We start from the raw sequence: 41121 nt of genomic DNA on the forward strand, positions 1-41121 counted from the left end.
TGGCGCTGGTGGTGCAGCCGCGCGCGCGGCGCGCGCTGGCCGCGCTGCTGCGCCTGCGTGCGCCGGGGTGCCTTGTCCTTTCGATCTCCGAACTTCCCGCGACTCAACCGATCGAAGTCATCGACGTGATCGGCGCCGCCACTCCGCCCCATGAGCCGATGGGCCTCCCCGCACCTGACGAAGAGAGCATGGCCGCATGAATATCGATCAGATGTCCTTTTCCTCGGCTCAGGCGAACAATGCGCACCGGGCTTATCGCGGCGACGTGGCCGAGCGTGTCCGCCGCTTCCTTCCGATGGTCAGGCGACAGGCGTGGCACGTTCATGGCACCGGCCGTCCCGGCATAGAGCTTGAGGATCTGGTGCAGGTCGGCCTCGTCGCCCTGACCGAATGCGCGCAGAAGCACGATCTGCCGACCGAGGACGGCTTTGCCGCATACGCCAAGATGCGGGTGCGCGGTGCCATGGTGGACCTTGTCCGGCGCACGGTGCCCGGATCGCGCGGGACTTCGGAGCGGCGGCGCATGCTGGCCGACAAGGAGACGCAATTGCGCGGGCGCCTTGGCCGCGATCCCCGGCCGGACGAACTGGCGCAGGCGATGGGCATGGGGGAGGGCGAACTGGTTGCGCTGCGCGATGCCAGTCAGCCGTTGCGCTTCGATTCGATCGACGAGGTCTATTCCGACCAGTCGATGACCTTCGCAACGCAATCGCCCGACAGCTTCTCGATGCTGGCGGATGCGCAAATGCGCGGCGCGGTGATCGCGGCGATCACCGATCTGCCGGATCGGCTCAAGCTGATCGTCCAGCTCTACTTCGTGGAGGAACTGAACCTGGCGGAAATCGCCGAGGTGCTGCAGGTGTCGATCCCGCGCGTGCACCAGTTGAAGGCGCAGGCGATCGACCGTCTGCGCGCCGGCCTGGAAGGCGTGGCGGAAGTGCTCTGAACCGCCGGAACGGCGCAGGCGCGCGCGATTCGCGCGGGGGCGGCAAGGTAATCGTACCCACAACCCCTTGGGGCTGCACTTTTTCCTTGCCCCAACATATTCCTGTGGGAAGATGATTCACGCACTCGATTTGCGCGCATCATTTCAACTAGCACCTGAATTTCCGCTACAGCGTGAAAGCGCTGGCGACACTCATTCTGACGCACCCGGAGCCGTCCATGTCTCTTCTCGAAGCCCGCAAGACCTACAAGCCCTTCGAATATCCCTGGGCTTACGACTACTGGAAGATCCAGCAGCAGGTCCACTGGCTGCCCGAGGAAGTGCCGCTGGGCGAAGACTGCCGCGACTGGGTGCAGAACATCTCGGAGCACGAACGCAACCTGCTCACGCAGATCTTCCGCTTCTTTACGCAGGCCGACGTCGAAGTGCAGGACTGCTACCACGAGAAGTACGCGCGCGTCTTCAAACCGACCGAGATCAAGATGATGCTCACCGCCTTCTCCAACATGGAGACGGTGCACATCGCGGCCTATTCGCACCTGCTTGACACCATCGGCATGCCCGAGAGCGAATACGGCGCTTTCCTTGAATACTCGGAACTCAAGGACAAGCACGACTACCTGCAGAAGTTCGGTGTCGACAACGACGAGGATATCGCCCGCACCCTGGCGATGTTCGGCGGCTTCACCGAAGGCGTGCAGCTCTTCGCCAGCTTCGCGATGCTGATGAACTTCCCGCGCTTCAACAAGATGAAGGGCATGGGCCAGATCGTCAGCTGGTCCGTCCGTGACGAATCGCTGCACTGCGAAGGGATCATCAAGCTGTTCCACACTTTCGTGCAGGAACGCGGCTGCCTGACCAAGGCGGTGAAGGACGATATCGCAGATCAGTGCCAGACCACGATCCGTCTGGAGGACAACTTCATCGACCTGGCGTTCGAACTGGGGCCGGTGCCGGGCATGACGCCCAAGGACATCAAGAAGTACATCCGCTTCATCGCCGACTGGCGCCTTGGCCAGCTGGGCATGAAGCCGATCTACCTGATCGAAGACCACCCGCTGCCCTGGCTGCAGCCGCTGCTCAACGGTGTGGAACACGCCAACTTCTTCGAAACCCGTGCAACGGAATACTCGAAGGGTGCCACGCGCGGTGACTGGAACACCGTTTGGAGCAACTTCGATTCGCGCAAGAAGGTCCGCGCGAACGACGAAGGCATCGTGGACGACGGTTCCGAACCGGGCCTGTTTGGCGAAGTCGCAGCGGAATAAGCGCGGCGCGCGCAGCCGCGTTTCAGGCAAAGGCAATCGGCGGAAGGGCATATCCCGCCGTCGATTGCCTTCGTGCGGTTCATGCTATGGCAACCGCGAAGCGCCATGCGCATTTCTCCACAGTGTTTTTGCGGAGAATGGCCATGCATCGCGCAATCATCTTCCTGACATCCCTGGCGCTTGCCGCCTCCCCGGCGCTTGCCCAGACGCCAAAGCCCGTCGCGGCTGACAGCAATGCCGGCAAGAAGGCCCTGCTGTCGGATGACGTCGTCACCGTGCGCAATCTCAGCCGGGCGGAGGTCGTCTTCGGCCTTCCGCTGGTCGACGATGACGGGATGGCGATCGGCACCGTCCAGCGCCTTGCCGGAAACGACGTGATCGTTTCGGACGGCACGGCGCAGTACCGGCTTCCGTTCACCCAGCTTTACGCCTTCAGCAAGGATGGCGCGGATCGTTTCGCCAGTCGCATCCCCAAGGCGAAGTTGCGGCCAGAACCCGCGCAATAAGCCGCCAGGCGCTTGCGGGCCAGGCGCGTTGCGGGCATCCCACCGGACAACGCCGCAGGAAGAGGAAAACGTCATGTCTCATAACCCCACCCTGATCTTCCTGCCGATGCTGGCCGTCGTCGCGCTGACATTCCTTGCCTTCGTGCGCATGGCGGTGGCGCGCGCGGGGATCGCCCGGACCATGGACCCCGGCTATTACCGCGCCCACATCGGCACGCCCGAGCCGGAAAGCGCCCGCACCGCCGTGCGCCATTACGACAACCTGTTCGAACTGCCGACGCTGTTCTATGCCGCGTGCCTGACCGCTTTCGTGGTGGCGGTGGTGGGTCGCTGGACGCTGATCTTCGCATGGGGCTACGTGGCCGCGCGCGTGGTGCAGAGCCTGATCCACCTGACCTACAACAACCCCGCGCATCGCGGCGGGGCCTTCGTGCTGGGGATCCTGTTCACGGCGGCCTTGTGGATCAACCTTGCGGTGTCGATCTTCGCCCGCCTCTGATCGGCTTTTATGTGACTGAATTTCTGTGGGCTGCGGCAATGGTTCTCAACCTTGCCGCCTTCGTGGCTTTTGGCATCGACAAGGCGCGCGCGCGGCGCGGCGACCGGCGCATCCCGGAAGCGCGGCTGCTGCTGCTGGCGCTGGCCGGCGGGACGCCCGGCGCCTATGCCGGACGCAGAGTGTTCCGGCACAAGACGCGCAAGCAACCTTTCGTCACGCAGCTTCACGCCATTGCTGCGCTGCAGGCAGCGGGGCTGGCGTACCTTGCATATCGGCTGCCTTAGACCAGCCAACTGCCCGGATTGGGCATCGGCACCTGCTTTTGCGCGTTGAGGATGCTCAACACGCATCGAACGATCACCAGCACCGAAACAGCGATGAGGATCGGGATGCCGATCAGCACGATGGTCAGGATAGTGCCGATGACGATGCCCAGGAAGAACAGCCAGAATGTGCGGATCGCATATTCGTAGTGCGACACTTCCCATGCCGCCTTCGCGTCCCCGCGCCAGACGTAGGCAAGAACGATGCCGACGATCCCGGTAACCCCGGTAACGTAGGATGCCAGATAGAGCAGATTGATGATCGTTGGCTGATTGAAGTCGAAACCTGAAGTCGGCGCGGAACTTGCGGGTTTGGGGTCGAAGTCGGTCATCGGTTCTTCCTCCTGTTTTCCCTTGATCCCATGCTGCCCTTATCGGCCCGCGCTGGCAAGTTTACTGCACCTTCTTGCGTTCGCGCGCCTTGATGCGGCGGATCTTGGCAAGGTCGCCTTCAAGTATCGTCAGCGCATCGCGTTCCGCCTCGGAAAGAGCCTGCGCGTCGAAATGGCCTATCAGCACTTCCAGCGCATCGCCGATCCGACCCAGCTGGCGGCCATAACTGCCGACTTCGTCCAGAATGGCGCGCTCGGTTTCGGGGTATTTCGTTGCCCCGATGTTGACGTTGATCAGGCCGACCTGCGACCCCTCGAACGTCCAGTTCCACGGGTTGATCGCCTGCCACAGCTTTTCCGGGGCAAGGCTGAAGCTGGGCTGGAACGACATTTCGGCCATCACGTGTCTCCGAAAACCGGGGGGTGCGCGCGAGAATGCCTCAAGCTCTGTGGTCTGTGAATGACGAATCCCGTCACATCCTTGCGGTAAAAGCGGTGGCGCGTGCCTCTCTGGACGTTTAGAGGACTGCGCCATGAGCAGCGAGAGCACCAGCGAGACCGTTTCCTTCGGCTACGAAGACGTTGCAGCAGAGGACAAGGAAGGGCGCGTCGGCGCCGTCTTTTCTTCTGTGGCGCGCAAGTATGACGTGATGAACGACGCTATGTCGGCAGGCATGCATCGCCTGTGGAAAGACAAGTTCGTGCGCCGCGTTCGCCCGCGCAGGGATGAACAGATCCTCGACATGGCCGGCGGCACCGGCGACATCGCCTTCCGCATGGAGGCCGAGGGCGCCGTCGTTACCGTGTCCGATATCAATCAGGACATGCTGGACGTGGGCATCGAACGCGCGATGGAGCGCGGCATCGACACGCTCGTCTGGTCGCGCCAGAACGCCGAGGAACTGAGCTTCCCCGACCGTTTCTTCGATGCCTACACGATCGCTTTCGGCATCCGCAACGTCACGCATATCGACAAGGCTCTGGCCGAGGCGCATCGCGTGCTCAAGTTCGGCGGGCGGTTCTTCTGCCTTGAATTCTCGACCACCGAATGGCCGGGCTTCAAGGAAGTCTACGATGCCTATTCGCACAAGCTGGTGCCCAAGATCGGCTCGATGATCGCAGGCGATGCGGATTCGTACCGCTACCTGATCGAATCTATCCGTCGCTTCCCGCCGATGCCGGAATTTGAGGGGCTTATCCGCAAGGCCGGGTTCAAGCACACCAAGGTAGAGCCCATCCTCGGCGGGCTCGTCGCGATCCATTCGGGCTGGAAGGTCTGACGCGCACGTGACCACCACTGCCGTCCACATTGCCCGCCTGCTCAAGTGGGGCCGCGTCCTTGCACGCCATGGTGCGCTGCGCGGGATAGAGAACGATCGCAACGCACCCGCGCAGGTCAAGCGGTTGTGCCGGATTGCCCGTTTCGGCACCCGCCAGCCCGCAGAGCCGGACTATGCCGGCGCGTTTCAGGAAATCGGCCCCGCCGCGATCAAGCTGGGGCAGGCGCTGGCCACCCGGCCCGACCTTGTCGGCGAAGGCCCCGCCCACAACCTGCTGACCTTGCAGGACAGCCTGCCGCCGGTTCCGTTCTCGGCGATCCGCGCGCAGATCGAAGGCACATTCGGCCGTCCGCTGGAAACGATTTTCGCCTCTATCGATGAAGCGCCCGTGGGTGCCGCCTCGATTGCGCAAGTCCACCGCGCGGTGACGCCGGACGGGCGACAGGTGGCCGTGAAGGTGCTGCGTCCCGGCATCCGCGAACAGTTCGCCCACGATGTCGAGACTTACGAATGGGCCGCCGCCCACCTCGAAGCGCTGGGCAGCGAAGCGGCGCGCCTGCGTCCGCGCGCGGTGATCGCCAATCTCAAGCGCTGGACCCAGCGCGAATTCGATCTCAGGCGCGAAGCGGCATCGGCGTCCGAACTTGCCGATGCGATGAAGGGGATCGAGGATTACCGCGTCCCCGACATCGACTGGGATCGAACCAACGGCTCGGTGATGACCGTCGAATGGATCGACGGTATCAAGATGAGCAACCTTGCCGCGCTGCGCGAAGCGGGGCACGACATGCCCAAGCTGGCGCGCAGGCTGGTGCTGACATTTCTTACCCAGGCGATTTCCTGCGGTTTCTTCCATGCCGACATGCACCAGGGCAACCTGTTCGTGCAGGGCGATCCCAATGGCGATGGCGGTCACACCACGATCGTTGCCATCGATTTCGGGATCATGGGCCGGATCAACCGTCAGGCGCGGTTGTGGCTGGCGGAAATCCTCTATGGCCTGACCACCGGCAATTACCGCCGCGTGGCGGAAATCCACTTCGAAGCGCAGTACGTCCCCAGCTACCACACGGTTGAGGAATTCGCGACCGCGCTGCGGGCTGTGGGCGAACCGATGCGCGGCAAGCCGGTGTCGGAACTTTCGGTCGGACAGATGCTCGACGGCCTGTTCGCGATCACGCGCGATTTCGACATGGCGGTGCAGCCGCACTTGCTGCTGCTGCAGAAAACCATGGTGATGGTCGAAGGGCTGGCCACTGCGCTCGACCCGGACATCAACATGTGGGACGTGGCGGCGCCCTTCGTGAAAGACTGGATCCGCGACGAACTTGGCCCGGAAGCGGTGATCGTCGACCGCGTGCGCGAGGATATCGACACGCTGATGCGCCTGCCCGCGCTGGTGCGCCGGATAGAAGAGCGCTTCCCGCCCAAGGGCGGCGCGCCCGAACAGGCCCCGCTGCCGGAGGTGGAACTTCTTTGGGCCAAGGGTCGCGGGGGTCGTAAACGCGAAAGTAACCACTGGGGGGGCTATGCTGCAGCCGCAATCCTTGGGGGCGCGGCGGCGTGGGCACTGACGTACTGGACTCTTCTGAACTGACCGGCAATCCGGTGGACAAGGGCCGCTTCGCGCGGCTCTCTGCCGGCCTTGCCCGATTGGCGCTGGCGTTGCTGGCGCTTGTCCTTGTCGCCGCGATGATCGTGCCGACCAATAAGCCGGGCAACCGCTCTCCGTGGCAAGGGCCGGTCGAAGGTCCGGTAGACGCGCAAGGGCGCGCGGTGATCACCCCGGACAAGCCCTATGACGAGGATCTTGCCCTTTACGACGTCGCCATCGCGCGCATCCAGAAGGGCGAAAACTACTATGACTTCATCGTGGCGGAGCAGCGCGGGCGCAACTATCCGGTGAATCCCGGCATCGCGGTGCGACTGCCGACGCTGGCCTATATCGATGCGATGCTGGGTACGCGGGGGCAGATGGCCGCGGCCATGGCGCTGATGCTGGCGATCATCGCGGTGTGGTGGCGCCGTCTGGGGACCGATGGTGGCCGCGTGCAGCGTCTAGGTGCCGCGCTGGTGTTCGTAGGTGCCTCCCTGCAGCTTAACCGGCACTATTTTCCGCTGCATGAACTGTGGTCCGGGGGCCTCATCGCGCTGTCATTCGGGCTGCATCGGATCGGCCGGAACGGGCAGGGCGGGCGCTGGGTCGCAGCTTTCATCGCCGCTGCATTAGCGCTGGCGATTCGCGAACTGGCGCTGCCCTATGTCCTGCTGATGGCCGTATTCGCTTTATGGAACAGGAACTTGCGGGAAAGCGCGGCGTGGATCGCGCTGATCGTCCTGTTCTTCGCCGGGCTTGCCTTGCACCTTTCGCTCATCGCGCGCGACGTGCTTCCCGGTGATCCGCAAGGGCCGCCCTGGCTGGTGATGCGCGGCATGGCTGGTTGGCTGGTCAACATCGTCCAGTCCAGCAACCTGCGCTGGCTTCCGCATTTCCTGGCCGGTCCGGCAGTGGTGCTGATGACATTCGGCTGGCTCGGCTGGCGCAGCCGCTCGGGAGTGGCGGGATTCCTGTTGTGTGCAGGGTATGGGCTGGCCTTCATGATCGTCGGGCGGTGGGACAACTTCTACTGGGGCGCCATGATCGCGCCGGTCATGTTCGCCGGACTGGTCTTCGCCCCGCGCGCGCTGGCGCAGCTGGTCGCGGCGGCAAGAGGTCCGGTGCCAAACTGATTGCGCCCGCCGCTGCGCTGATGCAGAAGCCCAAGCCATGAACGGACCGCGCATTCTGCTGATCGTGGGCGGCGGCATCGCTGCCTACAAGGCTTGCGAACTCGTGCGCATCATCCGCCGCGAAGGCGGCTCGGTGACTTGCGTGCTTACCGAAGGGGGCACGAAGTTCGTCACCCCCATGACGCTGGCCGCCCTCTCCGAGAATCCCGTCCACACGACGCTGTGGGATCTCAAGAACGAGGCCGAGATGGGCCATATCCAGCTGAGCCGGCAGGCGGACCTTGTTGTCGTCTGCCCGGCGACGGCGGACCTTCTGGCAAAGATGGCGGCGGGCATGGCCGACGATCTGGCTACGACGCTGCTACTGGCTACGGACAAGCCGGTGCTGGCGGTCCCGGCGATGAACGTGCGGATGTGGCTTCACGCCGCGACGCAGCGCAACGTGCAGACCCTGCGCGATTCGGGCGTCGAGGTGATGGAGCCCGATGAAGGCGCGATGGCCTGCGGCGAATACGGCCCCGGCCGCCTGCCCGATCCTTCGGAGATATGGCATGCTATCGCGCGGTGCCTTGGGCACGGCCCCGAAGGTGTCGTCACGGACGACCTTGGCGGCCTGTCCGCCGCGATGATCCCGCGCGGTCTTCGCGCGGTGCCCGCAGCCGCCGATCCTGCATCGCCGCTGGTGACCAAGGGCGAGGCTCGCGGCGCTCCCTCCACAGACCCGAACGCGCTGGAACTGGTGCCGCTGGGCGACGATCCGCTGCCGCTTTTCGGCAAGCATGTGCTGATCACCGCAGGGCCGACGCATGAGCCGATCGACCCGGTGCGTTACATCGCCAACCGCTCTTCCGGAAAGCAGGGCTTTGCCATTGCCGCCGCCGCCGCGCAGGCCGGTGCGCGGGTGACGCTGATCGCCGGGCCGGTGCACCTGCCTACCCCGCCCGGCGTCGAGCGGATCGACGTGGAAAGCGCGCTGGAAATGGCCGCTGCCGTCGATGGCGCGCTTCCGGCCGATGTGGCGGTGATGGTTGCCGCCGTTGCCGACTGGCGCGTGGCGCGTTCGGCCGACCAGAAGCTCAAGAAGCAGGGTGACGACACCGTGCCCCCGCTTGAACTTACGGAAAACCCCGACATTCTCGCCGGTCTTGCCCATGGCCTGCGACGCCCGCCGCTGGTGGTGGGCTTCGCTGCGGAAACGCAGGACGTGATCCGCTATGCCCAGGCCAAGCGCATCCGCAAGGGCGCCGACTGGATCGTTGCCAACGACGTTTCGGGCGATGTCATGGGCGGCGATGCCAATACCGTCCACATCGTCACTGCCGACGATGTGATTTCTCTTCCCGAAATGCCCAAGGGGGACGTCGCGCGCGTCCTCGTCGAAAGGATTGCCGATGCACTCGCCGAATGAAGTCCCCGTCATGGTCAAGGTTCTGCCGCACGGGCAGGGGCTGGACCTGCCGGTCTACGCCACCGAAGGCGCAGCAGGCATGGACGTGGTCTCGGCCGAAGATGTGACAATCCCGTCCGGCGGGCGTCATGCGGTGGCGACGGGCTTGTCGGTAGCGATCCCCGTGGGCTTTGAAATCCAAGTGCGGCCGCGTTCGGGCCTTGCGCTCAAGCACGGCATTTCGGTGCCCAATGCGCCCGGCACGGTCGATTCCGATATTCATGACACCCCTCTCTCATGGGTGAACACGGCGAACGCTGGCTGAGCGTTGCGGTCGAGACAGTTGAATTCCGGGAATGTTTCGAATGGGCTGTTTGAGGCGCGACAGAGACAGATCACTTGCCCATCGCTATTTTTACTTATGTTGACACCGACCGGACTGATTCCTAGCTGACGAGGGAACAGTTCGGGAACAGTTGTTTGCCAGTTGCAGAGATCAGAGCGGGGGACCTTCTAAAACCACAAGCCCTGACAAAGCGGATATTCCATTTCCAGCCGACCGCGCTGAATTTGGGCATCCCACGTAAATTCGTTGGCTGCCCCTACGTTACCCGTGGAGGTGAAGCGGGCCGCCTCGTCAACGCCTACATTCAAGCCCGTTGGGCAAAAGCGTGGACGCCATCGATCGGGCGGGCCCAACTTGCTGAGGTTGGGAGCACCCGACCAACACAATTGGACAACTTCCAAGCCGCTGCGTTGAAGCAGAAAGGGCGCCGAGCGCTCCCTCAGAGCATTAATGTCATAGCGCGCCACGTCGATGATTTTGTTGAATGGTGGGAGGCATCGCTGAGTCTCGACGACACCGATGAAGATGTTCACGAGCGGCTGCTCAGAGCGCAAGAGGATCTTCTCGAGGCGTATGGTGATGACATGGGCACCGGGGAATGGTCGAATAGCGGGATCCCTGTCTCCAACACGACAATCAATCATCGCCAAATCAATGCGCTGAATTTTCTCCTTTGGACAAAGTTCGAGGGATTGGCACCAGAGTTCATCGTCTCCGCTACGGAGCGGAAGGTTCGCGTGGCCTCCTTCTCGGGCGCGCCGCTGACAATCTCACGCCCGCAGTTCGCTGTAGTACGTCGCCCAGACCCCAGACGAGTACGACTTCCTGATGGGGATGAACTCCGTGGGCACATTGCGGCTATCTTGGACCCTGCGGCCCAAGTCGGGGCCTTGCTTATCTACGGCTGCGGCTTGAGGCTGAGCGAGGTAATCAATCTTCGCAATGACGCGCTGGTGCAGCAGGGCTCTGGGAACCAGAAATACCTTAGGGTTACCGGAAAGGGCAACAAGACCCGCCTCGTCGAAATTGAACCTTTTCTCATCAAGCAGATCATTGCTTATCAGGATTTTACACGGAGCCTGCGACTGCAGCAGAAATCGACCTTCGGTCATATTCTACTGCTGCGTGAAGATGGCTCACCATTTCCTCCGAAGGCCTTCTATCGCGCATTCAGGAAATCTGGATCGATCTCCCCTCACATGGGGCGGCATTGGTATGCCGTGAATTTTCTGCTGCAAGCTGCAGAATGCCGGCGGAATGCATCTGGTGAATTACCACCTGATCTCAATGTTGAACTGCAAACTGAATTGATCCGCCTCCAGCAGAATCTTGGACATAACCATCTTGCGACCACCGAAATGTACTTGGTCACACTCAGCCAACGCCTCTTTCCTGTTTCCCTCAGCAAGCTGTTCGAAGACAGGCTTTGAGGACTGACTGGAATGATCACGACAAACCAACACGATTATTTCGTCCGCGGCCGATCCAAAGGCAGCAGTACTCGGCCACCAATGGCCTGGGAAGAAGATTGCGGCCACTTCGTTCTTGGCCGGACCGGACGATTAGGGCGTCAAATACTGCCGCGCCCTGTTCTCGGATTAGACCTCATTCTTGGCCTCCGCCGGATCACGAGAGAAAGGCGGATAACGCACGATACGTTTAAAAACTTGGCATCCGATCTTACCCACCTCTTCCTCTTCCTTGACTGGCTCGAAGCAACTAGTGGAAGTGGTCAAGATCCGGTTAGCTCCATTTCGTTCGACGGCGCTGTCGAGGACCTGCCTGGTGCCATTTGGGGCTTGTTCGAAGCTTGGCTCCCCAAGCAGATCGAAGGCGATGTTCTCTCCCGCGTATATTCGCAATGCGCGCGCGTCGCTCGTTCCGCCGCGCAGGAAAAATTCGGTGAACTGCCCGGAAATTTTATCCTTGCTCCGAATCGCTTTCCCCAAAGCAAGGGAAGCAACAACTGGGATCGTACAGACGACATCGATGGAGAAGACGACGACTACAGGATCATAGGCGAGGCCCTTATCGCGTCACTGAAGAGCGCAACCACGCGGATTGCAGAAGGCCGCTATCTCCTACCGGACGAGGCCTCATCTCCTCCTAAAGACGGTGTGCCGACCGCAGTCGAGCATGTCGGAGGGGGCGTAAATGCCGATACGGACGAGTCTCGTGAACGGCGCGTTATCGAGTATGGCCACTTGTGGCGGGAACTAGATTCTAGCCATCGCTTTGCAAAGACTGCCGTTCTTCGAGTGTCTCCGCCAGCCTTCTTCGACAGATACCCAAATAGAGTCATTCAGGACGACTTTCTGTCTCCTGCCCCAGGCGGCCGGACGGATCTTCCGATAGTAGTGGAGTATCGTGCTAAGATCATCTCGGCCGTACTTCAGGGCCCCTTGGCAGTGGGTAACGACGGTGTCGACGCTTCGGGCGTACCGCATCAGGCGCTGACGAGGGACGGTAAGGCACTGGTGAAAGCAGGATGGATAGACCACATATATCATCATCGGAAGAATCAGTATTACTGCGCGAACGATCGAACTAAAGAAGCTCTAGAAAGATGCCACATTTTTCTAGATGGGCTTAAAAGCGGTCGGCTTAGCATGACTGAGCAGCATAAATTACTTCATTTGGCGCTTGCCACAAAGCAAGAGCTGCAGTGTGCATTCGCACTCTTTCTGTTAAGAACCGGCTTCAATGCATCAACTGCTTTAGAGATCGTGCCAGGCAACTGGCATAGACCTCACCCTATTCACGGTGAGAATGGAACTTACGTTGATATCTACGCCGTAAAGAACCGCGCTGCGGGAAAAATCCAAACAGCTCAAAGCAGCACGAACAAGGATTTCACGGCTTTTGATATCATGCGCCGTGTCATCGCATGGACGGAGCCTCTGCGGCTCATGCTCGGAAAGCGCATTCACGTTATCGAAGCGACCATTCGGGACAAGTCTAGCGGACTTAGCGCCCAGGAGCGCATGGCCCTTCGCCAAACTCTGCCTCGGCTTCGTGACCTTCAGAACAGGGCCTGGCTCGTGGTCCAAGATGATGGCTCGATCGCCGAACTGGCAATCGACTGGCCCACTCTCAACGCAGCTCTCGCCACATCCGGCGTCAAGCGCTCAAACGGGGATCCGGTAAAGCTAAGTCAGGGTATGACCCGCCGGGCTTGGGCAATCTTCGCGTACGAGAAGTCCGGGGCCAATCTCATCCTGACGAAGATCGCGCTAGGCCACAGCGATTTCGCCTCCTTGATCACCTATATCGCCAATCAAAAGCGACGGTCTAGGCATCGTCGTGACTGGCTCGATCTGGGCGGAGCACTATTGCGGCAATTCCAGACTGGTCAGTCGACTGCTCCCGATATCATCCGAAGCTTGGTTTCCAGCGGCCGCCTAACGGAGGAAGAGGGTGGCACACTGGCGTCAGGCACCTCCATATCCGCCCAAGGCATGCAGTGCTCGGATCCAACAAAGCCGGATGCCCATATCGACCCATCCCACCGACACGGAGAGATGTGCACTGTGCAGAATTGCTATGATGGGTGCAGTCGGGCTTACCCCACATTTGATACAGCAATCTATGTGGCGCGAGAAATATCCCGGCTTGAGCAGCTCAAATCCTCGATTGATATCATTGCATGGACTGAAAGCGACTATGGGGAGCGGCTCGAGGCAGCCGAAGAAATTTTCAGGCAGTACGCGCCCAAGGTGCAAGCTGATGCCATCAAGGCAGTAAAGGCGCGCCCGCCTCGGCCAATGTTTGGCACCGCCTCCGTAGGCGCCCGAAGGCTAGCTAATCGAGGGATCGTAGCATGAAGATCGACCTCTTTCTGGACTATTGCCATGAGGTATTCCTTCAGGAGGAGGCATTAGCGCTCGATAGACTATCGGACGCAAATCTGGCTATCCCAGAAAACGCAATCATCACCCTACCGACTGCTACACACCCCGGCAGCAAAATGAGCGACGATGATTGGCTGTGGCCAGAAGAATTGATGCCACATCTTCAACCATCCCAACGCAGCATTTGTCATCGCCTACCCTGCGACCTGAGAGCGCTGGGAGGCGATGGACTGCTAAACACGATCAAGCGCTTTCTTGTGCTATCGATGGTGGCGCCGATCAAGAACCCTATTCGCTTGCCTGGACTGAAAGCGAGACAGAGCGTTCTGAACGAGTTTGCTGGCGATATGATTGCTCGTGGAAAGTTTTCTTTTGCGTCACTCAGCGCCACTGATTGGGATGAATTGCTCGATGCAGCGTCGAAGGGGCGTAAAAAGCATACCACTAGACTATTGACGCACCTGCAAGGGCTCGCTGAATATGGGCGCCGAGGCTTCATTGCTGACTACCCTGGACAGTCTCTTCCATCGGCAGGCAATAGTGGAGGCGACGCCTTTATCGCCGATGATATTTCTGATGCCTTCGATGATCACGAGAATTACTCCAATGAAATCGAAGCTCCTCCCAGTGATGTAACATACCTCCCTTTATCTGACAGATACGTCACGGAAATGGGTCGTCGGTGCTACTTCTACCTGAATGAAATCGGTCCCAATCTCGCCACCATTTTCGAAAATCATCCAGATATGGAAGAAAATCGCGCAGAATGGTTTCCTCGCGGACGAAAAGGTGCGCCGAAACCCCAGACTGTACGATTAGCGCGCACCGAGGCGTGGAAACAGAAGCTCGCGGACTTCAAATGGACTAAATCTGATGGGTCGCCGCTCACTGAAATACCATTTACTTGCGATTGTCTAGTGTTCCCGCCGACAAAATGGGACGAGCTTGAACGTCTGATCAGCCGGCACGTTGACTCAATTTTACACATTCTTCTATTGCTGTCCGGAGGACGGAAGAGCGAAGTCCTTTCGCTCAAGCGCTCGGTCGTTTTAAGGGAAGCTGGCACGGTGGACGAGTTTGGCATCGTCGAAGGCCGGACGATGAAACCGTCTCGGACCTCCCTCGGCGATAAACGGAATTGGCCTATACCCGCGCAGGTCGTCGGCTGGCTCAAAACTCAGGCAAAATTGGCGGAAGTGCTAGGGCCGCGTGACAGCGACGGTTTCTGGTGGAGCATGAGCGGAACGAGTGCTGGCGTGGCCCGCATCAGCCCCCACTATCGTTGTACCCAGTTCGCAGAGCGACACGGCCTAGCCCACCTTAACGATGGTACAGCACATCCGCATCGGTACCGAAAAACGATAGCCCGACTCGCCTTGCTGGCTCTCACCGGCGCTCCTATGCTGGTCATGGAAATGTTCGGTCACTCCGACATTATGACGACCATGCGCTATCTGTTGGCGGACCCGGGTATTCTCGCGGACTTGCGTGAAATGCTCGGCGAGCGTCGAGTCGAAGTCGCCCTCAACATTGTCGAGGATCTCGACCGGAGTGCCGGACCTGCATCGGCCACCCTCCGGTCCCAACGAGACCGCTTCTTTGACGAGCTGAACATCCCTTTCAACGAACGGGCCCAACGCGTTACCCTCATGCAGTTCGTGACCGCGAAGCTGCTGGATGGCGCAATGGACATTAAGATTATCTATCCTGGCGTTGTTTGCATTCGAGCATTGGAGCAGACGGGTCTTTGCGCAGTTGGCGGTCGCCAGATCGATCCCGCAGCATGCCAATCCAAGTGCCGCTTTCGCTTGGACCTGTCGCTCCGGATCGACGAGGTCTACGAGACTATTGAGGACCTGTTCGACCACTACCACGAGGCCATCGTGGACAAACTCGATTTGCCGCGGAAATTCTTCGCTGCTCAGATCCTCGATCAAGTTGAAATTTTTCCTGAAATCAAGGATCACTATCGCAATGATGATCGCTTCCTTGCCCTGATCAGCAAAGCCGCATGAGCGAACCAGAACTGTCTTTGCAGCAGGCCAATGCGGCGGCGCAACGCGAGAAAATTAGGCGGAAGCTCTCCGCGACGATCGTCCAGATTCGGCGCGAAATTAGAGGGACGGCGGACGCATTGACAGGGCGCTGCCGCTACATTGTCGATCGAGGTGATGGGCCGAAGCAGTTCAAACTATCTAGGCGTGAGGTACTTCGTCGCGCCGACGTAGACAAAAACACTCTCAACAGGCCGTATCACAAGAAATCCCTTCGCGCCGTCGATCGCTTGGTCTCATGGGCAGCAGAAAGGTGTGCAGATCGTGCAAGACCAGCCCCGGTTGCTCACGATGATACGGGAGAAGCCACGGCCGCACAGGAGAAGCCACTTTCATTTGCCAAAAGGGCATTTGCCGAGCGCGATGATATTGCGGAGAAATTTGCCGCGAATGAATATAAGCTCATTCAGGCCGAACGTGATCTCCGAATCTGTCAGATCGAACTGCAATCTGAGAGGGATAAGAACCAGCGCTTGATCGATGAAGTAATTGATCTCAAGCGGGTCATCATCAGCCTGCGCCCAGTCGAGCAGGATAACGTGGTGGATTTCCCTTCGGGCGCGAATAAGTAATGAATTTCGGAGGTTCCGATGCCGCCGTGCATTCTCGCTTTTCTCCGGGAGATCGTCGAGTGACCGTATTGTCCACGTGCCTTTGGTTGCAAATGCGAGATCAGTTCAAAACACCGAAAAACCCATTTTTCTCATTATAGGACAGTCAATTAAATGACAGTCGATGCCAGATTCGGCATTTATAGGCCCTTCTTCGGCAATGGGATTTATATCTATGACTGATCTAATTCAAGTTGTTACGGCGGTTGATGATCCTGCCCTCAACAGAAGTATCGAGATGACTTTGCATTCTGCGGGTTTCAGAACCACAATCGTGCAAGCCCAGGATCGAGCAATGGTGGCGGATGCTGGAGCTGAGATGCTTGATCAAATTCGCGACAACCTCATCAATCCCACTCAAGTGTTCATCCTTCCGCCGAATATTGTGGACCGGATGCATATAAGGGATAGCTTACTCGGAGCATTGGGTCGAGACGCTTCTGATCCGCGTGAGTATGGAGGATATCCGCCAGTCATAATTGTTACCGGCCCGATGATAACTTTGGCCTTACGGCCGAATATATTCTCCATTTCCGAGTTCAACGATTTGAGCACAGATCAGCTGTCTGTTCTCTTCCATTTCGAGGATAGCGTTCATTAAAGCAGACGCCAGAGCGATCTAACCTGGTAAAAAGAACGACGGACGAGAGCCGTCGTCCTTTCATTTTCCGCCCAATTTAATGTCGTGTTCTGCTGATCGCTCTACGCCAACTGCGCGCGTCCGCTCATCTATCCGGTCCAGCATAGCGCGTTTGCGGGGCGTGCGTCGTAAACCCGTGTTACGCATCTGTTTTGCGCGTTCGGGCGTGTCGATGATACCGAGCGTGGTCTTCCGGGCTCGAATGCCGGCCAGAAGGTCGGAGAGGGTGATAATCATTCTGCTCCTTTCTTCGACTTTACATCATTGAGAAGCTTACCGCATTTCGCTCACGGCAGGTGATTCAGTCGATGGACTTCGGGAATGTATCTGGCTTCATTCCGGTGAGGAGCTCGTCCAAGTCATAGGACCGCCCCGCTAGTCAATGACGACGCGCCCTTGCGCATTGCGAATTTGATCGAGCACCCTCTTTACAAGCGCCCAAGGTCCATCGCTGCGAGCATGCGAACGTACCTGCGTGCGAAGATCGAATGCTGCCACCTGCAATCGCGGCGTGTCTCGCTGAATAATATGGGCGGAATAGCCGCTCACCTGCGATAGACCGCTCTCATTGACGACTTCCATGCGCCCGATTTCAAACGCACTGGCTTCATGGCCTCCCGGCCATATTTCGACTTTCACGACAAGCATCTGATCTCCTGCTCAGTCGAGCGTGATATCCTCCCGCGTGCCTCTCTCGCGGAGACGATAGCGGGTGTTCTGAGTACGTATCAGCCCGCGCGGCACAATAAGGCGCATCGGTGTTCGGAGAGCCGAGGTGATGACCCATTTGCCATCAGGGTAGCGCTGGCGTTGATCATTGAAGATTCTCCCCGCCAAGCGCAGTTCCTTGCGGGCCGGATCAAACGTTCTCATACTGGTGACGAGCAGCCATTCAGCGAGGTCAGCATCAGGGGGAACCGGCGACCGAGGCTGTACTTTTGGCATCAGTCATCTCGCCCCCAAAACATCGCAAAGCCGTCATGATCGAGTTCGTCCGGCCGATCTCGCAGTTGCAAATGCTTCGGCAGTGCAAAGGTCGAAGGTATCCCTCGCTCAAGGATCTCTTCCGCAGGAATGGACAAGCTGACGATCCGGGCATCAGCATTTATGATCTGCGTTCGGACCTCGCCCCGCCACGCACGAAGGTTGAGCGAAACCTCGTCAATCTGAGTGATCCCCTCCCGCTCGAGGAACTCCATTAAAGGGCCAGTGATCTGCTCGAGGCTGCTGGGGCTAAGCTTGCCGTTAAATTTCAAGTGCATTGGGTCACCCCTCTGTTTCGACAAGGGCGACCGGCAAAAGCCGGGTGTTGGAAACCTGATCGGTAGAGCAGGCGCATGCGCCTTTACCCTCACGGGTTGGACATGCGCGCATGCCACCCGGCCTCATAGAGAAACCGAGTCTACCGAATTCGGGGTTTCCACGCCCCATCGCCGGGTTTGATCGACGACACTGCGTAGGTCGCAGATCATCCGCGCATCTGCAAGTCGTCAGTTCGCGTTAACAGCGGCTGCTGTGGAGATCCGCGTTAGGCACGATCGTCACGCCAAACGGGTCTCCATCCGCCTGTCGATCTCAATGTACTCCATGTCGATCGAGAATTTCCAGCTATGACGGGCTGGAAGAAGTGCCACTGCTCGGTCGCGGTATCAGCCAAAAAGACGTAATCTGGGCAGTCGCTCCGTCCAGCGAGCGCGGCTTCGAGCGCGCGGCCTATGACCACATGGTTGCTGAGCGCAATGTCGGACCATTCGAGAATGAGGAAGGTCGTATCGCCCAGAACCGTGCATTCAGTCAGCTTGGGCAGTTTCTTGTCCAAGGCCGTCCGCATACGAATCAGTCGCTGTTCCTCAATATCAACCCCTGCCTTTCGCGAGAGAAACAGCGCCCCGTCGTGGCGCCCACTTTCGGACCAGTGCACACGCAGCGACAGCGTTAGCGGGATGCCATCGACGACGGATTCCCGCCGCCCTTGATAGCCGTGCGGGGCGTGATGACGATCCTTACGGAATGGGCACTCTTCGTGAAGCTCCTGGCCGGCTTCGATGATCCAATCGAGCAAACGCTCCCGCAGCTGCTCATGTGTATGTTCCCGGATGCGAGAGCGTGTTTTCCGAAGGAGGCGCATGTGTCCGGCTCTGGCCGGTAGGCGACCGTCCGGTTCCGAGTTGGGTTTCTGAGATAGCTGACGCTCACTCGGTGTCGGCTGCCGACCAGACTCAGTCGTTCACAACTGCTCCCTATAAGGTCTGGGTATGCCGAAAGCGGCCGATCATTCCGGTCCAAGCGGACCATCAGCATCGCGCCCCATCATCGGTCGTCAGCAATCTATCGAGAACGCCCGAACTTTGCGAGACAGCTTGGCGGGCTCAGCCCGATGAAGATGGGCAATATGCCTACGCTACAGCGCTACGATAGCGTCCGCCATGCGATCCACTCACATTGCCCGGCTCCCAGAACAAAATTCTAAGTCGCTTAGAAAACGGCGGTGAGATTGAATGACCCATAGCGCGTCCATCCCTTTGCCGGTGCGTTGGGCGCTTCACGGAGCAAACGCCCCTTCGCCAGCAAAAGCCCATCAAATTCGAAACGTAGTCGATCAGGAACAAGCCAGTAACGAAGCCGCACTTCAACTTGATTCCCGGCAAAGCTTCCCGACAGCCCGCCGGCATCGCGGACGCCGGTCGTAGAAAAACTGTCTTCACGCGCGTCAGCCCACATCGCGCGATAAACGACTAACCAGTCGAGCCGCTTGTTCGGTGTCGCCTCTAGTCGAACACCAGGTGTCACGAGATTGGCGCGCCCGATGGCATTATACAGGCCGGCCGGTGCCAGCTCGGCGCGGCGCATGCCGAAAAGCGTATCGAAGCGCCCGTAATGGCCACCTGGTTTGTGGCCGCTCGCCCGATCGAATTCGATCGATAGGCGCGGTTTCCAAGGACCGGCAAAGCTAAAGCCGACATCCGCGTGCAGAAAGCTCGCCCTTACCAACTGCGAAGGCGCAAGCGCGGCCGTCGACATGCTGATGTGACCGGTCTGATAGAGTGCTTCCATCTCGAAATCGACCTTGCCGGCGCGCGGTTCTGCGATGAGCCGGCCACCGATGGTATCGAGCGACCGATCTCGGGTCGGACGGCCTGGCGCATCGCGCTCCCCCAAATGAAAATAGGTCATCTCAGCCATCGCCGGGCCGATCGCCTTCGCCTTACTGATCTGGCCGCCCCAGAGCACGAGATCGAAACTCTCGCGGTCGAGCCTGACCTTGCTGCTGCGCAGGCTGGCATTGTCGTCAGGAAGCCGAACCTGCGGCAACGTGTATATCAGCGTCGCCTTCCAACCGCCGCGCGCCGATATATCCGCGCGAAGCCCGGAATAGCCATTGGTAGTGTTACGATAGTCGTCGGCGGCGACCAGCCGGCGCGAGCCGAGATTGAGCATCATGCGCCCGGCGGTCAGCGTCAGCTTCGAACCCTTCCCGAACACATTGTCGAAGTCGCCCGCGACATAGGCTTGGACCGGCTCGAGCGTGTTGACCTCGTTGGTGGTGACGGGCGTCCCATCACCCTCGCCCCACACGCGGCTGTCGTAGAGCTCGATCGCCGCACGCCAATGGTCCGAACGATATTCGGCGAGAATGTTGGTGCGCAGGTTCACGAGATCATCGCTTTGATTGAATCCGACACGCGGCTGACCGTCGATGACCTCGTAGCGCAGGCGCATCGCGCCCGAGAGCGACAAGCCGTCGCCTGCCTGCTGCGCCTGCGCGGCGCCTGGAGCGGTAGCCACGACCAGCGCTGATACCAGCCAAGTTAGTTGTGATATATGTGTTCTATCGAATCGCATTGTATGATATACATGCACCATTATGGCATCGATCGAAACTGCGAACTGGCTGGCTCTGCTCCATCAGCTCCCGACCAAGCCACCCTATCTGCGGGTGAAGGTCTGGCGGAGGCTCCAGACGATCGGGGCGGTGCCGCTCAAGAATGCTGTGCACGTCCTTCCCAAGAGCGATGCGAACGAAGCGACCCTACGCGTCTTGCTGGAGGAGATCGTCGTGGCGGGCGGCGACGCCATCCTGCTCGATGCGATCCTGCTGGCGGGACAGAGCGATGCCGACGTGCGCGGATTATTCGATGCCGCGCGCGATGCCGATTATTCCGAGATAGCGCAGGCGGCCCGCCTGCTGCTTGAAACCGGGCCGGCAAGCGGCGCCGAGATCGTGAAGCTGGAGAAGCGCCTCGGCGACGCCGCAATGCTCGACTTCTTTGGGGCACATGGGCGGCAGGATGCCGAGGCTGCGCTCGCCGAGCTTGACCGTCAGCGCTACCAGCATCCCGACGTCAGTCGGTCGATGCCGGCCTCGGACGAACCGCGCGATCTAATCGGTAAAACCTGGGTGACCCGGCGCGGCGTGCATGTCGATCGCATCGCCTGTGCCTGGCTCATCCGCCGGTTCATCGACCGCAATGCAGTCTTCAAGTTCGTCGATGGACGCAGCTATGCGCCCGAAGCCGGAGAGCTTCGCTTCGACATGGCCGATGCAGAGTTCACTCATGAAGAGGATCGGTGCAGCTTCGAGACCATCGTCATGCGCGCAGGCCTGGGCGAAGACGCCGGACTCGTCGCAATCGGCGAGATCATCCACGACCTCGACATTGCTGACGCCAAGTTCAACCGGCCTGAAACAGCGGGTCTCGGCGCGATGCTGTCGGGCGTGTGCGCATCCACCGACGACGATCTGGAGCGTATCGCAAAGGCCGGCGATGCGCTCGACCAGTTCCACGCCTTTTTCAGTGCCCGGAGGGTCGAGCGATGAGCAGCGTTATCACCGACGAGCAGATCGCGCTCCGGCTCAAGGCGCATGATCACGGCATTGCCTTTGGCGAAGCGGTGCGGGTTTGGGCGCGGATCGCAGCACTGAGTTTCGGCGGCCCGGCCGGGCAGATCGCGGTGATGCACCGCATCCTCGTCGATGAGAAACGCTGGATCGGCGAGGAGCGATTTCTCCACGCGCTCAACTACTGCATGCTCCTGCCGGGGCCGGAAGCCCAACAGCTCGCCATCTATATCGGCTGGCTGCTCCACAAGACGAAAGGCGGGCTGGTCGCAGGCACATTGTTTGTGCTGCCGGGCTTCCTCGCGATCCTCGGGCTCAGTTACGTTTACGTATTACTCGGGCATGTCCCGCTGATCGAGGGCCTGTTCTTCGGGCTCAAGGCCGCCGTGCTGGCGGTGGTGGTACAAGCGGTGGTTCGCGTCGGATCGCGCGCGCTCAAGAACAGTGTCATGCGCGGTATCGCCGTCGCCGCCTTCGTCGCGATCTTCTTCCTCGGCGCGCCGTTCCCGCTGATCGTGCTGCTCGCCGGCATTGTCGGCTATGTCGGCGGCCGATCTGGCAGTCCAGCGTTTCGCGGCGGCGGGGGCCATGGTCCGGGCGGCGGCGCGATCGTGCATGACCGTGATACCGCGCTGGGAGAAGCGCTGCCCGAGCATGCCCGCGCCAATCTCGGGTGGTCGCTCAAGATCTCGGGCGCGCTGCTCATGCTCTGGCTTGCACCAGTGCTGGCGCTCGTCCTGTTGCTTGGTTCCGACGACGTCTATGCGCGCATCGCCACGTTCTTCAGCCAGATGGCGGTGGTGACCTTCGGCGGCGCCTATGCGGTGCTCGCCTACGTCGCGCAGCAGGCGGTCGACCAATATGGCTGGCTCAAGCCCGGCGAGATGCTCGACGGGCTCGGCATGGCGGAGACCACGCCCGGGCCGTTGATCATGGTCACGCAGTTCGTCGGCTTCCTCGCGGCCTATCGCGATGCCGGCGGGCTGGCTCCGCTAATCGCCGCGACGCTCGGCGCCATCCTGACCACCTGGGTCACCTTCGTGCCGTGCTTCCTCTGGATCTTTGCCGGTGCGCCGTTCATCGAGCGGCTGCGCGGTAACAAGGCCTTGTCGGCAGCACTGACCGCGATCACGGCCGCGGTCGTCGGCGTCATCCTCAACCTCGCCATTTGGTTCGCGATCCACACGCTGTTCGGCCGCGTGCAGCCGATCGGAATCATGGGCCACCGCTTCGACGCGCCGGTGCTGGCCTCGATCAACTGGCCGGCGGCGCTGCTGTCGGCCGCCGCCGCACTGGCGATCTTCCGCTTCAAGCTAGGTGTGCTCACCGTCCTCGCCGGCTCCGCGGCGATCGGCGCGGCCTGGTTCCTTTTCGCTCAAGGAGTATGAGCCCATGACCGACGTTACACGACGAGGTGCTGTAAAAACCCTTGGAGCGAGCGCCTTGCTCGTCGCCGCAGCCGATGGTGCGGTTGCGCAATCGGGCGTCGCCGCTCCCGTACCCGCCTTCACCGGCAGCTTCCAGCCCAAGCCGCTCAAGTTCGATCCCGCCAAGCTGCCCGGCCTTTCGGAGCGACTGCTGAAATCGCATTGGGAGAACAACTATCAGGGGTCGGTCAAGACGCTGAACGCAGTGCGGTCGCGTCTTGCCTCGGCCCTTGCCGACAAGGATGCGCCGCCAGCGATATATGGCGGTCTCAAGCGCGAAGAGGCGCACCGGACCGGCTCGGTCGTGCTGCACGAACTCTATTTCGACGGGCTTGGCGGCAACGGTCAGGCGGGCGGCCGGATCAAGCAGGCGATCGACGCCGCCTATGGCTCGTTCGCGACCTGGGAGGCCGAATATCGGCGCACTGCCATGTCGCTCGCCGGCGGATCGGGCTGGACGATCCTCTCCTACAATCTCCACACCGGCGCGCTCGGCACCAGCTGGTCGTGGGACCATATGCATGCGCCGGCCGCCGGCATTCCGCTGCTGGTGCTCGATATGTACGAGCACAGCTTCCACATGGACTATGGCACGCAGGCCGCCAAATATATCGACGCCTGGTTCGCCAATCTCGACTGGGAGGAGGTCGACCGGCGTTACGCGCGGGCGGCTGCCATCGCGCGCGGCTGACGAGAGCCCCTCACCAATATTTGGAGATGGCGCGGAACTGGTCGATCGCGTGCTGTGGGCCTTCGCCTTCCTCGGCGTGGACGAGGCAGTGATCGATATGGTCGTTGATCAGCGCTCGCTTGGCGCTGGCGATAGCGTTTTCCACCGCCTGCAATTGCTGGGCGATGTCGACGCAGGCGCGCTCCTCCTCGATCATCCCGACAATGCTCTTGAGGTGCCCCGCCGCACGATTGAGGCGCTTGATGATCGCGGGATGGGAGGAATGGGTCTGATGGGCCATGCAATCCTATCCCACGGGCGACGATCGCTGTCGAGAAAATATCCCCCCGGGGGGATAGACATGTATCCCCCAGGGGGGATATGGGATGTGGGTGTTCGAGGTGCTCGCCAATCGCGTCTATCGCCATCTGTTCCTCGCCCAAGTGATCGCGCTGGTCGGCACCGGCCTCGCGACGGTGGCGCTCGGGCTGCTTGCCTATGACCTTGCCGGCGGCAATGCCGGTGCCGTGCTCGGCACGGCGCTCGCCATCAAGATGGTCGCCTATATCCTCGTCGCGCCGATTGCGGGCGCCTTCGCCGATCGCGTACCGCGCAAGGCCCTGCTGGTGGCGCTCGACCTCGTCCGGGCCGGCGTCGCGGTGTTCCTGCCGTTCGTCAGCGAAGTCTGGCAGATCTACGTCCTGATCTTCGTCCTGCAATCGGCATCGGCCGCGTTCACACCGACCTTTCAGGCGACCATTCCCGATGTGCTGCCGCAAGAGCGCGACTATACCCGCGCGCTCTCTCTTTCCCGGCTCGCCTACGACATGGAGACACTGACCAGTCCGGTCCTGGCGGCCGCGCTGCTCACCGTGATAAACTTCCACTGGTTGTTCTCGGGCACCGCCCTCGGCTTCCTTGCATCGGCCGCGCTCGTCGTCAGCTCCGGCCTGCCCAGCCTCGTCAGTCAATCGACCGCCGTCCGCGACGGCATATATGCCAAGACCACGCGCGGCATCCGCATCTATCTGCGCACGCCGCGTCTGCGCGGCTTGCTCGCGGTCACGCTTTCCGCCGCTGCCGCGAGCGCGATGGTCATCGTCAACACGGTCGTGATCGTCCGCGCGCTCGGGCTCGGCCAGCGCGAGGTCGCGATCACGCTCGCCGCCTATGGCGGTGGTTCGATGCTGGCCGCCTTTGCACTGCCGCGCATTCTCGACCGGTTTTCCGATCGGCGCGTGATGCTGATCGCGTCGGTGGCGCTGGCCATATTGCTCGCGGGCCTTGCCGCAGCCGGCTTGACGGCGCCGGGCCACTCGCTCGCATGGCCGGTCATTCTCATCGGTTGGCCGTTCCTCGGCATGGCTTATGCGGCAAGCATCACGCCATCGGGCCGCCTCATCAAGCGCTCGGCGAACGCCGAGGACCGGCCGGCCCTGTTCGCGGCCCAGTTCGCGCTCAGCCATGTCTGCTGGCTGATAGCCTATCCGCTCGCCGGGCAGCTGGGTGCGGCCTCTGGGTTGTCAGCGGCGTTTGCCGCCATGGCGGGTCTGGCGGCTTTCGGTACGGTTGCGGCTTTGCTGGTCTGGCCGGCACGCGACGCGACCACGGTCGAACACAATCATGACGATCTTCCGGCCGATCATCCGCACTGGCGCGATCACGGAAAGTCGGGACACGACTATGTGATCGACGATCTTCATCCACGCTGGCCGCGCCGGTCATGACAGCAATATTTGCGATAGTGCGGGATTACTTGCCGCTCATGCACCGTGGCGATAGGTTGCGCGCCATGGCCCGACCGTTGGTCCTTGCTTCCCGCCGCGCGCCGGCGAGCCGTCTGCAGTGCGTCGCCGCATTGTTGGGACTGCTCGCCATGATCGGCGTGATCGGGCTTGCGACCTGGCATGACGGCCTGCCGCACAGCCATGCGCCAGTTCATGCCGCGAGCATCGATACCGACCACCATGACCATGCTCCCTCGGATCAGCCCGATCCGTCGGACGCGCTCCATCTGGCAGCTCATGCCGTTGCCCAGACCGTGGACCTCTCTTCGCGACCGCTGGTTAGCGTAACGCTGTTCATCGTGTCGCTGCGCTGGACGCTGGTCACCACCAGCCTGCCGGTCTCGGCGAGGCCCGTCGAGATATTGCGACCCCCACGCGGCTGAACGCTCGGCGCCGATCTGGCGCGCGTTCGACATGCCGTTAAGGGGATTGATCCATGAGAGCCTATTCAGGCCGGCTGCCGCGCATTGCGGTGACCGGCATGCTGGTCGCGAGCGGCGCGCTGCTGCTTGTCCAGTCAGTGCGCGCGCAGGTTGCGCCGCCCTTCGCCACCTTGCTGCGCGACAGCGAGAACGCACCCCGTTCGGCAGCGATTGCCGCCGATGTCGCTCGCGCCGAAGGGCTTGCCGAACAGGCTCGTGCCCGCCCCAACCCGACCGTCAGCGTGATGGCCGAGAACATCGCGGGCCGCGCGCCCTATCGCGGCTTCGACGGGGCGGAGAACACGCTCCAGTATAACCAGCCGTTCGAACTGGGCGGCAAGCGCTCGGCGCGTATTGCTGCCGGAGAGGCCGAGGTTGGCGTCGCGAGAGCAAGAGCCTCGGGTGCCAGGGCGACCTATGCCCACGATCTCGCGCTCGCCTACGCCATGGTTGAAATCGCCCAGCGCCGCGTCGAACTGGCTGATGACGAGGTCGAGGAAGCCGAGGCCGACCTGAAGCTCGCACGCGCGCTGGTTGATGTCGGCAAGGAAGCAAGATTGCGGAGTCTTCAGGCCGAGTCCGCGCTGAACGCGCTGCGGGCCGATCGCGACCTCGCACGCGCCAATTTGACCGGCGCGCTGGCGCGGCTGTCCGCCCTTGCCGGTGCGCCCCAGACCTTTACCGGCATCAGCGGCTCGGTGCTCGCCATGTTCGAGCGGCCGGCGATCGTCGGCCCGGTCGATGCCGGCAGCTCGGCGATCTACCGGTTGGCGCTCGCCGAACGCGACGCGGCGGCGCTGCGCATCCGGGTCGAGGAGAAGCGCGCAATCCCGGACGTCACCGGGCAGCTCGGCGTGCGCCGTCTGGAGCGCGACAATGCGACCGCGATGATCGTCGGGGTCTCGGTGCCCCTGCCGCTGTTCGACCGCAATCGCGGCAATGTCGCCGCGGTCCGCGCCGAGGCGCAGGGAGCGGCCTCGCGCGCCGAGGCTGCGCGGATCGAGACCGAAGCCGAACTGCGCGGCGCCATCGCCCAGGCCGAGGCGAGCGAGAGCCGCGTGACGGCCGCGCAAGCGTCGCTCGCAACGGCCGATGAAGCCTATCGGCTCGCCCGGATCGCCTATGAATCCGGCAAGGCACCGCTGATCGAATTGCTCACCGCCCGCCACAATCTCGGCAGTGCTCGCGGGGTCGTGCTCGACACGCTCGCCGCGCGCTTCGCCGCCAACGCTACGCTCGCCCGCCTCCAGGGCCGCACCATCACCGGAGACCTGATCCCATGACCTCCGACAAGAACCGCCTGTATATCGGCTCCGCCGTCGCTCTCCTGCTTGCCGCCGGCGCCGGGTTCGGCATCGCCCGTTTCACCCAGCCCGCGCCACCCGCTGCGCAAACCCCCGCCGCCGAGGCGAAGCCGGGCGACGATGTCGCCATCGACGCTGCTGGTATCCGCAGCTCGCAGATCGTGGTGGCGCAGTCTGCCTCAGGCGAACTCGACGCCGCGATCGCAGCCAGCGCCACGGTGGATTCGACTCCCGACGCCGAAGCGGTGCTGACACCGCGCGCGGCCGGTACCGTCGTTCGCATCTTCAAGCGCATCGGCGATCCGGTGCGCGCAGGCGAAACGCTGGCGCTGGTCGAGAGCCGCGACGCTTCGGCGATCGCCGCCGACCGCTCGGCGGCAAGTGCCCGGGTCACGCTCGCCACGAAGCAGCTGGCGCGCGAGCGCAGCCTGCTGGCCCAGGGCGTCAGCCCGCGCGCCGATTATGAAACCGCCGAAGCCAATCTCGCGGTTGCCCGCGCAGATGCGATGCGTGCCAGCGCCGCCGCAGGGGCCGCGCGGGTGGCGGGTGACGGCCGCTCGGTCGCAGTGGTGAGCCCGGTCAGCGGGCGCGTGACCGCCGCGTCGGCAAATCTTGGCCAGTTCGTCTCCGCCGAAGCTGAGTTGTTCCGCGTCGCCGATCCCAGCCGGTTGCAGATCACGGCGAGCGTGCCGCCCGCTGATGCGACCCGCGTGCGGGTGCGTGACCGCGTCGAGTTGAGCCTCGCCGATGGCGCGATCATCGCCGGGCGGGTCCGGTCGTCGACCGGGGTCGTCGATGCGCAAACTCGGGGGGCGACCGTCGTCATCGAGGCGAGTGCCGGGAGCAGCGTGCTTGCGCCAGGGCAGCTCGTGCAGGCGCGTATCTTCGCCAGTGGCGGCGCGACCAAAAGCGGCGTGATGGTGCCACAGGATGCGGTGCAGACGCTCGGCGAGCGCACGGTAGTGTTCGTTCGCACAGCCGCCGGGTTCAGGGCGCAGACGGTGCAGGCAGGCGCGCGCAGTGGCGGGCTGGTCGCGATCGTCTCCGGCCTCAAGGGCGGGACACAGATCGCTACGACCAACGCCTTTCTGCTCAAGGCCGAACTCGAGAAGGAGTCGGCGGAATGATCGGTCGCATCCTTGCGCTCTCGGTTCGCGGACGATGGCTCGTCGCGTTCCTCACGCTCATCGTCATCGGCTTCGGCGCGTGGCAGATCACCAAACTGCCGATCGACGCGGTTCCCGACGTTACCAACCGGCAGGTGCAGATCAGCACCTTCGCGCCCGCGCTCGGTCCAGTCGATATCGAGAAACAGGTGACCTTCCCGGTCGAGACCGCGCTCGCCGGTATTCCCGGGCTGCAGATGACGCGCAGCTTCTCGCGCAACGGCTTCAGTCAGGTGACCGCCGTGTTCGAGGATTCGACCGACATCTATTTCGCGCGCCAGCAGGTGACCGAGCGGATCGCGCAGGCGAAGGACAGCCTTCCGGCCGGCGTCCAGCCCAATCTCGCGCCGCTCAGCACCGGCCTTGGCGAGATTTTCTTCTATTCGGTCGCCTTTCGTCACCCCGACGGCAAGGGCGGTGCCGAGCATGTCGATGGCAAGCCCGGCTGGCAGACCGACGGCAGCTACCTCACGCCCGAGGGTGAGCGGCTGACTACCGAACTGGCGAAGGCAGCCTATCTGCGCACCGTGCAGGACTGGATCATCCGTCCGCAGATGCGCAACGTGAAAGGCGTTGCCGGCGTCGATTCCAACGGCGGCTATGTGAAGCAATATCTGGTCGAGCCGAACCTCAATGCGCTCGCGACCTACGGCCTCTCGATCACCGAGCTGGCCGATGCGCTGGAGAAGGCCAATTTGTCGGCAGGCTCCAACTATGTGCGGCGCGCCGGTGAAAGCTTCCTTGTGCGTGCCGACGCGCGGCTCCGCTCGATCAGCGAGATCGAAGAAGCGGTGGTCGCGACCCGCGGCGGCACCCCGGTGCGGGTCAAGGATGTCGGGCAGGTCGTGATCGGCGGCGCGGTGCGAACCGGCTCGGGCAGTCGCATGGGATCGGAGGCGGTCATCTCGACCGTGCTGATGCTGGTCGGCGAGAATAGCCGCATCGTCGCCAACAGCGCCGCCGAGCGCCTGACCGAGATTAACAAGGCGCTGCCGCCCGACGTCTTCGCCGAGCCGGTCTACAACCGATCGAAGCTGGTCAACGCGACGATCGCGACGGTCGAGAAGAACCTCGTCGAAGGCGCATTGCTGGTCATCGTTATCCTGTTCCTGCTGCTCGGCAATGTCCGCGCGGCCCTGATCACCGCGGCGGTCATCCCGATCACCATGTTGATGACGGCGGCGGGGATGAATGGCCTCGGCGTCTCGGGCAATCTCATGAGTCTGGGCGCCCTCGACTTCGGCCTGATCGTCGATGGCGCGGTGATCATCGTCGAGAACGCCCTGCGGCGCCTTGCCGAACGACAGGAGCATGAAGGGCGGTTGCTGAGCATGGACGAGCGGCTTGAAGAGACCACGCTTGCGGCCAAGGAGATGATCCGCCCAACTGTCTATGGCCAGCTCATCATCTTCCTCGTGTTCGTGCCGTTGCTCACCTTCCAGGGTATCGAGGGCAAGACCTTCTCGCCGATGGCGGTGACGCTCATGGTCGCGCTGGCGAGCGCGTTCGTCCTGTCGCTGACTTTCGTTCCGGCGATGCTGGCGATCCTCATCAAGGGCAAGGTCAGCGAGACAGAGGTCAAGCCGATCCGATGGTTCAAGGAGAAGTACGCCCCGCTGCTCGAACGCGCAGTCGCTCGCCCTTTGCCGTTCGTACTCGGCGGCGCGGGCATATTCCTCGCGGCCGTGCTCGCGTTCGGGCTGCTCGGTGAGGAGTTCATGCCTCAGCTCGACGAGAAGGACATCACGGTCACCAACTTCCGGGTGCCGTCCGCCTCGATCGATCAGTCGACGCAGATGCAGCTCCAGATCGAGAATGCCCTCAAGACCCTGCCCGAGGTGGCGCTGGTCTTTTCCAAGAACGGCAACGCCGATCTCGGCACCGATCCAATGCCGCCAAATGCTTCGGACACCTATGTCATTCCCAAGCCCGAGAGTGAGTGGCCGGCCGAGGTGCGGAGCAAGGAGGATATCCTCAAGCGCATCGAGGCGCGGATGAAGCCGCTGATCGGCAACCGCACCGAGATTCAGCAGCCGATCCAGATGCGGTTCAACGAGTTGATTGCGGGCGTGCGCGCCGATGTAGCGGTCAAGCTTTATGGCGACGATCTCGACCAGATGAGCGGTGAGGCGCGGCGCATCGCGGGCGTGCTGCGCTCGATCCCCGGTGCGGGAGATGTCAGCGCCGAACAGACCGACGGTGCGCCGACGTTCGACGTCAAGATCGATCGACTGGCGGCGGCCCGCTACGGTCTGACGGTCGAGGAGGTTGCGAACACGGTATCCGCGGCGCTCGGCGGTCGCGAGGCCGGCCTTCTGTTCGAAGGCGACCGACGCTTCTCGGTCGTGGTCCGGCTTCCCGACGCGCAGCGCGACGATCTCGAAACGCTGGGGGCTATCCCGATCATGCTGCCCGCTTCGGACGGGCAGGTCGCGCGATCGATCCCGCTGAGGGAAGTGGCGCGGTTCAGCTACACGCAGGGTCTCAACCAGATCAGCCGTGAGAATGGCAAGCGCATGGTCACCGTTCAGGTGAATGTTCGCGGTCGCGATCTGGGCGGGTTCGTCTCGGACGCGCAGGCACGGATCGGGGCGATGACGCTGCCGCCGGGCATGTACACGGAATGGGGCGGCACGTTCGAGAGCCTGCAATCGGCACGGCTGCGGCTTTTGATAGTCGTGCCGATCTGCTTCGTCGCGATCTATGCGCTGCTCTATCTGGCGCTTGGCGGGTTTATTCCCGCAGCCATCGTGTTCTCGGCCGTGCCGATGGCGCTTGCGGGCGGCGTCTTCGCGCTGCTGTTGCGCGGCATCCCGTTCTCGATCACTGCGGCGGTAGGGTTTATTGCATTGTCAGGCGTCGCGGTCCTCAACGGCCTCGTGATGATGAGCGCAATCAGTAAGCGACGGGACGACGGTGCGGGCGGGGACAAAGCAATCATCGATGGCGCCATGGAGCGCGTGCGTCCCGTGCTGATGACGGCACTGGTCGCAAGCCTCGGGTTCGTTCCGATGGCGCTAGCAACCGGAACTGGCGCGGAAGTTCAACGACCATTGGCGACCGTCGTGATCGGAGGTCTCATAACCTCCACGGCGCTCACATTGCTCGTGCTTCCGGCAATTGCTGCATTCGTCGATCGATGGCGGACCCGATTTGATGGAGTGCAAGCGCAGACCCCAGTCATTTCACAATCTGGCTGAGACGTCGCAGCTGCGGCCGCTTTTGACAATAGCCGCCATTGGCGCTGCGGGCGCCAAATGGCGGCTTAGTCCCAGCCCCGGTCACAAGCGGACTGGCGACTCATGGGCACGCCATTTTCCCAGTTGAACGGCTTGGTTGGGCGCGTAGAAGCCTTTGCCGCCCTCGACCCATCGTTGCCTTTCAGGTTCTCATTTCAGTTTCCCAGAACCAAACATTCTCTGGAGCCCCGACCACGGCGGAAAGCCGGTGTAAACGACTGTCCAATCAGGAGCCGGATTGCGGGAATAGCTGACGCTTACTCTGACTCCGCTGCCGACGAAAAAAGGTCGTTTAGATCTGCCTGGCAGACGTCCAAATCAAAAAGCAACTGTCGATGGGGCGCCACTAGGGCAACTGCCTGATTGCCTCAATTTGGACATGAGCGAGGAAGCATCTCAGTCTTCCCGCAAAATCTTTTCCTGCATGTGAGAGCAGTAGGAGCAAAGCCCTTCATCGAGCCCGTCTAGATAATCCTGTATGCTGATGCCTGCTCCGCAGCGAAAACATTCAGCGTTAAAATCCAAAGCTTCGCCGCAGTTCGCACAACCGTCTTCCCCTTCCAACAACGTCGACCGCCCGCAAACGGGACACTGATAGATCGGGCCATCCTCGAATGCATCCTTGTAACGGACATACGCCTCGGCTCCATGCGCCTTCTCGATCGCCTGTTCGATGGCATCGGCTACATCTACATCTTGCCCGCAGGTCTTGCAGCGCAGCTGTGCGTAATCTTGGCTCTCGTTTTCGGGTTCGACCTGCTCGACGAGCTCGGACTGACAATCTCCGCATTTGATGACTTCAGCCATGATTGAGGAAGATCGCCATCTAATTTTCTCTAGTGTGGCCCGCGCTTCCCGGAGCTCTTGGTCGTACAACTCCTTAGTTTCCAGCATGGTTGTCCATGCTTCTCCCAAAAGCGCGACTGGATCTTCCTCCATCTGGCGAAACAGGGAAGCCACAACCGGAAAACCCTTGCTGATCGCCGCGCGGATCGCGGTCGCCGACTCCGATGTGTAGTGATGTTCCATATCGTTGCGGATGGTGTTGAGCGCTTTGAGCGCCTTATGGTCCAAGGATATTCCGAAATCTTTGGCGCGTTCACCGATTTGCTGAAAGTCTATGGTCGAATGGCCTACTTGTGCCAGCTCGATGCCGCCCTGACCGTCTGGCACAGGCTTAAGAGGCTAATGAAAAAGCTGGGCTGAGGTGGAGCAGGGGGGCGGCAGCCACAGCGCTTCAGGGCCTGAGGCTGCCGCGTTATGCTTTAGGCTTGAGTACGCGTGGGCTCCGCAAATCCGCTCGGCCGTGCGCGTTCAAGCTTGTCTGCTTCGCGGCGGTCGGCATACTTCTTGTAAGCATATCCGCCTGCCGCCACGGCAATCAGGCTCAGCGGACTTAGTCGACGCAGTAATGTCGGCACGGCCACGCCGAGAAGTGCACCGCCCGATCCATTGAGGCCCTGTACGTGCTTCGAGGCGTGGCTGCCGGCGATCGCCCCGATAATCTTGCCAATCATGCGATGGTCTCCTTCGCTTTCATCAAGGGAGTACAGGCAGATTGGTTCCGGGCCGTTCGCTCGGAAAGAGAAGGCGTCCTGCAATTCAGTCAAGCCGGAGGTGGGATCTGCATGTCCTGTAGAGCGGCTGAAATCATCGCTGCCAGCGTTTCCTCGGCGCGCGCGCGGATCGCCGCATCCTTTGCCTCGAGGTCGTGGCGAACCCATTGCGGGGCACGTTCGATGACCTGAAGAATGGTTGTAGTGAACGGATAATCCATGGATCAGCCTATGGGCACAAGCCGTGTACCCTGTCCACTAGATACGGGGCGAAACAGTTTCGTTGTTACCGATAGTGAATGGGTCGATGTCGGTGCACGAGGCACAATGGTCGCGCAGAGATACGTGGTACAGGGCGCGCTCGACCTTGTTAAATCCGACGAGGTCGTCTGTCGTCGTGATCGTACTGCATGCCATGGGGCCATCGAATTGATGCCGGCCAGATGTCGAGACCGGGCAGGGTGTGGATAACTTTGCGGATAATGGGCGGAGAACTTGCGGATACACAGTGGATCGCTCGATGATCATCGGCGAACCAAGGTCAGATCCTTCCCTGTCGGAAGTCTGTTTCGAAACAGAAAAGCCGACCCAAAGGCCGGCTTGAAAAGTTTTGGGAGAGGATGCCTGAAAGGCATGGCGGCATATGATAGCAGGGCAGGGGTTTGGCAATTGCGCGGATTGCACTGGAGCGCCCGTTCCGTGCATGCGTTCTTTCAGCCATCCCATCGGCGCTGTCAGTTGAAGGAACAATGTGCCGGTCTTCTGACGAACGAATACCATCCAGTGTATGGTTTGGGTGCGATTCAAATCGGCGCAGCCGCCAAAACGGGCAGTTTCCCTCTTGTGTTAAGTTCTTTTGCTCGTGAAAAGCGAGCCGTCGCAATCTCCAGATCCATAAAACGCTGCAGGAGCATTATCTACTATGGCCGAAACCGAAAACCCCGCCGATCTCACGGCACTGACTGTAGAACTCCTCAGCGCCTATCTCACCAATAACACTGTCGGATCCGAGGATTTGCCCCGACTGATCCGGGAGACCCGTCTCGCTCTGACCGAAGATACGGCACCCAAGCCGGTTATGGAGGAACAGCAGACGTTCACGCCGGCGGTGTCGATCCGCAAGAGCCTGTCGTCGAGTGCGCATATCGTTAGCCTCATCGACGGCAAGCCGTACAAGACGCTCAAGCGCCATCTGGCGTCGAACGGGTTGACCCCGGAGGCCTATAGGGAGCGGTACAAGCTGCCCGCCGACTATCCGATGGTCGCTCCGGACTTCACAGCCAAGCGCCGCGCCATTGCCGAGCGGATCGGTCTTGGCAATCGTCCGAAGCCTGCTGTTTCGGAGAGCGCCGAGAAGCCGGTCACCGCGGCTGCATCTGCCGCGAATGCCGAGCCGGTTACCGACGGCAAGCCAGCAAAAGCGGAAACCTCGGCGGCCAAAACGCCAACCGGCAAGGGCGCATCGCCGAAATCGGTAAAACCTGCAGGCAAGTTGAAGCGGAAGGCGGCTCCCAAGCCAACCAAAGTTGACGGGGATGCGCCAGTCGTTGCTGCCTCTGAAGGTGACAAGGCTCCATCGGTCGAGCCGGTCGCACCCGAGGCGAAAGCCAAGCCCAAGAGCAGCTCGACTTCCGAAGTGACCGGAGTGAAACCCACCCCAAAGAAGCGTGCGGCGGGGAAAGGCTCACAGGCGGACGGCGCGTCGGCTGCTATCGCTGCGGCAACTCCGTCGGCAGCGCCGGAACCCGATGCGAAGCCGCCACGCAAGCCGCGCGGCAAGCTGGGGCTGTTCGGCAAAGGGCAGGCGACGCCCAGTGAAGGTGCTCCCGCTGCTGAGGGCGAAACCAACTCTGAACCGCTGCAGGCCGACAAGCCGGGCAAAGCGCCGAGGCCCAAGCGCATGGCGCGTACGCCCAAGCCGACCACGGACGACGCGAGCTGAATCTCGGCCCCACTCACCGGGCCAGTACTGCTCGGACATAACGAATCTGGCGGTGGATACTGAGGCCCGCGCCCATCAAAGAAGAAGGAACTGCTATGAATAACAATGATCTGGCCGAAGCGATCGCCACCGACGCCGGCCTTACCAAGGCGGATGCCCGCAAGGTCGTCGACGCCGTGTTCGATGCGATCGCTGATGCAGCGGCCAAGGGTGAGGAGATTTCGCTCAACGGCTTCGGCAAATTCAAGGTGAAGGATACGCCGGAGCGTGAAGGACGTAATCCTGCCACCGGCGAAGCGATGACGATCAAGGCGGCGCGCAAGCTTGCTTTCACACCCGCCAAGGGAGTGAAAGACAAGCTCAACGGTTAATTCTCGGGAGGCGGCGTTTCAGGAAAAGACCGCCTCCCTCTTTGTTCTTACAAACCTATGGCTGTCTCGTAGTGGGCACGGCTTACCTTTCCGCCCGCCGTGATCAGCTTGGCCCATTGACGATTGGCAAAGGGCACGGCGGATTATCCGGCAGGTGCATGCCGCGACTTCTGTTTATCTGCTTGAGGAGATCAATCGCCGCGAGCAGGTTCGACCCGCTGCCCGAGGCCTTGAACGTAAACGTGTCGAGGAAGTTGCTGGAAAACCGACGCAGCGTTGCGTATCGTTCGGTGGCCGAAATCAGGGTGTCCTCCTGGGTGAGATCAGCCAAGGCATCGACGTGAGGACGGGCCGCCATCAAGCGGTGCCAACCTACCATTTCATCGATCAGGACTAGAGGATCGCCGCCGGTTTCCTCCGCCATGTCGAGTGCGGTGATAGTCGCTCCGAACAGCCGCATCAGTTTGCCGACGGATGGTGCGGTTTGCTGATACCGTCGTTCCTGCCCCGCTTGGCGCGGGCGAACAGTCCGCCGATCAGGCGTTCGAACATCAGGATCGCCGCATCGGCAAGTTTGACTTCAAGTGCGACTACTGCGGCTGCCAGCGTTGCCCTGCGGCGATTCCGGAAATAGTCGGCAAGTAGAAACGGGGGAGCTACACCGCCTTCGCGCATGAACTGGCTGAAGCGGAATCCTGTTGTGGCAAGGCTGATCCCTGGATCAATTCCAAGCTGCCGTAAATGTTTCAAGCGCGTAAGCAGCGCGTTCATGTTCTTGGCCGATGGTGATCCGGGCATGTCCCGAAGCCACGCCAAGGGAGTTATATCTAGCGCAGGGTCACCGACCAGGAGCGCATCGAGCGATGCCAATGTTGCGTCGTCCAACTCCGCGACGATCTCTGCGGCCGCAAGCTTGCGAGCACGGGCCCGGCCGGCAAGCCCGGACCGTTCGAGGGTGTCGGGAGGCGGCAGAATGAACCGGTCCGCCCTGAGACTGTCCATCAGGGACAGGGCAATGGTCTCTCCACGGTCGCTCAGCATTGCTGTCCGGCATGCCAGGTCGATAGCGTAGGCAACATCGGTGCGCGTGAATGGGTGGAGACCGAGGATATTGGCTGCTGCGGCGCTATGATCGGTTTGTGTCTGCGGGCGTTGACCGTAGTGTTCGAATATGTCCGGCGAGACGCAAAGCTGTGCAGCTAGGTAGCTGAGTATAGCCTGCGGGATAGGGATATCCGAGTTGGTGCGCAGCCCAAGCCCCGAGCGGCGCGGCAGCACGAGGTGAACAGCGACACCGAGCCGATTGACACCACCTCGACGCTTGCCGATGGCATCGAGATCTTCGGTCGGCAGGGTGCAGTTTCTGACGATCGAAAAGTGATCCGTTCGCAGCAGGAAAAGCCGCTCGAGTTCGTGCCGCGAGAGAAGATTGCGCCGCGCCATGTCACCTCATCCGAGTCGGGGTGCCCCTGTTCGGTCACGCTAGACCCGGTTGCCAGGGGAGGCATGCACAAAGATAAGGTTAAGCGTTCGTGATTTGTCCAGCTTAGCGTTGCGTGTGGATGGCTCCCGCGTTGCGGTGCGATTTTCTGACGTTCTGACATGCCATATCGAGTGCAGTCGCGTGTCCGGCCTTTATGTGCAGCCTTTATACGGCTGCTGGCCTTGAAGGATTCCGCCAGCCCTGGCCTCCTCATCGTTTACGCGGACTCGAAGTCCTGTACGCTAAGCAGGTTTGCCGAAGCTCGGTGGATCGAATGGCTTGCCTTCAGTCGGTCTTCACACCTCAACCTTGTTTTGCCATCGCCTGCCAATCAGGCTGCGATCGCCAATTCCTTTCTTTCATACTCGACGCCGCGCGTCATCACCACCCATGCAATACGCGCCATCTTGTTGGCCAGAGCAACGGCCACGACCTTGGGCGGACGGCGATCAAGCAAGGCTTTGGCCCATTCAAAGCCTTTGACGCTGCCCGCCCGGACATGCCGCAGCACTGAAGTCGCACCGACGACCAGCAATTGTCGCAGGTAGCGATTGCCGCCCTTGGTAATCTTGCCCAGGCGGGTCTTGCCACCTGACGAGTTTTGCCGGGGCACGAGTCCAAGCCAGGCGGCGAAATGGCGGGCCGACCTGAAGCTCTGCGCGTTGGTCACCATCGACGCGAGCGCCGAGGCGGTGATCACACCAACGCCGGGGATGGTTTCAAGGATGTTGCTGACGTCGTTGCGATAATGCCAGCGGGTCAACTGCTTATCGATCCCGGTGAGCTTGTCCTGCAGTTCCTGAATGTGGCGCGCTAAGACGCCGAGTGTCTCGCGCGCCAGTTCCGGAAGATCGAGTTCGTCCCCTTTTGCAAGCCGATCGACCATGCGCACCACCTGCGCCACGCCGGTACCCGTCACAAGACCGAATTCGGCCAGATGGCTGCGCACGGCATTGAACATCATCGTCCGCTGCTTGATCAGCAGTGCCCGCGTTTTGTGCAGCACGCCGCCAGCCTGCTGGTCAACTGACTTGATTTCGACGAACCGCATTGTCGGCCGCGTCACCGCCTCGCAAATCGCTTCGGCATCGGCGGCATCGTTCTTCTGCCGCTTGACTAATCACGAGGTCCCCATAATGCGGAGGAACGCGGCCTGATTGGCGGATTTTCGTTGTTTTCGGATCGACTTGCTTCGCATTATTTGGCGCCGAACCTCTGCGGGTCAATAGACCAGCAGAGGAGCCGCCAATGTCGGATAAACATCACGAACTAATCGCCACACTTAAGTCGTCGCTTATCGGTCAGCGATACAGCCCGGTGGTGGCGAGGAATTACTGCGCCTACGCTTCTGGATTTCTCGATTATCTGGAGCAGCGGGGTATCCCCGTCACGGGCGTGATCGACGTGCATGTGGAACGATATCTGCGGCACGCAATCGTCCAGTTCGAAAAGCAGCGTGGTCGACGTCCCAGTGCGCGCTGGCACGAGGTCCCACGCTCCGGAATTCACGCACTGATGCGGCTTGTTCACGGCCAATGGCCGCCAGCCATCAAGCCAGCCTGTGAGGCCGATGAGGTCCGATTTTCAATCTGCGACGAATACGAAATCTGGCTGCGTGAGGAACGCGGGATGGCTTGCGCGAGCGTCGCAGCGCTGATGTGGGAAGCCCGGAACTTCCTGGCTTGGCAGATCGATTGCGGAAACGACGGCTTGGCGGATCTGAGCGTCACTGACGTTGACCGTTATATGGATTTGCGCGCGCCGAAACTGACGCGCTGTTCGCTGAAGTCTGTGGCAGAGCGGCTTCGCTCGTTGCTGCGCTACCTCCATATCACAGGTCGCGTTACGACGGATCTGTCAGGGCATGTGCTGGCGCCGACGCTTTATGCATATGAAGGCGTACCTTCGGTCCTGAGCCGTGGGCAGATCATCGCCGTTCTGGAGAGTGCCGAGAAGGACAAGTCACCGGCGGGGTTGCGGGATTATGCGATCCTGCAACTCCTCGCAGCCTATGGTCTGCGGTCAGGTGAAATCCGCCATCTCCGGATCGAGGACATCGACTGGCGAACGGAAGCCATCCATGTGCGTCACCACAAGACGCGAGCCAGCACATTCCTGCCCCTTCTTGAGCCGGTCGGCGAAGCGGTGCTCGCCTATCTGCGATCCGGGCGCCCCTCGACCGATGCCAGGGAGATCTTCGTTCGTACACGCGCGCCCTACCGAAAGCTCGATAAGCTATACAGCATGGTTCGGCGGCGGCTCCGTGACGCTGGCGTTCAACCGCCTGGTAAGTGCGGCCCCCACATCTTCCGTCATGCGCGCGCGGTCGAAATGCTGCGCGCCGCGGTGCCTCAAAAGGTCATCGGCGACGTGCTGGGACATCGTTCGACAGGATCGACGGCTCCCTATCTCAAACTTGCTACCGAAGACCTCAGGGCCATCGCGCTAGACGTGCCGGGAATGGAGTTGGTGGCATGACCGCACGCTGGCCCGATCCCGACCGAGCGATCATTGGCCGCTATGTCGCGAGCCTTGATCTGCGCAGCACGAAAAGCCGAGCCGGTTATGCCCAGGTCTTGCATGGCTTGCAGGATGTCGCTGAACGTTACGAGGCACTGGATCAGGAAGTGCTGCTGGCCTGGCTACGAGAATCGGCCGTTCGTCGAGCGCCGTCCACGCTCTTGCACCGCACCCGCATCGTTGACCGGTTCCTCGAACGCCTGGCGAAAATCGGCGCGATCCAACGCAATCCCGTCGCCGCTCTGCGCGATGAGTGCAATATCAAGCAGTGCATGCCGATCTGGCGGGCATTGGCGTCGCGGAATCCGCAAGAGGCACTTGCCGAACTCCGCCAGCCCAGACCGTTCGGAAGCGTGCTGGGCGAAATAATGGCCGAGCATGTCGCGATGATGCGGCGCAGAGGATACAAATACACATCGCAGCCCCAGTTGCTTTTGCGGTTCGACCGGTTCCTCCAGTTGCATCCGGGACCGGAAGCCGAGCCGCTGAGCTTCATGATGGATCGATGGGCAGCAACGAATGGCACGCTTCATCACGCTGAGGAATGCGAAAAGCTCGCGCGCGTCTTTGCGAAAATCCTGCGTCACCGCGACCCGTCGATACCCATGCGCCGACCTGACCCGAGACCGAGGAAGGAGGCCTCCAAGCAATGGCGAACGCCTCATATCTACTCGCCTGCCGACGTTCGGCGGATGCTCGAGATCGCACGTAACTACCCGTCGCCGCAGGCACCACTTCGCCCACAGAGCATGTACACCATGCTGCTCCTCGCCTATTGCGCGGGCTTGCGGCGCGGTGAGCTTGCCCGTCTAGATCTTGGTGATGTTGACCTGCACGCGGGTAGCATTACCATCCGGCAGACCAAGTTCTTCAAGACCCGCATTTTGCCACTACCGGGCAGCGTTGTAGTCGAGCTTCGGGCCTACATCGATGCGCGCCGGCGTGCCGGTGGATCACAGGACGCACGGTCGGGTCTGTTCTGGCACGAGCGAGGCGACGGCCATTACACCCCGGAAATGATCACCTGGTTGCTCTCCGACGTCATACGCCGCGCCGGGTTGAAACCATTGCGAGGAAAAGCAGGCCCGCGCGTGCATGACCTGCGCCACTCGATGGTCGTGAACAGAATCCTCGAATGGTACCGAACGGGCATCAATCCGCAGGAGCGCTTGCCGTTCCTTGCGACTTACCTCGGCCATCGGGATATCAACTCCACGCTGGTCTACATTACGGTCACGCAGGAGTTGCTGCACCTCGCCAACGAGCGGTTCCGCACGATGGGCGCACAATGCCTCAGCCTGGGGCGGGAGGCGCAGCCATGAGCAAAGCCGACCCGTTCCCGAAACTGTTGCGCGCGTTCTTCTACGAATGGCTGGTCGAGCAGCGCAACGCGTCCATCCATACGGTTCGCTCATACCGTGACACCTGGCGGCTGTTGCTGCGGTTCGTCGCACAGCGTGCAGGAAAGAAGGTGGTGGTTATCACGCTGGCCGATCTGACGTAAGCGCCGACGGAACCTTTCAATTACCCACAAGTGCGCCCGGCGAGATCAATTCCAAGTTTCATGTCCATAAGGCGGGACCAGCCACGCCATATGACGGTATTGCCGGGAGGCGGGTCG

The 41121-nt window shown here is 61.3% G+C and carries 41 protein-coding genes and 3 pseudogenes; 29 read left to right on the forward strand and 15 right to left on the reverse strand.

Annotated elements, in window-relative coordinates; translation table 11 throughout:
* From A8V01_RS17465 to A8V01_RS17490, 6 genes are all read left to right on the forward strand, one after another.
* On the forward strand, positions 1–200 hold a 200-nt coding region (locus A8V01_RS17465), incomplete at its 5' end, for a hypothetical protein (RefSeq protein ID WP_146037301.1).
* Positions 197–946: a sigma-70 family RNA polymerase sigma factor gene (locus A8V01_RS17470; protein ID WP_103097392.1), complete on the forward strand. Its 750-nt coding sequence runs from the start codon at positions 197–199 to the stop codon at positions 944–946. The genes A8V01_RS17465 and A8V01_RS17470, both read left to right, overlap by 4 nt.
* A 218-nt stretch (positions 947–1164) precedes the next feature.
* On the forward strand, positions 1165–2214 hold the full coding sequence (locus A8V01_RS17475) for a ribonucleotide-diphosphate reductase subunit beta (protein ID WP_103097395.1): 1050 nt from the start codon (positions 1165–1167) through the stop codon (positions 2212–2214).
* A 143-nt stretch (positions 2215–2357) separates the two neighbouring features.
* Complete coding sequence (locus A8V01_RS17480; protein WP_146037302.1) at positions 2358–2720, forward strand: hypothetical protein; 363 nt, start codon at positions 2358–2360, stop codon at positions 2718–2720.
* A 73-nt stretch (positions 2721–2793) separates the two neighbouring features.
* The gene (locus A8V01_RS17485) at positions 2794–3219 is read left to right on the forward strand and encodes an MAPEG family protein (protein ID WP_103097399.1); all 426 of its coding nucleotides are present in this window, start codon (positions 2794–2796) and stop codon (positions 3217–3219) included.
* A gap of 38 nt (positions 3220–3257) precedes the next feature.
* Entirely contained in the window at positions 3258–3503 is a 246-nt protein-coding gene (locus A8V01_RS17490; RefSeq protein WP_103097401.1) for a DUF1294 domain-containing protein, read from the forward strand.
* Here the strand turns inward: A8V01_RS17490 and A8V01_RS17495 are convergent.
* Both A8V01_RS17495 and A8V01_RS17500 read right to left on the reverse strand, forming a co-directional pair.
* Complete coding sequence (locus A8V01_RS17495; protein WP_103097404.1) at positions 3500–3874, reverse strand: DUF4870 family protein; 375 nt, start codon at positions 3872–3874, stop codon at positions 3500–3502. The two genes, A8V01_RS17490 and A8V01_RS17495, sit on opposite strands and share 4 nt — an antisense overlap.
* 61 nt (positions 3875–3935) lie before the next feature.
* On the reverse strand, positions 3936–4274 hold the full coding sequence (locus A8V01_RS17500; RefSeq protein ID WP_103097406.1) for an HAD family hydrolase: 339 nt from the start codon (positions 4272–4274) through the stop codon (positions 3936–3938).
* A gap of 133 nt (positions 4275–4407) precedes the next feature.
* Here A8V01_RS17500 and A8V01_RS17505 point away from each other — a divergent pair, with 133 nt between their 5' ends.
* From A8V01_RS17505 to A8V01_RS17560, 10 genes and pseudogenes are all read left to right on the forward strand, one after another.
* The gene (locus A8V01_RS17505) at positions 4408–5154 is read left to right on the forward strand and encodes a class I SAM-dependent methyltransferase (RefSeq protein ID WP_103097409.1); all 747 of its coding nucleotides are present in this window, start codon (positions 4408–4410) and stop codon (positions 5152–5154) included.
* A 7-nt stretch (positions 5155–5161) separates the two neighbouring features.
* Positions 5162–6751 carry a 2-polyprenylphenol 6-hydroxylase gene (ubiB, locus tag A8V01_RS17510; RefSeq protein WP_103097412.1) on the forward strand — a complete coding sequence of 530 codons (1590 nt, stop codon included), beginning with the start codon at positions 5162–5164 and terminating at the stop codon, positions 6749–6751.
* Positions 6718–7884: a hypothetical protein gene (locus A8V01_RS17515; protein ID WP_211295055.1), complete on the forward strand. Its 1167-nt coding sequence runs from the start codon at positions 6718–6720 to the stop codon at positions 7882–7884. Before ubiB ends, A8V01_RS17515 begins: the two co-directional genes overlap by 34 nt.
* 37 nt (positions 7885–7921) lie before the next feature.
* The gene (locus A8V01_RS17520) at positions 7922–9292 is read left to right on the forward strand and encodes a bifunctional phosphopantothenoylcysteine decarboxylase/phosphopantothenate synthase (protein WP_103097414.1); all 1371 of its coding nucleotides are present in this window, start codon (positions 7922–7924) and stop codon (positions 9290–9292) included.
* Positions 9276–9548 (forward strand): annotated as a pseudogene (locus tag A8V01_RS17525) (dCTP deaminase/dUTPase family protein); the annotation flags it as partial. The gene A8V01_RS17520 and the pseudogene A8V01_RS17525, both read left to right, overlap by 17 nt.
* Positions 9549–9751: 203 nt before the next feature.
* Positions 9752–11047, forward strand: a complete 1296-nt coding sequence (locus tag A8V01_RS17530) for a tyrosine-type recombinase/integrase (RefSeq protein WP_146037303.1) — start codon at positions 9752–9754, stop codon at positions 11045–11047.
* A 12-nt stretch (positions 11048–11059) separates the two neighbouring features.
* Positions 11060–13441, forward strand: coding sequence for a hypothetical protein (locus A8V01_RS28270; protein WP_146037304.1), 2382 nt, complete (start codon positions 11060–11062; stop codon positions 13439–13441).
* Positions 13438–15483 (forward strand): site-specific integrase, encoded by a 2046-nt coding sequence (locus A8V01_RS17550; RefSeq protein ID WP_037516073.1) that lies wholly within the window; start codon positions 13438–13440, stop codon positions 15481–15483. Before A8V01_RS28270 ends, A8V01_RS17550 begins: the two co-directional genes overlap by 4 nt.
* A complete protein-coding gene (locus tag A8V01_RS17555) occupies positions 15480–16094 on the forward strand; it encodes a hypothetical protein (RefSeq protein ID WP_037516072.1) in 615 nt (204 codons plus the stop codon). Before A8V01_RS17550 ends, A8V01_RS17555 begins: the two co-directional genes overlap by 4 nt.
* A 163-nt stretch (positions 16095–16257) precedes the next feature.
* Positions 16258–16734 carry a hypothetical protein gene (locus tag A8V01_RS17560; RefSeq protein ID WP_146037305.1) on the forward strand — a complete coding sequence of 159 codons (477 nt, stop codon included), beginning with the start codon at positions 16258–16260 and terminating at the stop codon, positions 16732–16734.
* Between the two features lie 60 nt (positions 16735–16794).
* Here the strand turns inward: A8V01_RS17560 and A8V01_RS28275 are convergent, their stop codons facing one another.
* The 6 genes from A8V01_RS28275 to A8V01_RS17585 form a co-directional block, all read right to left on the reverse strand.
* The gene (locus tag A8V01_RS28275; RefSeq protein ID WP_037516069.1) at positions 16795–17010 is read right to left on the reverse strand and encodes a hypothetical protein; all 216 of its coding nucleotides are present in this window, start codon (positions 17008–17010) and stop codon (positions 16795–16797) included.
* 138 nt (positions 17011–17148) lie between these two features.
* Complete coding sequence (locus A8V01_RS17565; protein ID WP_037516067.1) at positions 17149–17421, reverse strand: hypothetical protein; 273 nt, start codon at positions 17419–17421, stop codon at positions 17149–17151.
* A gap of 12 nt (positions 17422–17433) precedes the next feature.
* A complete protein-coding gene (locus A8V01_RS17570; RefSeq protein WP_037516064.1) occupies positions 17434–17718 on the reverse strand; it encodes a hypothetical protein in 285 nt (94 codons plus the stop codon).
* Positions 17718–18035: a hypothetical protein gene (locus A8V01_RS17575; protein WP_037516061.1), complete on the reverse strand. Its 318-nt coding sequence runs from the start codon at positions 18033–18035 to the stop codon at positions 17718–17720. Before A8V01_RS17575 ends, A8V01_RS17570 begins: the two co-directional genes overlap by 1 nt.
* Before the next feature lie 266 nt (positions 18036–18301).
* Positions 18302–18835, reverse strand: a complete 534-nt coding sequence (locus A8V01_RS28280; RefSeq protein WP_037516058.1) for a hypothetical protein — start codon at positions 18833–18835, stop codon at positions 18302–18304.
* Between the two features lie 413 nt (positions 18836–19248).
* Positions 19249–20559 (reverse strand): alginate export family protein, encoded by a 1311-nt coding sequence (locus A8V01_RS17585; protein ID WP_245892687.1) that lies wholly within the window; start codon positions 20557–20559, stop codon positions 19249–19251.
* A 79-nt stretch (positions 20560–20638) separates the two neighbouring features.
* Here A8V01_RS17585 and A8V01_RS17590 point away from each other — a divergent pair, with 79 nt between their 5' ends.
* Genes A8V01_RS17590 through A8V01_RS17600 form a run of 3 tightly spaced genes read left to right on the forward strand, consistent with a single transcriptional unit; the run spans position 20639 to position 23731 of the window.
* Positions 20639–21592, forward strand: a complete 954-nt coding sequence (locus A8V01_RS17590; RefSeq protein WP_080727134.1) for a chromate resistance protein ChrB domain-containing protein — start codon at positions 20639–20641, stop codon at positions 21590–21592.
* Complete coding sequence (gene chrA / locus A8V01_RS17595) at positions 21589–23001, forward strand: chromate efflux transporter (RefSeq protein ID WP_037516055.1); 1413 nt, start codon at positions 21589–21591, stop codon at positions 22999–23001. The genes A8V01_RS17590 and chrA overlap by 4 nt, the downstream gene beginning before the upstream one ends.
* A 4-nt stretch (positions 23002–23005) precedes the next feature.
* Positions 23006–23731 (forward strand): superoxide dismutase, encoded by a 726-nt coding sequence (locus A8V01_RS17600; protein WP_037516052.1) that lies wholly within the window; start codon positions 23006–23008, stop codon positions 23729–23731.
* Positions 23732–23741: 10 nt separating this feature from the next.
* Here A8V01_RS17600 and A8V01_RS17605 read toward each other — a convergent pair whose 3' ends face one another.
* A complete protein-coding gene (locus tag A8V01_RS17605; protein ID WP_037516050.1) occupies positions 23742–24011 on the reverse strand; it encodes a metal-sensing transcriptional repressor in 270 nt (89 codons plus the stop codon).
* An 85-nt stretch (positions 24012–24096) separates the two neighbouring features.
* On the opposite strand from A8V01_RS17605, the gene A8V01_RS17610 reads away from it, so the two are divergent.
* From A8V01_RS17610 to A8V01_RS17630, 5 genes are all read left to right on the forward strand, one after another.
* Positions 24097–25437: an MFS transporter gene (locus A8V01_RS17610; protein ID WP_037516048.1), complete on the forward strand. Its 1341-nt coding sequence runs from the start codon at positions 24097–24099 to the stop codon at positions 25435–25437.
* 65 nt (positions 25438–25502) lie between these two features.
* The gene (locus tag A8V01_RS17615; protein ID WP_103097430.1) at positions 25503–25880 is read left to right on the forward strand and encodes a hypothetical protein; all 378 of its coding nucleotides are present in this window, start codon (positions 25503–25505) and stop codon (positions 25878–25880) included.
* A 53-nt stretch (positions 25881–25933) separates the two neighbouring features.
* Positions 25934–27202, forward strand: a complete 1269-nt coding sequence (locus A8V01_RS17620; protein ID WP_037516042.1) for a TolC family protein — start codon at positions 25934–25936, stop codon at positions 27200–27202.
* Positions 27199–28350: an efflux RND transporter periplasmic adaptor subunit gene (locus A8V01_RS17625; protein WP_037516039.1), complete on the forward strand. Its 1152-nt coding sequence runs from the start codon at positions 27199–27201 to the stop codon at positions 28348–28350. The genes A8V01_RS17620 and A8V01_RS17625 overlap by 4 nt, the downstream gene beginning before the upstream one ends.
* A complete protein-coding gene (locus tag A8V01_RS17630) occupies positions 28347–31589 on the forward strand; it encodes an efflux RND transporter permease subunit (RefSeq protein WP_103097432.1) in 3243 nt (1080 codons plus the stop codon). The genes A8V01_RS17625 and A8V01_RS17630 overlap by 4 nt, the downstream gene beginning before the upstream one ends.
* Before the next feature lie 435 nt (positions 31590–32024).
* Here the strand turns inward: A8V01_RS17630 and A8V01_RS17635 are convergent, their stop codons facing one another.
* The 3 genes from A8V01_RS17635 to A8V01_RS28700 form a co-directional block, all read right to left on the reverse strand.
* Complete coding sequence (locus A8V01_RS17635; RefSeq protein ID WP_211295056.1) at positions 32025–32801, reverse strand: hypothetical protein; 777 nt, start codon at positions 32799–32801, stop codon at positions 32025–32027.
* 92 nt (positions 32802–32893) lie between these two features.
* Positions 32894–33145, reverse strand: coding sequence for a hypothetical protein (locus tag A8V01_RS17640; RefSeq protein ID WP_103097445.1), 252 nt, complete (start codon positions 33143–33145; stop codon positions 32894–32896).
* Between the two features lie 89 nt (positions 33146–33234).
* Positions 33235–33405 (reverse strand): DUF6771 family protein, encoded by a 171-nt coding sequence (locus A8V01_RS28700; protein ID WP_170065968.1) that lies wholly within the window; start codon positions 33403–33405, stop codon positions 33235–33237.
* Between the two features lie 701 nt (positions 33406–34106).
* Here A8V01_RS28700 and A8V01_RS17645 point away from each other — a divergent pair.
* Both A8V01_RS17645 and A8V01_RS17650 read left to right on the forward strand, forming a co-directional pair.
* The gene (locus A8V01_RS17645; protein WP_103097434.1) at positions 34107–35126 is read left to right on the forward strand and encodes a MucR family transcriptional regulator; all 1020 of its coding nucleotides are present in this window, start codon (positions 34107–34109) and stop codon (positions 35124–35126) included.
* Positions 35127–35221: 95 nt separating this feature from the next.
* A complete protein-coding gene (locus A8V01_RS17650) occupies positions 35222–35497 on the forward strand; it encodes an HU family DNA-binding protein (RefSeq protein WP_103097437.1) in 276 nt (91 codons plus the stop codon).
* 103 nt (positions 35498–35600) lie between these two features.
* Here A8V01_RS17650 and A8V01_RS28285 read toward each other — a convergent pair whose 3' ends face one another.
* The 3 genes and pseudogenes from A8V01_RS28285 to A8V01_RS17660 all read right to left on the reverse strand — a co-directional run.
* On the reverse strand, positions 35601–35957 hold the full coding sequence (locus A8V01_RS28285; protein ID WP_145206795.1) for a hypothetical protein: 357 nt from the start codon (positions 35955–35957) through the stop codon (positions 35601–35603).
* Positions 35957–36940 (reverse strand): DUF4158 domain-containing protein, encoded by a 984-nt coding sequence (locus A8V01_RS17655; protein ID WP_145206794.1) that lies wholly within the window; start codon positions 36938–36940, stop codon positions 35957–35959. The genes A8V01_RS28285 and A8V01_RS17655 overlap by 1 nt, the downstream gene beginning before the upstream one ends.
* A 371-nt stretch (positions 36941–37311) precedes the next feature.
* Positions 37312–38079, reverse strand: a pseudogene (locus tag A8V01_RS17660) (IS110 family RNA-guided transposase); the annotation flags it as partial.
* 149 nt (positions 38080–38228) lie between these two features.
* Here A8V01_RS17660 and A8V01_RS17665 point away from each other — a divergent pair.
* The 3 genes and pseudogenes from A8V01_RS17665 to A8V01_RS17675 all read left to right on the forward strand — a co-directional run.
* Positions 38229–39458 (forward strand): site-specific integrase, encoded by a 1230-nt coding sequence (locus tag A8V01_RS17665; RefSeq protein WP_066489022.1) that lies wholly within the window; start codon positions 38229–38231, stop codon positions 39456–39458.
* Positions 39455–40822 carry a tyrosine-type recombinase/integrase gene (locus tag A8V01_RS17670; protein ID WP_066489024.1) on the forward strand — a complete coding sequence of 456 codons (1368 nt, stop codon included), beginning with the start codon at positions 39455–39457 and terminating at the stop codon, positions 40820–40822. The genes A8V01_RS17665 and A8V01_RS17670 overlap by 4 nt, the downstream gene beginning before the upstream one ends.
* Positions 40819–41001 (forward strand): annotated as a pseudogene (locus A8V01_RS17675) (integrase); the annotation flags it as partial. The gene A8V01_RS17670 and the pseudogene A8V01_RS17675, both read left to right, overlap by 4 nt.
* Between the last annotated feature and the right edge of the window lie 120 nt (positions 41002–41121).

This window comes from Novosphingobium guangzhouense, assembly GCF_002896965.1.
Classification (GTDB): domain Bacteria; phylum Pseudomonadota; class Alphaproteobacteria; order Sphingomonadales; family Sphingomonadaceae; genus Novosphingobium; species Novosphingobium guangzhouense.

Excerpts from the sequence above, each read along its gene's own strand:
- A8V01_RS17470 (WP_103097392.1), top strand. The coding sequence starts at position 197 with ATGAATATCGATCAGATGTCCTTTTCCTCGGCTCAGGCGAACAATGCG.
- A8V01_RS17475 (WP_103097395.1), top strand. The coding sequence starts at position 1,165 with ATGTCTCTTCTCGAAGCCCGCAAGACCTACAAGCCCTTCGAATATCCC.
- A8V01_RS17480 (WP_146037302.1), top strand. The coding sequence starts at position 2,358 with ATGCATCGCGCAATCATCTTCCTGACATCCCTGGCGCTTGCCGCCTCC.
- A8V01_RS17485 (WP_103097399.1), top strand. The coding sequence starts at position 2,794 with ATGTCTCATAACCCCACCCTGATCTTCCTGCCGATGCTGGCCGTCGTC.
- A8V01_RS17490 (WP_103097401.1), top strand. The coding sequence starts at position 3,258 with ATGGTTCTCAACCTTGCCGCCTTCGTGGCTTTTGGCATCGACAAGGCG.
- A8V01_RS17495 (WP_103097404.1), bottom strand. The coding sequence starts at position 3,874 with ATGACCGACTTCGACCCCAAACCCGCAAGTTCCGCGCCGACTTCAGGT.
- A8V01_RS17500 (WP_103097406.1), bottom strand. The coding sequence starts at position 4,274 with ATGGCCGAAATGTCGTTCCAGCCCAGCTTCAGCCTTGCCCCGGAAAAG.
- A8V01_RS17505 (WP_103097409.1), top strand. The coding sequence starts at position 4,408 with ATGAGCAGCGAGAGCACCAGCGAGACCGTTTCCTTCGGCTACGAAGAC.
- A8V01_RS17520 (WP_103097414.1), top strand. The coding sequence starts at position 7,922 with ATGAACGGACCGCGCATTCTGCTGATCGTGGGCGGCGGCATCGCTGCC.
- A8V01_RS28270 (WP_146037304.1), top strand. The coding sequence starts at position 11,060 with ATGATCACGACAAACCAACACGATTATTTCGTCCGCGGCCGATCCAAA.
- A8V01_RS17550 (WP_037516073.1), top strand. The coding sequence starts at position 13,438 with ATGAAGATCGACCTCTTTCTGGACTATTGCCATGAGGTATTCCTTCAG.
- A8V01_RS17555 (WP_037516072.1), top strand. The coding sequence starts at position 15,480 with ATGAGCGAACCAGAACTGTCTTTGCAGCAGGCCAATGCGGCGGCGCAA.
- A8V01_RS17560 (WP_146037305.1), top strand. The coding sequence starts at position 16,258 with ATGCCAGATTCGGCATTTATAGGCCCTTCTTCGGCAATGGGATTTATA.
- A8V01_RS28275 (WP_037516069.1), bottom strand. The coding sequence starts at position 17,010 with ATGATTATCACCCTCTCCGACCTTCTGGCCGGCATTCGAGCCCGGAAG.
- A8V01_RS17565 (WP_037516067.1), bottom strand. The coding sequence starts at position 17,421 with ATGCTTGTCGTGAAAGTCGAAATATGGCCGGGAGGCCATGAAGCCAGT.
- A8V01_RS17570 (WP_037516064.1), bottom strand. The coding sequence starts at position 17,718 with ATGCCAAAAGTACAGCCTCGGTCGCCGGTTCCCCCTGATGCTGACCTC.
- A8V01_RS17575 (WP_037516061.1), bottom strand. The coding sequence starts at position 18,035 with ATGCACTTGAAATTTAACGGCAAGCTTAGCCCCAGCAGCCTCGAGCAG.
- A8V01_RS17590 (WP_080727134.1), top strand. The coding sequence starts at position 20,639 with ATGGCATCGATCGAAACTGCGAACTGGCTGGCTCTGCTCCATCAGCTC.
- chrA (WP_037516055.1), top strand. The coding sequence starts at position 21,589 with ATGAGCAGCGTTATCACCGACGAGCAGATCGCGCTCCGGCTCAAGGCG.
- A8V01_RS17600 (WP_037516052.1), top strand. The coding sequence starts at position 23,006 with ATGACCGACGTTACACGACGAGGTGCTGTAAAAACCCTTGGAGCGAGC.
- A8V01_RS17605 (WP_037516050.1), bottom strand. The coding sequence starts at position 24,011 with ATGGCCCATCAGACCCATTCCTCCCATCCCGCGATCATCAAGCGCCTC.
- A8V01_RS17610 (WP_037516048.1), top strand. The coding sequence starts at position 24,097 with ATGTGGGTGTTCGAGGTGCTCGCCAATCGCGTCTATCGCCATCTGTTC.
- A8V01_RS17615 (WP_103097430.1), top strand. The coding sequence starts at position 25,503 with ATGGCCCGACCGTTGGTCCTTGCTTCCCGCCGCGCGCCGGCGAGCCGT.
- A8V01_RS17620 (WP_037516042.1), top strand. The coding sequence starts at position 25,934 with ATGAGAGCCTATTCAGGCCGGCTGCCGCGCATTGCGGTGACCGGCATG.
- A8V01_RS17625 (WP_037516039.1), top strand. The coding sequence starts at position 27,199 with ATGACCTCCGACAAGAACCGCCTGTATATCGGCTCCGCCGTCGCTCTC.
- A8V01_RS17630 (WP_103097432.1), top strand. The coding sequence starts at position 28,347 with ATGATCGGTCGCATCCTTGCGCTCTCGGTTCGCGGACGATGGCTCGTC.
- A8V01_RS17640 (WP_103097445.1), bottom strand. The coding sequence starts at position 33,145 with ATGATTGGCAAGATTATCGGGGCGATCGCCGGCAGCCACGCCTCGAAG.
- A8V01_RS28700 (WP_170065968.1), bottom strand. The coding sequence starts at position 33,405 with ATGGATTATCCGTTCACTACAACCATTCTTCAGGTCATCGAACGTGCC.
- A8V01_RS17645 (WP_103097434.1), top strand. The coding sequence starts at position 34,107 with ATGGCCGAAACCGAAAACCCCGCCGATCTCACGGCACTGACTGTAGAA.
- A8V01_RS17650 (WP_103097437.1), top strand. The coding sequence starts at position 35,222 with ATGAATAACAATGATCTGGCCGAAGCGATCGCCACCGACGCCGGCCTT.
- A8V01_RS28285 (WP_145206795.1), bottom strand. The coding sequence starts at position 35,957 with ATGCGGCTGTTCGGAGCGACTATCACCGCACTCGACATGGCGGAGGAA.
- A8V01_RS17655 (WP_145206794.1), bottom strand. The coding sequence starts at position 36,940 with ATGGCGCGGCGCAATCTTCTCTCGCGGCACGAACTCGAGCGGCTTTTC.
- A8V01_RS17665 (WP_066489022.1), top strand. The coding sequence starts at position 38,229 with ATGTCGGATAAACATCACGAACTAATCGCCACACTTAAGTCGTCGCTT.
- A8V01_RS17670 (WP_066489024.1), top strand. The coding sequence starts at position 39,455 with ATGACCGCACGCTGGCCCGATCCCGACCGAGCGATCATTGGCCGCTAT.